Raw genomic sequence first — 50,202 nt, forward strand, 5'->3', positions numbered from 1 at the left:
CGTTAAAGCCTGTGCGCCGATGCTCACGTACAGTCGTACGTTCCGCTTCGGTGCTGGGCTTTGCCTAGGGGCTAAGCACTTCTCACTCCGCCGAGGTTTCGCGGGGATTCTGATGAGTAGGTGGTTCTGGGTGACTAGAAATGGGATAGAGACGGGCATTTTTTTGCTCGTTTTTCTGTTTTATTAGGGGGGGATTTTTTGAAAAGGTATATGGTTATTTTGCTTACGGTTGTGACTTTGGCGCTTTTTGTTGTTGGGGTGCAGTTGATTGTGGATACGCATGCGAAAAATTTGGCGGATACGAAGGCGGAGGCGAATGAGCAGCCGATGCGCAATATTACGAATAGCCAGATGAAGGGGATTTTGGCGGAGAAGAAGACGGGGTATGTCTATGTTGGTCGGCCGACTTGTCCTGATTGTGAGCCTTTTCGGAAGAGGCTTGTGAGTGCGCTTGAAGCAACTGATAGGCAGGCTTTCTATTATAATACGGATAAGGCGAGGGAGGCTGACAAGAACTATACGGCGATTATTAAGCAAATGGGTGTGAAGGTGGTTCCAACGCTTATTTATTATACACGCGGCCTGGAAACGGATCGTTATCGTGGCGATTTGGATGATGAGACGCAAATCAAAGAATGGCTTGCGAATCAAAAATAGAGTATCAAACTAGAACTGAAAAACTCAGTCATAGTTTGACACTCTATTTTTGTGTTTTATCAGTCGTTCGTACGTGGTGTACGGTGTATTTCTAATTGTTCGCGCAGTTTTAGAATGTCTAAAATAACAGTTGGTTTTGGCTTCAATCGGATAATGCCTTGTTCTCGGAGCTTTTGTAGTTCCACGTTGGCGCGGGTTCTTGGTACTTGCGAAACGAGCGCTAAATGGTTTTGCGTAATGCCGCGTGGGAAACTGATGCCGTCATCGGTCTTAATACCAACTGTGTTTGCGATGTAAAGTAGGGCCGAAATCAGTCTGCGGCGCGGGTCGTGATGGGCGATTTCGATTAAAGCATTGCGTTCATGCACTTGATTATAACCATCAAAATACAGGAACCAGAAGCCATCTGAATCTGTTTGGAACAGGCGAAGAATATCATTGCGGTTATAAATCCGGATTTTGGTGTCACGTAAGGCAGTTACATTAAATTGAAAAGGCGAGTCCAGCAAGAAGTTTGCGCTTCCGAACCACGTATTACTATTCAGAAAACGAGTGATGACTGGCAACTTGTCTGAATTCGTCATACTAAATGAAATAAGTCCAGAATCTACTATGTAGAAATGGGAATCTATTTTTCCTTCCTCTACAATCAGCTCGTTCTTTTTAAAACTCGCCGTTTTGTGTGGAATGTTCATCTCGGTAATCTTTTCAATTAATTTCTCTCCATTAAAATTCTTTACTAAGTCAGCAACATACATAATTTAAATTCCCCTTCTCTTTAACGATTGGTCTTACTTCCTATTATAAAGATTTTTCAAAATAAAAAAAGTCATAAATTATACTTTCAAGCATAAAACTTAGTATAATATGTTACAGTTTTATGAATTTGTTAAAAAAATTCGCGTAAACTAGGGAATATAAGGAAAAATCAATTTTCATTTATAAGAAATTTTAGCACAATTTGGTCTTGTGCAAGAATACCGTTTTCAAAAATAGGTTCTGAATAATGTTGTGTAAAATAATTTGGAATAATCTCAACCATCCGAAAACCAGCTTTTTGATAGAATGCTAGTGCTTGAATACTTGAATTGGCCGTTTTGACAAGGAGAGTGGATTGATTCAGTTCACTAGCGTATGTAATAGCATACTGTAAAAGCTTTTTACCATAATTTTTGTTTTGATAGGCGGGCAACACAGCAATATTGATAATTTCTGAGCAATCTTCCTTGTTTTGTATACAAACAACGCCGCATATGCACTCGCTCTCTATAAGTAGAAACACGTCAGATTGAAAAAAATAGCGGTTGACTTCCTCTTGATCTGGATCAGCCAAAAGTAAGACTTCATAAGGTATTATATCACACTCTGTCCATTTTTTAATTTTCATCAGAGCACCTCCAATATTATAGTAGCAAGGAATGTAAGAAAAGACAATAGAAATGGGAATTGTATAGTATAAAAGTTTCGGGTTAATACTATCTTAATCTGGTTGATATTGTTTTGGTGCTTATAGGGTTATTTGCTCTGAAAATGGATATATAGCTTTTTATACATAAAATAATTTTGAAAATACCTGAAACAAGTCTATATTAACCTTTTGTAGGGAAATAAAAGAAAATGTTCACAAAAAGTTCACAGATAGAATCGACAAACATTGGTTCTTTTTTGCTATAATGGCAATATAGCCCATACGGCTATGCTATACCACAAGACCTAAAAAATAAAAAGGAGTTGAATGACATGTCAGGACAAATTAGAATGAGCCCTGCTGAACTTCGTGACCGTTCAAAAACATACGGTCGCAAAGGACAAGACATCGAACAAATTTTAAGAGAATTAGAGCAATTGCAAGAACAATTGCGTAGTGAATGGGAAGGGGAAGCGTTCCGTAAATTTGATGATCAATTCTCGCAATTGAAACCAAAAGTAACGGATTTCTCTAACTTAATGCACCAAATCGAGCAACAACTAGCGAAAACAGCAAACGCAGTCGAAGAAAACGATGCCAACCTATCACGCAATTTCGGCTTGAATTAAAGCTTTACCATTTGGGAATTGCATGAAGCATACATATTACATCTTTGTGCAGTTGCTATTTTAGGCCGTACAGCGTGATGTACGGCCTTTTTAATTTTTAGATTGAAAAGGAGATGGAAGAACCATGTCAGGACAAATTAGAATGAGCCCAGCAGAATTACGTGATCGTTCGAAAACATACGGTCGCAAAGGGCAAGACATCGAACAAATCTTAAGAGAATTAGAGCAGTTGCAAGAGCAATTGCGCAGTGAATGGGAAGGGGAAGCATTCCGTAAATTTGATGATCAATTCTCACAATTGAAACCAAAAGTAACGGATTTCTCTAACTTGATGCACCAAATCGAGCAACAATTGGCGAAAACAGCCAACGCAGTGGAAGAAAACGATGCGAACCTATCGCGTAATTTTGGCTTGAACTAAGGAAAACAAGATGCTGGGGCTTTTTTCGGGCCTCAGTGTTTATTAATTTGGAAATTCGAAGTTGGGAGACTTCTTACATATAAAAAACAACGGGAGTGGATACAAGTGAAAAAAATAAAGTGGAGCGTGTTGGCTTTTTTAGTGCTGGCTTTGCTTCTTTCGGCTGGGACGTCGTATTTGGCGTTGGAACAAAATGCAGCGAAAAAAGAAGATAGCGCCGAAACAAAGAAAATGTCTATTGCTCTTGTCAATGACGATATTGGATACAGAACTACTGATGGGGAACGAATTGATTTTGGTGATAAATTTACGGCTAAGGTTTTGAAGCAAACGGATCATAAATGGGCGACAACTTCTAGTGGATTTGCAGAGAATGGCTTGAAAAATCGGGTATACGATATGATTATCTTTATTCCAACCAATTTTTCGGAAGCGGCGATGTCTATGACGTCAGCAAACCCAGAAAAAGTGAAGATTACGTATCGTATTAGTGAGACGGGAAATAAAGATGTAACGGCTGAGGCTGAACGCGCGGCTGCGAAAGTTTTAGAAGATTTTAATAAAGAAATTATCGATGTTTATTTTGCGAGCATTCTTACAAATCTTCATGGTGCGCAAGATAGTATTAAGAAACTGGTGGACAAAGAGGAGACGTATGGTTCGGTGTATAATACGAACGTGAATTCACCGTTGTCTAACTATACGCAACAGTTTAAAACGGTGCAGGATTATACAGGCATGTCTAAAGATAGTTTTAAAGGTTTGCAGGATATTTTAAAAGGGTTTGGAACGAACTTGATGGAAGGCACGAAGGTGAACGAGACTTATTTTCAGTCTTTAGAAAAGCTTGCGAAGAATCAGGAAGCGAATGCACTTGTTTCGAAATCGTTTGCTGAACAAATGTCGAATAATGATACGGCGATGTCAACGGCGGATGTATCGGAACAACTCTCTAATCTGAAAAGTTCTAATGATGCGATTTTTAAGCAGTTTCAGAAGATGGAAGAGGAGCGGACATTATCGGTGCAGGTGGATAGTGTGCAGCGGTATTTGGATGCGGTGAACGAGCAGGTTGCCATGATAAACACGGAAGTTACCACAAAAATGGGTGAGAGCTTGCGTGGCAGTGTGGAAGGGGATTTGCAGCAATATATCTCGAACGAGGGGAACCGGACGATCACGCTGGATGAATTGACGGACAAGACGCTGAATGATCGATTTAACAAAGAGATGCAGAACCTCATGCAAGAGATTCCGAATTATGATGCCTATTTGTTAAAAGATGATGCGAGTGCCGAAGAAAGAGCGGTTTACAAGGAATTGCGCAATGTCATTGAGATAGCGAGAAGGTACATTAGCTCTAATTCAGGCGATTGGTCTGAAGGGTTGCTAAACAAGTCGAAGGAATTTCCAAAATATGAGACTATTGAAAATGCGCTTGATAAATTAAAACAGAAGAAGATTGATGAACTTAATAAAAAGAATGTCGATGGCGAAGAATACTATACTTATGAATTAAAACAAGATTTCCAAATTAAAAAATCAGAAGCGGTAGGGAATACACAGACTTTGGTTTTCGCACAGCCGGAGGGTTTTGCAGTACCTGCTAGTGAGGCGAATTATTCGGTTAGACTCACTGCGGCGGACGGGAGTTATGTTCCTAACACCGTTACCTATGATGAAGAAAAGCACGAATGGACGATTGAAATAAACACGAGTGAAACAGATCCGGATGTATTGAACCCGGATGAAGCACTGCTAGATTTGAACCTGTCTGTGAATCTTTTTATTAAAGCAGATGCGCTTACAAACCCGGAAGGTGCAACGTTTGATTTGTTTGCTCCGATTGGTCTGGAAATGACTAATATTGAGATGGGAGAAGAAATGACAGATCCAGGAAGCGAAGGCGATCCAAATGATCCGTCTAACCCACCTATCCCGCCTACTTTTGAACCGAAAGTTGTTAAAGAGAGTAAAATCGAGCTGGGACCGGAGTATATTATTACAGCTACAGAACGTGATGAGGCAATTAAGTCTGTACAAGAAACGATCGGCGCCATCGAGAAAGATACGACGATTCTTGCGGATAATGTGGCTGCCTATGTCAAACCTTACTATAAATTATCGGAGCTTTTCAAGACGTATTATGGTATTGATGCTCGGGTAACGCCTTTAGATTTGGAAGGGAAATCGTTGACGGAATATGCGGCTGGGAAGAAGAATTCGTATTACTATCAGTTTAATATAGAAGACCGGATTGCGATGATGGTAGCTTTGATTACGGATAATGTGACGAGTTTTATTCATCGGGATTTGGAGACTTTCCAACAACAAGTTGCGGAGTCGCAAACGCGTACAGCGATTACGAAAGAAAATGCGAATGTACTGACGGAGCGCTTGAATGAAACGACGACGCAAGCAGCGACAATGAATGCAAGCGTTGCGGAAACGCTCAAAAACGTGGAGGCATGGCGCAAAGCGAGCTTGGAGTTGCTTGATAAAGGCGGTATTGTGATCACAAATAGTGGCGATGAGAAGTCCGCGACAATGTCTTTAGGAAGTGAATTTAGTGGATTGCTTTCGCAGAGTAAGTCGCTAGTTGATTCTTCTAAAATAAATCTGAACTCGGCTGATAATGTCTACAAAACGTTTGATGCGATCGATAAGCAAGCGAAAAATATTCAAAATAGCGGGCTAGGAATTGTGACGCAAGCTCAAAAACTGTCAGCAAACATGGCCAATAAATTAGTAACGGATCAGGATTTTGCTTCTAATTTTGCGACGATGATGGAGAATAGTCGTGTTGGTGGCAACCGCACAAATGAGAAGTTGCTCAATTTCTTGAGTAGTCCAGTGGAGAAGGAAAAAGGCTTAACGATTGCGGCTGGGGATACTTTTACACCGTATTTGATTGTGTTGGTCTGCTTTATCGTGGCTTTATTTACGGGTTATGTGATTGCGGCGCAGGAGCGAAAACGCAAACAAGAGGATGATTTTGCGGAAGAGATGGCGCTGGCGTATCAGAATACACCGATCACGTTAATGACGGTTGGCATTGGGTTGATTGAGGGCGCGATTATTGGTGCGATTTCAGCTTACTTCTTGGAGATGAAGGGCGTTATTTTCGTATCTTGGATGGGGATTATTATTCTGATTGTGTTGGTTTTCGTGTTGATCGCAACGTACTTGTTACGCCAATTACGCATGATGGGGATGTTTTTACTGCTCATTATTTTAGCGATGTACTTGTTCTTGACGGAAGCAGTCGGACTTAAAATCGACCAAGATTCCATGTTAGCGACGATTCGTTCGTTCTCACCATTGCAATACATCGAAAATTTATTAAACGGATTTGTCAGTCGGACGGATGACTGGCTTGTGATTATGTATAGTTTGATTGGTGTTGCGGTTCTTGGCATCGTTGTGAACTTGTTCGTTTGGCACCGTAGTAAACAAGATGGGGGAAATGATGATGAAGCGTAAAAAAAGCGTTATTTCCGTGCTTTTGATGGGGACGTTATTATGGATTCCAGTTGGTGTTTTGGCAGCGGAAAATGACGATTCGTACCTAGGTAATGATGGGAAAATGGAAATGCAACTGGACCGGGCGACAAAAACGGCGGATGAGAAAAACGCGGAAATGGACACGGAGCAAACCGAACTTGAAAAATTGGGAATCACGTTGTTCACGCCTGATGCGGAGAGAAATGCTGCGGCGATAAAGGCGCAAGAAAAGAAAGAAATGGACGATGTGAAGAATTCGCTTTTTACTGGTGAGTCAACAAAGGATAACTCTGTGCAAGTGATGAAAGCGTCTTTGTTTACGGAGAAAGAGGACGCGGCGGCATCGAGTGAAACCGCGGCGCTAGGCCAGAATGAACCTGAAAAAGAGAGCAAGACGATTTGGTGGGTTTTATCGGGGGTTGTTTTGGCGGTTGCTGCGCTGCTTTATACGGTTGTTCGAAAAGTATGGGAATAAAGAGAGGAAGATAGGAATGGCGCAAGATACGCATATTAATGTCACGATAAATTTTACGAAGTGGGGCGGACGGATTCATGATTTGCGAATCCCGAAGCACCAACCGGTTAAGGCGTTGTTGCTGAATTTGGTGGAGACGCTGAAATTGGCGCAGCCGAACATGTCGCATTGTGCGATTAAGGTGGCGAATAAGGAATTGTTGTTGACGGATGATGATAAGTTGACGGATTTTCAGATTACAGACGGGGACATCATTGAAATTTTATAAAAGGGAGAATGGGTAGACATGATAACGAGAAAGATAATGGTAGATGCGATGGAATATAATTTTCAGATAGATGGGACGGCGTGGCAGGTTGATTTTTCGAAGTCGCAAACGAGGGTGAAGGATGTTCGCCAATTGGCTTTGTTGAAGGAGAATTCGACGTTTTTTGTGGCGGCTGATTTCGAGGATAAGGGCGATGCGTTGTCGTTTACATTCGATACGGCTGGCAAAACGACATGGGATGATTTGCGCGGATTGGAACGGAATGATAAATTGCGGGCAATTGGTAATGTGGCGCGGTTTTCAGAGTTATTGAAGATGCGATTCACGTTTTTCTTACATCCGGAGAATATGGTTTTTGATGTGAATCAGATGCCGTTTTTGGTGTACCGCGGGATTCGTGATGTGTTGCCGCCGTATACGATGACGGAAGAGAAGTTTTTGAAGCAGTATAAATGTTTGATCGTGGCGCTATTTTCGAAAAAGTATTCGTTTGATGAGCTGATTTCGGGGTCTCTGGATAATGCGAAGGGGACGAGTTTTGAGCGGAGTATTATTGAGGCCAAGGATTTAGCGACGATCGAGGAGATTTTGGCGGAGAGTTATACGAAGGAAACGGCGGCTGTGAATCGGAAAATGACGCTGGTGCAACGGAAGAATTATCGTTTGTTTAAAGGGCTGACGATTGGATTTATTATCGCGACGCTTGTTTTGGCGGTTCCGGTTGCTTATTTTGCTTTTGTAAAAGTGCCGTTCCAAGAGACGTTGCTGAGCGCGAATGAGGCGTTTATTGCGGATGATTATGGAAAAGTGACGGAAACGTTGCGCGATGTGGACCCGACGAAATTACCGCAAGCGAGCAAGTTTGAATTGGCGAAATCGTACGTGGAAAGCGCGAAATTGAGCGATGTTCAGAAGAAGACGGTCTTGCAAAAAACGACGCTGAAATCGCCGGAAGAGTATTTGTTGTACTGGATTTATGATGGTCAAGGGGAACTGACGAAGGCGAACGATATTGCGCTAACGAGGAAAGAGAATGATTTGCAAATATACAATTTAGCGAGACAGATTGAGCAATTGGACGCGGATACGGACATGAAGGCTTCTACTCGAAACGAGAAGCAAGAGGCGCTCAACGACAAAATTAAGAAGATAAAAGAGAATGAAGCGAAGACAAAAGAGGATATCGCGAAAGAGGAAGCGAATCAAAAAGAACAAGACAAAGCGCAAGCAACATCGGAGGTAGAGTAGGATGGAGAAGCAGCTACTGACGATTAGTTATGGCAATCAGTTACATAAATGCCAGCTAGATTCGAAAAAAGAGGTAACGATTGGCGGGGATCTGAATCATACGGTGACTTATGAAAATTTGGCGGATTCGTTGCAAGTGCTGTGGAATGAGGACGCTGGGCAATGGTTCTTGGGTGACTTGCCGCTTGCTTTGAATGAGCGTCTGAATTTGGAGACGTCTGATGGGGAGAAAATCCAGTTTTATTTGACGGAGGATGTGGCGTCGCAGGTTTTTGATACGACGACGAAATATTCGATTACGTTTGGTGAGCGGGATTTTAATGATGTTGTGATTGCGGGCACGACGGCGGATTTGTTGTTTATTCGTGAGGAGCTTGGCGCGACGTTTAAATTGAATGTGTATGGTGGAATTGTTTACCACAACTATTATCGTGTGGAGTCGGAATGCTTGTTAGCGGCTGGGGATCAGCTGTATTTTGATGGCGTGACGATTCGGGTCGGTAAGGAGGACATTGAGGTTATCGCGGGAGATGGTCGGGTTCATTCGACGCTTGCGCAGTTGGTGGCGCCGGACAACGCTTTTAGTGCGGATTATCCGGATTATCACCGGTCGCCGCGGATTATTTATCGTGCGCCGGAGACGAATTTGACGATTGCGAAACCGCCGGGTAAGCCTTCGAAACCGAGCGAGGAATTGATGAAAATTCTGATTCCGCCGCTGATTATGATTGTGATGTCGATTGTGATGATGTTTTTACGTCCAAATCCGATTTTTGTGTTGATGACGCTTGGGATGACGGGCGCGACGGTGATTTTCTCGGTGATTACGTACGTGAAAAATCGCAAAAAATATAAAGTGGATATGAAGGAACGTGACGCGAGCTATCGGCGTTATTTGAAGGACAAGACGTCGGAACTTCACGCAGCAGCGGAGGAACAGGCGCATGCGCTACATTATCATTTTCCAACGGTGACGGAAATTCGCGATATGGCGCTTTCTGTTGATTCGCGGATTTATGAGAAGACGATGTTTCACCATGACTTTTTGCAGTATCGGGTTGGTACTGGGGAGGAGAATACGTCGTTTAATGTGGAATTCCAAGAGGAGGAGTTCACGCAGGACAAGGATGAATTGATCGAGAGCGCGAAGGATTTGAAGTCGCAGTATTATTCTGTGAAGGATGTGCCGATGGGGACGGATTTGATGAACGGGCCGGTTGGTTATATTGGGCACCGCGCGCTTGTGATTGAGCAGTTGCAGTTGATGGTGATGCAGACGTCGCTTTTCCATAGTTATTATGATTTGCAGTTTATTACGATTTTCCCAGAAGAGGAAAAGGAACAGTGGGACTGGATGCGTTGGTTGCCACACGCGAGTTTGCGCGATATTAACGTGCGTGGCTTCGTGTATCATGAGCGTTCGCGGGACCAGGTTTTGAACTCGTTGTACCAGATTTTGAAGGAGCGCAAGATGGCTTTGGAGGAAAAGGGCAACAAGTCGGAACAGATGTACTTTTCGCCGCATTATGTGGTGCTTGTGACGGACGAAAAACTGATGATGGATCACACGGTCATGGAGTTTTTCAATGAGGATCCGAGTGAGTACGGGGTTTCGCTTGTGTTCGTGCAGGACGTGATGCAGAGTTTGCCGGAGCATGTGAAAACGGTGATCGATATTCGGGATGCGAAGAACGGGAATGTGATTTTGGAGCAAGGCGAGCTTGTGAATCGTGGCTTTACGCTGGATCATTTCCCAGCTGATTTTGATAAAGAGAGTGTGAGTCGTGCTTTGGCACCACTTAATCACTTGCAGAATCTGAAAAATTCGATTCCGGAATCGGTGACATTTTTGGAGATGTATGGTGTGGATCGCGTGGAAGAGCTTGGAATTAGCGCGCGTTGGGAGAAAAATGAGACGTATAAGAGCTTGGCAGTTCCGCTTGGCTTGCGTGGGAAAGACGATATTGTCAACCTGAACTTGCATGAAAAAGCGCATGGTCCGCATGGTTTGGTCGCGGGTACGACGGGCTCTGGTAAGTCCGAGATTATTCAATCGTACATTATCTCGCTTGCCGTGAATTTCCATCCGTATGAAGTCGCGTTCCTCTTGATTGATTACAAGGGTGGCGGAATGGCGAATCTGTTTAAAAACTTGCCACATTTGCTCGGTACAATCACGAACTTGGACGGCGCGCAAAGTATGCGTGCGCTAGCTTCAATCAAAGCCGAATTGCAAAAGCGTCAACGTCTGTTTGGCGAACACGATGTCAACCATATTAACCAATATCAAAAATTATACAAATTAGGCGAAGCATCAGAAGCGATGCCGCATCTATTCCTGATTTCCGATGAGTTCGCCGAGCTAAAAAGTGAGCAGCCGGAATTCATGAAAGAGTTAGTTTCAACGGCGCGTATCGGGCGTTCGCTCGGTATCCATTTGATTCTGGCAACACAAAAACCGAGTGGTGTCGTGGATGACCAAATCTGGTCCAACTCGAAATTCAAACTGGCGCTGAAAGTACAAAACGCGTCGGATTCCAATGAAATTTTGAAAACACCAGATGCAGCGGAAATCACGCTACCCGGCCGTTCGTATTTGCAAGTCGGGAATAACGAGATTTACGAATTGTTCCAAAGTGCTTGGAGTGGTGCGGATTACGTGCCGGATAAAGACGATCAGGAGCAAGTGGACACGACGATTTACGCGATTAACGATCTAGGTCAGTATGAAATTTTGACGGAAGATTTGAGCGGTTTGGGCGATAAAGAGGATATTTCAAAAGTACCGTCCGAGCTCGATGCGGTGATTGATTATATTCACGAGTACACCGAGGAAGCGAACATTGCGATGTTACCGCGTCCATGGTTGCCGCCTCTGGAAGACATGATTTTCTTGCCAGAGCTACATCCAATTGATTACAAAGAAGCATGGCAAAAAGAGAAATCCGAACTCGCGCCGATTATCGGTTTCATGGATATTCCAGAAATGCAAGATCAGCGTGCTGTTGAGGTAAACCTTTCAAAAGACGGTCACATCGCGGTTTATTCGAGCCCTGGTTACGGGAAATCAACCTTCCTGCAAACCGTCGTGATGGACTTGGCACGCGCGCATAATCCCGAACACCTGCACATTTACCTGCTCGATTTCGGAACCAATGGTCTTTTGCCGTTGCGCGAATTGCCACACGTTGCTGACACGATTATGCTGGATGAGGAAGAAAAAGTCAGAAAATTCGTCCGTCGTTTTGACCGTGAGTTGAAACTACGCAAACGTAAACTAAGCCAGTTCGGCGTCGCGAATCTCGACATGTACGAAAAAGCGAGCGGAGAAATTTTGCCAAATGTCGTGATTATTATTGATAATTTCGATCCAGTCAAAGAATCGCCGTTCCAAGAAGGATTTGAGAAGATTATGACGCAAATTGCGCGTGAAGGTGCCGGCGTTGGGATCAATCTCGTCATCAGTGCTGGACAGCAAAATGCGATGCGTACGCCGTTACTTTCCAATATTAAAACGCAAATCCCGCTTTACTTAATCGAGGCATCCGACGCGAGAAGCATCATCGGGCGCACCGACTTAACGAGCGAGGAATTACCAGGTCGCGGCTTGGTGAAACATGACGATATCGCCGTGTTCCAAACAGCGCTTCCAAATAAAGGTGAAGATACGCTACAAATTATTAGCGCGATCCAGCAAGAAGCGAAAGAAATGTCTGACGCATGGACAGGCGAGCGCCCACTTCCGATTCCAATGGTTCCAGAAGTGCTCCCATTCCAAGATTTCGTATCATGGAAGTCGACGCAAAACATGCTCGCAGCAGGCCAATTACCGTTTGCCGTTGATTTTGAAAATGTCGAACCAATCCCGTTACACTACAAAGAAAATCAAAATACACTTGTGATGAGCGATCGCGTCGAATTGATTGAATCCACGATGGTGACACTGCTTGACGTCATGGTCGTGAACCCACAAATAGACATTATTCTAACCGACAACCCGATGCTTCGTTTTGCGGCATACAAACCAAACGTCAACGCGTACGGCAATGACACCGAAAGCATCACGATGATTTTCAAAGAACTTCACGGTTTGCTAGAAAGTCGTCAAGACGGTTTTGCAGCGGCCCAAAAAGAAAGCGGTGGGCTAACGACGACAGCAGATTTCCTAAAAGACGCTCGTCCAGTTCTTGTCGCGATTGCCGACCTCGATTCGATCGTAAGTGGCATCAGCAGCGACCTCGAAACCGATTTTACGAATCTGCTTGAAAATGGCGCACGGTTCGGCATCTACTTCATCATTGCGGGCAATACAAGCACGATGGGACGAGGCTACGACAAAGTTAGTGGCGCGATTAAGAAACAGAAAAACGGCATTGCCCTTTGCAAAATCGGCGACCAAAACGTTATCGACGTCAGCAACAAAAACTACAAAGAACCGAACTTACTACCATTTGAAGCATATTACATCCAAAACGGCATAGCAGAGAAAATCAAGGTTGTGAAACCAGCGAAATAAGGAGGGATTTGATTGGCTAGATTTGGATTTGGAGATTTAACAATAGACATTGGCTCATCAGAATTGGAGAAGAAACGCGATGATTATGACCGGCTCCACGATCGGCTAAAAGATGCGATTAGCGAACACGACAAATTAATAGGGGAAGCGAGAAGTTCGCTTTCCTCCTACAAAAGCGCGCATCCAGGTTTTGATGGTACCACCATTCCATCTAAGCATTTTGACACCAAGCGAGGGGAACTGACAACAATGCTAGAAGGCTATATTAATGACGCGAGCGACGAGCGTTCTAGTTTAACAGCAGCGCGCGATAAGGCGTACGAACGATACGTGCATTACCGAGATGCAGCAGCAAAGGAGGTATGACCAATGGCCGATAAAGTCACGATACACGGCGATAATGTTGGAGAAGCTAAGAAGATAGCAAATGATATCGACAAAGCCTTAAAAACTAGTTATGATGATGCCACGAAATTAAAGGATTACGTCAATAGCGTCACGTGGAAAGGCAAGTCCAAGAAAGCATTCGTCGCCTACTTGGATATCATCGTTCAATACCATAAAGATGTGAAATCCGCCATGAAAGAACAGACAAAGGCGCTGGAAAACCTGGAAAACTACATCGAAGCCTACGACAGCGAATCCAAAGTGCGGGAGGTCAAGAATTTATGATAAATCCCAATGACTATTTTAGCCTCGAAGAAATGTATCTCCTTCTTGCCGCAACGGATGGCAAAGTTTTATTCGGCTTTCCCGGCAAAGAAGTATTCCTTTTGCGCGACGACGACCCAATGGCATACGCCCAGCAACAACTCATCGCAAAAGAAATCCTAACCCCAGAAGGCGCTGTCACAAAAAGTGGCGCCTTCGTTATCAACAAACTATCCGCGTACCACCGAAGCAAGAAATACGTACGCTGCAACAACATTATGTTCTCGTTCCAAGAAGACAACACCGAAGAAGTCGTCCTCATCATCGAAGCCGAGAAAAACAAATACTACCGCTTACTCGTTCTATCTAAAGCACACGCATTAAAAGTACTATACGACGGTTTCCCGCTAATCGCACGCGAACCAGGCGCCGACGAGAAAACCTTTCTTACTACCGAACTCACCAACCAAGAAAAAAACGAGATCAAGGCGATGGAACTAAGCGAACCCGTTTTCAATTTCGAAGTTTTTTATTTAGACAAATATCCAGCCGAAATGACCGAACCAAGCTTCTATCAAAACTGGCTATTTTTCTTATACGGCGACAAACTGATTTCACTAGATGTCGCACGCCAGCAATACCAGCAAGCGAGCCAATACTGGTTGATGAAACTCGTATTTGACGAAATGGAATTCCCTTACAAGGAGGTGGCGCAACATGGCTAATGTAGCAACGGATGGGGCAGGTGCTGGTGGCGGTGCCGCGGATATATCGATTAGTGTGGATGAGATTTCAGCGATTCATAACAAGATTCAAAAAATTAGTGTTGAGCTTGAGAAACTGGAAGAATCAACAAAGTCCATTGCTTCCATCAAGTTTTATGAAGAGGGCAAGGCTAAGAAAGCGCTGGAAGTTTACGATAAAGCGAACAAAAAAGCGATGGATTTGTATGATAATTATGCGCAAATTGCGGGTTTGGTCGCGTATACCATCAATGCGATGGTGGAGCAAGACGAGTCGCTGGGCCAAGAATTCTATACGAAACTAGACTTGCCAGAGTAGGGAGGAGGCGCGGAAGATGGATGTGAAATATAAAGAAAGTGAATGGGATAAATCCAAAAATGCCTTGGGAACACTTGTCGGTCTGGGTGTTTGGGGAAAAGGTGTCATCGATCAATTGAAGAAAATCAATACTAATTTCGAAGATGCGCAAAATGATATTCGAAAAGACGATCGCGACGGCGTGATTTCGTTTTCTTTCACGGATATGGAGAGTAAATATCAAACCTTATTCGAGAAAATAGAAGTACTCCATGATTATGCAGGCGATGCCGGAAATATGGTGGAACGCGTGATTGACGAGCCATTTTATAAGGACATTGATAAGTTCGTCGAAAAGATGGAAAATTTGTCGATTGACGATTACGAGACGAAGAATACGATTGGCGCGACGACGATTATAACAACAGGCGGATACGATTATGGCAGTTACGGTGCGACGACAACTACTGTGCCAAAAGATAAGATTAAGCTAAGCGACATCATGGCAGGCGACAACTTTTTTGCAGACAATTTAAAAGCCCAATTTGCGGAGTATAGTAAACAGAATCCGGATCAGGAGTTTACATACGAGCAATATCAGTCGGCGGTATCGAGTTCGCACGCGTTTGAGTATGATTCGATTCGGGACGGCCAACAGAATCTTGAATTATGGCGCGATATTGGAGCAGCGATTGTGATTATCGGCGTGAGCATTGTGTGTCCACCCGCAGGTTTGGCACTCGGCATAGCATATGGTACACTAGAATTGAGCAGCGCCGCGACCGGGAAAGACTGGATGACTGGACGCGAAATGGACGGGACCGAGCGCGCGACACGTGGGGCGTTTGCGTTGTTGGACATTATTCCAGGCGTGAAAGGAATCCGCGCGTTTAGCACGGCGACAAAAGCTGGAGGTCTGGCGTTGGACGCTGCACAGGCTGGCAGTAAGTTGACGTTGAAACAGACCGCACAGCAAGGATTGTCACATTTGGATGCGATGGGGAAACAAGCATTGCGTGAGAGCGCAGAGCGGATTCGGAATGTGCCAAGAGTTATAAGTGATGTGGCGAGTACAGTGAAGAATACGGCGCAGGAAGGCTTGACCACCGTTAAAAATGCTGGGAATACAATTAAAAATTTCTGGCAACCACGGGTGGTAGCAGAAGGATTTGTATTCACAGATGATGTAATTGAAGCAGTGCAACCTATTGTTTCTAAAATTGGTAAAGAGACAGAAGACACCGTTTCTTACTACAGAGTGCAGGGCGGAGGAGAAGGAACAAAAACAAGTCAGTACAGAATACAATTGAATGATGATGGAACAATTCGGATACCAAATCATGATGCGGACCTTAATCTTAGCGCATACGATAAAGAACATGCTATCTATTTTAGAGATACTAAACGCCCAGGGGGAGAAATAATAGAGTTCAAGGTTCCAAAGGAATTAGATGATTTAGCTCAAGAAACTAAAATTGATCAATTTAAGTATTCTGAAAACCCTAGAAATCAAGGTGGTATGGCACCAAAACTTGTTGACCCAACAACCCCAGGGGTAAGTTATGAGTTTCCAGCACCTTGGGTTGAATGGATTGAAGAAAATGCTCACTCTGCAAGAATAATAGAATAGGAAGGGAGAGATGACATGTTGAATCCTAAATACGCTGAGAACATCATTGTAGGTGTTATGCATAAAAATGTGTTCAAATGGTATATAACAGACAGAGATACATGGATACTAGATATCGATAAGTATAGTGACGCATATTTAAAAAATGGGCATGATTTTGATATGAACTTTGCCTTAGGTTTTAGAAATAATATACATGTGGTTGATGAGACAACTATTGAAGAGTATGCGTTTACTTATGAAAAAAATCAAGTAGATTCTGATGAACTACAAAATCTTTTAGTGAATAAGAAGTATGAAGACACAGTTTTAGCGCTACAGGCATCGCTATATATAGATTTTGATAAAAAGGTATTTATATCTTCTTATCCTGAGTCATTACCATTCGAGAATTATGCACCTAATGATTGGAAGAGTACCTATGGAGATTTTACTGAATATATTCCCGATCGAGAAAGATATTGGATTTTAAATGGTAAAAATTTAATTTCAGAACAGTACAAATTAGAAGTCGATAAATTCAAGGAGGGCAAATAAATTGAGTAATGATATGCTTACCATTTTAAATGAGAATTACAAAAAGCAAGGAACAGAGGAAGAAATTGAAGGATTAACCGTATTACTTGATGGAACAATAAAACAAGTTTTTGATAAGATTCGGGTTGAAAAAAATTATAAAGATAATAATGAAGTGTTGCGAGATATTATCTTTGCAGGTGTGAATTCCATAATTGAGACTAAGAAATAGTGGCTGACTTTTTATTAATATAGTGATTGAGAAGAGCTTGGGATTGTTTTTTGTGAGCTCTTCTCCTGTTGTAAATATTAATGAGAACGAGTCGAGATTCTTTATTATAGGCTCAAATATTTTGCGAAATTAGTATAGAAAGGGAGATGATTTTATGTCAAATGCTACACATATAACCCATCCAATTATATTATCTTATTTAGAGGGATTTTCTCATAAATATGAAATTAGCGCTACAGAATCTAGAGATCAACATTCTTTATTTGAAAAATATATTAATGATTTAGTTTTAAATATTTACGGAAATGATCCAAATGCATTATACGAAGATATGGATACTGGAAGTTCATTTGGAATTGATGGAGTAGCCATTTTCGTTGCTGATAAACTTGTAACAAGTATTGAAGATGTGGATGAGATAATTGAAGATCTTAAAAAATTTGAAGTTAGTTTCTTTTTTACACAGTCAAAAACTACTCAAAAATTTAATCGGCAAGAAGTTAATGATTTTTTCTCAGGAGTTCGTAGATTTTTTAATTTTGAAAAATGTGAAATTAATGAATTAGAAGGGTTTTGGGAAGTTGCAAAATATATATATACAAAAGTTTCTAAATTTAAAAAATCACCAGAACTGAATCTTGTTTTTGCAAGTCTGGCTCCAAAAGATATTGATCTAAATGATATACATATGGAAGCTACCGTGGAGCAAAATCTTCTTGATTTAAATGATTTGAATTTATTTAGCAAAATATCTAGTCCTCAATTTTGGGGTGTAAAACAAATAATGGATTTGCAAAATAAGGCTAATTCCGATTTAGAAATTTCAATTAATATGACAAAATCTCCTGTGGCTTATCCAAAAGATCCAACTAAAAAGATTAAGAATGGTTATTTTGGTCTAATAAAATTAGCTGATTTTGTTAATATTTTGACAGATGAAGTTTCTGGGAAACGTATTTTACGAAAAGGTATTTTTGATGATAATATTAGGTATTATTTAGGGGCGAAAGAGAAGGTTGAAGTAAATCATACGATGAAAGAACAATTAATGGGAGATTCAAAGCATTTATTTGGAGTTTTGAATAATGGAATTACAATAATTAGCGATGAAGTTAACTTGAATTCGGAAGAACTGACTTTAGTAAATTATCAAATTGTAAATGGGTGTCAAACCAGCAACGTTATTTTTGAGGTTCTCGATAAAATTAATATTGATGAAGATATCTATATTCCTGCTAGGTTTATTGCCACTAATGATGAAGAAACTAAAAACGCCATAATAAGAGCAACAAATAGTCAGACTGCTTTAAAGCCAGAGCAGCTAGCTGCTTTATCGCCTATTCAAAAAGCATTGGAAGAATATTATACTATAAAAAGAAAGGCAAAAGAATTTGATTTATATTATGAACGTAGAACAGAGCAATATAGAGATGAGAGCATACAAAAAACTAAGATTATTACAATTCCTTCTCAAATTAAGGCAACATCAGCTCTATTTTTAGATTTGCCACATGAGGTATCCGGACAATATGGGAAAGTGGAGAAAAAGACAAGAGGTATGCTTTTTGATGAAGAAAGTGATCTTTCATTCTTAAATGTATATTATGTTAGTGGTTTAGCTTGGTATAAAGTAGAGCGATTTGTTCAAAATAATAAGAAAAAATATATCAGGGCAAGATGGCATATTATCATGGTACTAAAATATATTTTATGCAAAGATAATCAAATTGACTTAAGGATAAATAAAAATGCGAATACTAATAGTCAAGTTATTGAAAAAGCACTTTTGGATGAGGAAGAATCTAGTAAATATATAATGGATGCAATCTCATTAATTAACGATGCTCTAACCCAAAATGGGGAAAAAATTGAAGAAGTATTGCAAGACAGAAAGCTTTTTGAAAGGAAGGATACAACTTCAATCTTAGTAAACTATTTAAACAAAAATCTAAATGAGCCAAAGAAGATGCCTGAGAATGTGTAGTGAGATCATTTATTAAAATGTTAGAGTACTAAAGCCGAGTTCCCGGACCCTAAATCCGCGAACTCGGCTTTTTCCCATTTCTCCAAAACCTCTGCTATAATCACAATACCCCACTAAAAACCCAATCCATTCACCAATCCCAACACACACTTTGTACTCAATTCACCTAGCTATCTTTATGTAACCGCTTTAAAATGAAAAGTAAGGAGGAGGCAATCATGTTTGATCAACGTGCATTTCGGCTTTTTGAGCAGATTATTCGGTATGAGAAAATGACGAGCGGGGCGCTTGTTCGGAAAATGGGGCTGTCGGAGCGGCAGTTTCAATATGATTTTGAAAAGATGAATCAGGCTTTGCGGCATGTTGGAAAATCGGAAATTGAGGTGCGAAATCAAGTTTTTATTATTGATCCTAAGCTGAAAAAGGCTTATTTGCAAGGATCGGAGTTATTTATACGCCAGGAGGAGCTTTTTCTCGGGGAGCAGGATCGGGTGTATTTGCTTTATTTGTATACGTTTATTCGGCAGGAGGAAATCTCGAATTTTCATTATCAGCGGGTGTTGCATGTGAGTCGGAATACGGCGCTGAGTGATGTGAAGAAGGTGCGGGGATTTTGTGCGGAGGCGGATGTGCGACTGGTTTATTCGCGGCTCTCTGGATACCATCTGGTGGGTTCGGAGCGGGATAAGCGGGTGCTGGCGGGGCGGTGTGTGAATGCGTTGTTGGTGTTGCCGCTCGGTGAGGTCGCGTTGAAATTCGTGCTGGAAAGCTGGGGACTGCGCGCGCGGTTAGACGAGACGGAGCGGATTCTGCTTGACTGGCAAAAGGTGAACCGGGTGGAGTTCGTGCAGGATCGGCAGCGGGAATGGCTTTACTTGGCGGCGTTTCTGCGGTGTCGCGGGAAGCATGCGGGGCTTGTGTTTTCGGGTGTGGAACGGGAGTTGATCGGGCAGCAGGCGGTGTTTCGGGTGACGGAATCGCTTGTGGCGGCGTTGTTCGGGATGCAGGACGAGATGGAGCAGCTTTATGTGACGGTGCAGGTGATTGGGGCGCAGCGGACGGCGGAGATTGGGGAGCATGTGGTGTTGCTAGATTTGGCGGACCGGATTATTGCGGCTTTTGAGAAGTTGACATTGCTGACGCTGGATAATAAGCGCGAGTTGCGGCGGAGTCTTTACGATCATCTGGTGCCGGCGTATTTCCGAATCGTGTTTTCGTTGCCATTGGTCGCGCCGATGACGGAGCAAATTCAGACGGCGCACCCAGAATTGTTCGCGTTTGTGAGACAGGCTTTGTTGCCGCTTGCAAAACTGACCGGGAAAACCGTAAGCGCGGCGGAAATTGGTTATTTTACGATTCATTTTGGTGGGTATTTTGAGCAGAAGCGTGAGGTGCGACGGGATTTCGAGGCGTTGTTGGTTTGCCCGAATGGGATTAGTACGTCGCTGATGCTGAAATCGCAGTTGCGGCAGTTGTTTCCGGAGTTGCGGTTCCGGATGGCAGATGGGGCGAATATTCCGGAGTCGGGATACGATATGATTTTTTCGACGGTGTATGTGCCGACGCGAAAACCGGTGTACTTAGTTCAGCCGCTGCTCACGTCGCTTGAAAAGAACTACTTGATTCAGGCGGTCGCGGCGGATTTTCCAACGATTGACCACCGCCATATTTCTGTGGATGCGTTACTGGAAATCATCGAACGGCACGCGGTGATTGAGGATGAGCAGAAATTATATGATGCAATTTTTAATAAAATTTATGGGAAAGTGTCGATAGAGAGGGGATACGCGCCAATGCTATCTGAATTATTAACGAAGGATATGATTCAGTTTACGGATGAGGAACTGGATTGGAAAGAGGCGATTCGACTTGCTGCAGCACCGCTTGTGACGGCGAATCGTGTAAAAACGGATTATGTGGATGCGATGATTGAAACGGTCGAGGAAATGGGGACGTACATCCATATTGGAAAAGGGATTGCGATTCCGCATGCGCGTCCGGAAAAGGGTGTGAATCAGATTGGGATGTCGTTTTTACGGACGCGGACGCCGGTGCATTTAGTGGATGCGTCGGGACCTGCGATTGATATTTTTATTTGTTTGGCGGCTGTGGATAATGAGGCGCATTTGAAGGCTTTGTCGCAATTGACGAAGTTTTTGACGAATGATGTGGCTTTGGAAAAGTTGAAGCAGGCGGAAACGGTGGATGAGATTACGAATTTATTAGTAGAAGGAGAGGAACAGGAATGAGAATTTTAGCGGTTTGTGGATCTGGTCTTGGTACGAGTTTTATGGTGGAGATGAATATTAATCAGGTGTTGAAGGAGCTGGGCGTGACGGACGTGGAGGTGTCGCATTCGGATTTGAGTTCGGCGACTCCGGATAGTGCGGACGTATTTTTCCTAGCGAAGGACATTGCGGAGGGCGGTGAATCACTCGGTGAGGTGATCGTGCTGGACAGTATTATCGACATGAATGAGCTGCGCGAGAAGGTAACGGCGGTCGTGAGGGAAAAAGGCTTGATTTAAAAAACGGGGAGGGGTAAGAGATATGAATGACTTTCTAAAAGTGTTAGTGGATATTTTGAGTCAACCGGCGATTCTGGTTGCGCTGATCGCGTTAATTGGCTTGATTGCGCAACGGAAAAAATTATCGGATACGCTAAAAGGGACGACGAAAACGTTTGTTGGTTTCCTCGTGATTTCGGCGGGGGCTGGGATTTTATCGGCATCACTCGCGCCATTTGGGGAGATGTTTAAGGCGGCTTTTCATGTGACGGGAGTCGTGCCGAACAATGAGGCGATTGTTGCGATTGCTTTGACGGAATACGGGACGAATACGGCGTTAATCATGTTTTTCGGAATGATGGTCAATATTTTGATTGCGCGGTTCACGAAGTTTAAATATATCTTTTTGACGGGGCATCATACGCTTTACATGGCGTGTATGTTGGCGGTAATCATGACGGTGGCTGGCTTCACGTCGGTTCCGCTGATCATGGCGGGGGCTGTGGCGCTCGGGATTATCATGTCGCTATCTCCAGCGATTGTGCAACCGTTTATGCGCATTTTGACGGGGAACGATAATGTGGCGCTGGGCCATTTTAGCGCGGTTGGTTACGCGGTGAGTGGACTGGTCGGCAAAGCGGTCGCTGGGAAAAATCCGAAATCGACGGAGAAAATTAATTTTCCGAAGGGGTTAGGTTTTTTGCGGGACAGTACGGTGAGTATTGCGCTGACGATGATGGTGATTTATGTGGTTGTGGCGCTGTTTGCTGGGCCTAGTTATGTGGAGGCGAACTTGAGCGATGGCACGAATTATCTCGTTTTTGCGATGATTCAAGCGGGGACTTTTGCGGCGGGTGTGTTTATTATTTTATCTGGCGTGCGCTTGGTGCTAGCGGAGATTGTGCCGGCGTTTAAAGGGATTTCGGAGCGTTTGGTGCCGAATGCAAAACCTGCACTGGATGTGCCGATTATTTATCCATATGCGCCGAATGCTGTGTTGATTGGGTTCTTCTCGAGTTTTATCGGCGGGATTGTGAGTATGGTGATCATGACGTTTACGGGTGGCGTGATTATTCTGCCTGGCGTTGTGCCGCATTTCTTCACGGGGGCTGCGGCTGGTGTGTTTGGGAATGCGACGGGCGGTGTGCGTGGCGCGGTTCTCGGGGCGTTTGTGAACGGAATTTTGATCAGTTTCTTGCCTGTTTTCTTGATGCCGGTGCTTGGAAATCTTGGTTTTGCGAATTCGACGTTCTCGGATACTGATTTTGGCGTGAGTGGGATTTTCTTCGGTGTGCTCGCGAATCATGGCGGGACGATTGCGATTGTGGTGAGCTTGATTGTGATTCTGGCCGTGATGTTCGGGCTTAGCGTGAAGCGGAAGAAAAATAAGGCGATAGAGGAGGAAGCTTGATGTTGGCTGAAAATTTGGATGTGGCTGCGAAGCAAATACGGCTGCATACGTTGAAGGAGTTGCGGGCGCTTGGATTCGGACACTTTGGCGGGAGTTTATCGATTGTGGAGGCGCTGGCGGTGATTTACGGGAAGCATTTGGCGGTGGATCCGCAGAAACCGGAGGACGCGAATCGTGATTATTTCGTTTTGTCGAAGGGACACGGTGGACCGGCGCTTTACGCGACGCTATTTTTGAAGGGATTTTTCGCAGAGGATGAGCTGTATACGTTGAATCAGAATGGCACGCGTTTGCCGTCGCATCCGGATCGGAATTTGACGCCGGGCGTGGAGATGACCACGGGATCGCTTGGACAGGGGATTTCGGTGGCTGGCGGGATTGCGTTCGGGAATATGTTGGCTGGGCGCGAGAATTATACGTACGCGATTGTCGGGGACGGCGAGCTGAATGAGGGCCAGTGCTGGGAGGCGTTTCAGTTTATCGGGCATCACCGGCTTGACCGCATGATCGTGTTGATTGACGATAATAAGAAGCAGCTGGATGGCTTGACGGCGGACATTATTGATCCGCTTGATTTGGAGGCGAAGATGGCGGCGTTTGGATTCCGGACGGTGACGGTGGATGGTGCTTCGACACAGGCCATTGATGAGGCGATTCAGACGGCAAAAAGGAGTTCTGGAAAGCCGTACGCGATTGTGCTGGATACGGTGAAGGGGCAGGGCGTGACGCATATCGAGGAGAAGGCGGACAACCATCATTTGCGTCCTGATGACGGGGATAAGCAGGCGATTGACGACGCAATTTTGGCATTAGAAAATGATTTGGAAGGGGTGGCACAATGACGCTTACACTTGAAAAAGACCAACTGGAGATGCGCCAAGTTTACGCGGATACGGTTCGAAAATTGGCGGCGGCGGATCCGGATGTGATTGCGCTGGAGGCTGATTTGAGTAGCGCGATGTCGACGGGGAAACTCAAGGCGGAGCTGCCAGGTCAGTATGTGAATGTGGGCATTATGGAGGCGAACATGATGGGCGTCGCGGCGGGACTTAGTGTGCTCGGACGCAAGCCGTTCATCCATTCTTTCGGCCAATTCGTGACGCGCCGTGCTTTTGACCAAGTTTTCGTATCGCTTGGCTACGCGCAACTTTCAGCGGTTATCGTTGGCTCTGATGCAGGCGTTTCCGCAGAACATAACGGCGGCACGCACATGACTTTTGAAGATATTGGTTTGATGCGCGAAGTCCCGAATGCCAACGTTTACGAAGCAAGTGACGCCGTTCAATTCAGCTGGCTCCTCGAGAATGCCTACAAAAAAGGCGGCCTGCACTACATTCGAACGATTCGTAAAAATGCGACGCAGCTCTACGATGAAAACACCACGTTTGAAAAAGCTCAAATTTTGCGAGAAGGTTCGGACATCACGATTTGTGCCACCGGAATCATGGTCGCAGAGAGCTTGAAAGCCGCGGAAATTCTAAGAGCATCCGGCTTCTCGGCAGAAGTCATCGATATGTTTTCCATCAAACCACTAGACGGCGAGACGCTCCGCCAATCCGTACAAAAAACCGGTCGCGTCATCACCGCAGAAAACCATAATGTCAATGGCGGACTCGGAAGCGCCGTCGCAGAATTCCTTGGAGAAAACTGCCCCGTGCCACTGTACCGCGTCGGCGTGCGCGAACAATTCGGACAAGTCGGCTTGATGCCATATCTCCAAGAATTTTACGGACTCACCGCAGAAAATATCGCTACACAAGCAGAAAAAATGATATAACGTCGAAGCTGGGCAAATTTACCGCGCCCAGCTTTTTAAATGTGTGGTAAAATAAATGGGAGGTGAATCACACATGGCAATGAAAGATCAAATCGAAACAGAAGTAGATCAATACTTAGCGGACAACGGCATGTCGACGAACTATCACAGACTTATGTACGCCGGCCCATCGATGCGCACCAGGCACAGTCTCGTACTCGTGTTCACGGAAGTAGGATTAATCACATTCTCCTTCTCCATCGTCAGCAAATCCGAAACACAAATGTTCTTCCTACCAAAAGACAAAATCCGAGCCATCCGTCTCGATAAAAAACGTTTTGTACATAAATTATCGATGGAAGCTGAAAACGAAGAAGGGCAAATCGAACGCGCCCAGTATTTCGTCAGCAAGCGCGTCTTCGGAAGACCATGGCACAGCGAAACACTACAATACCTCTTCGACAAAAAGATATTCAGCGAGGCGACAAACACTCATTGTTGAGATTGTTCGAAGTGAAGCGAGTTACAAGTTCAATATGCAGGGGAACAAAGTGAACCTGTAATCCTTTACGTTAAAAGCTCCGTTCCAGTGCTCTTCTACACTGCGTTTCGCATAACTTCTCACATGGTCGGGGATAAGACTCCCTTCCTGTTTTCAGTCAACGTACCCCAGTACGCTCCGCGCTGGTACTCGCTTTTGCCTAGAAACTAAGTATTTGTCACCACGCTGAATACTTTTTAGTAAAAAGATATTTTCAACACTTTCCTAAGGTTTTAATCGTTCAAAATCGTTTTTTCTGGTACACTAGTAGAAAGGGTATTTTTTATGGAGGGAATTACTATGGAACTAAATTGGTCACTTTATGATTTGCAGAAAAGAGAAATGGTAAGCACTTTTCCGTCGGTAGAGGATATTTCGATGAGCGAACAAATCGTCAAACAGCTAAGCGAAAACAGAGATACACGCTGGGAAATGGAACTATTCCCATTCGGTCTAGAAATCACTGAGGATTACATTCATTTCAACATTGTCCTCGCTAATTTCCTAGATGTACAGGTGCAAAAAGTCGTGTTCTCCTTCAACATCACAGTAGGTGGCAGAACCATTGGCACGCCTTATTTCGACGCTGGAAAAGACGACATTGGCATGATTGAACCAGAAATTGGGATAATCCAACGCTTTACCTTCGAAAATCCAGGCTTCCGAATCGGAACGACAGACGACTACGTATTTAATGCAACCTACCGCTACGTGTACAAAGAAGAAGAATTCTGGCGTCTATCCGAGCTCGAATACATCGTGGACGGCAAAAAAATGAACCTGCTTTGAGGAGTTGAAGAATGAAAAAACAAGTAAGTGGATTTATCATGTTATTTTTAGGAGCAACATTACTTCCAAATTTCAGTAGTTTTTTATACAGTTGGGCATTAAACGGCTCCGACTTCGAACCGAATTGGATACTGTGGGCAACGCTTAGCCTGACCATCCTATTATTCCTTTTTGGCATACTAACACTACTCGAAAAAACAATATTACTCGCCAATTTGCTAGTTTTGCTAGGTTACAGCGTTTTTCAAAGCTGGATGTTGTGGCAAAATCAACTCGAACCATGGATCAAAAATGGAGAATTAGGCTTGATAGATTACTCCCGCCTCATCACGCTTCTAGTCGCGCTTATTGGGATTGCCTATCTCTTCATCAAGACACCAGAAAAACCGGCAATCCCACCTACCGATTGGCAGAAAAAGTGGCGCTGGGCAGGCGTGTTTTTCGCCATACTTGGCTTAGGCGTCTCTATCACATTAGCCGTCATCGTCCTATCCGGCGAAGAATTTTTCTTCACAACACCATTCGACGCTTATTTAGGAATCGGCATTGCGTTTTTCTTCCTACTCGCCATCGTATTCGGATTTAGGAAACCAAATGCCTTCATCACGGCGCCACTACTCGGACTCTCGTTTAACTTTTTCACAGAATATCTCTGGCTAGAACAGTTACTCCGCAAAATCGGGTCTCAAATTGGCTCACAAATCGGCCAAGACGAAAATACGGTTGTCGCGCTGAAACTAATCATCGGCACACTCGGCATCTTCGCCAGCCTATTTCTAATTATCGCAACACAAAAAAAGAAATTCGAAGCCTAAACCAGGTTCCGAATTTCTTTTTTCTTACCATTTTTTCCGTAAAAGCAACGCAATCGCAGCGATAATCAAGATACCGCCAATCACAATCGTCCAAACCGAAAAGCTATCACCAGTGCTTGGCAGCTCGTTCATATTGACCGCATTCACCGTCTGAATCGGGCCAAACTTCCAAAAAACCGCCCATGCGACGAAAAGTATTGTAAACCCCGCAAGTATTTTCTGAAAAAATTTCATGTAGTTAACCTCCCATTTTCTTGGTCAAAATTTCTATATGGAGTCATTGCTAAAGCCTGACCGTTCCTAGCAAATGACGCTTCCTATCCATTATCAAATAAAAGCTTGTTTTTGTCAATGACTATACCAATTTCATAATTGGTACATTATATAAGGCTTGACGAACTATACAACTATGAGGTATGATAATTTTGTTTCCTAGAAAAAATGAAAAGGAGGATCGCTCACAACTGAATAGAAGCGCCAGAACTAGAGGTTACGTCTCTAGTTGACGAGGAAGGGATTAATCGAAAATTCGGCGGGAGTCCCTCGGTTGTACATGCAATCGTGATGCCTTTGCTACAAACCATCAAGGCGACTTGGTGAACAGAGTGGAAAGGAACATGTTTTATCCCCATGGAAACGCGAAAGGAATACAGACAGCGGAATAGTCTGCCCTTTTTCAAATTAATAGAGGGCTTGCATACAGGATAAGTCTGCCCTCAAATGGAGGATTTTATTATGTGCGGAATTGTAGGATTTATTGGAAAGAAGAATGCGAAAGAAGTTTTATTAGAAGGACTAGAGAAATTAGAATATCGTGGCTATGACTCAGCAGGGATTGCACTCCAATCACCGACTGGCGTACTAGTAGCGAAAGAAAAAGGGCGCATTGCGGATTTACGTTCAGAAGTACCAGCCGACGCTTTTGGTGAAATGGGAATTGGGCATACACGTTGGGCGACACACGGGAAGCCAAGTCATGCCAATGCACATCCACATCAAAGCAAGTCAGGGCGTTACACGATCGTTCATAACGGCGTCATCGAAAACTATTCCTTATTAACAGATCAATATCTAGCCGATGCTAGTTTTGCAAGTGATACCGATACAGAAGTCATCGTTTTGCTCATCGAAATGTTTGCAAACCAAGGCATGACAACAAAAGAAGCATTCACGAAGACGCTTAGCTTGCTTCACGGATCATACGCTATTTGTTTGATCGATAATCAAGACAACGAAACGCTCTACGCAGCGAAAAATAAAAGCCCACTCCTAATCGGAAAAGGCAAAGATTTCAACGTTATTGCAAGTGACGCGATGGCAGTAATCCGCGAAACCGACCAATTCGTCGAAATCATGGATGAAGAAATCGTCCTTGTAAAACGGGATGGCGTGACAATCGAAACATTGGCTGGCGAAGAAATCGAGCGCGAAGCTTACACAGCCGAACTCGACGCATCCGATATCGAAAAAGGAACCTATCCACATTACATGCTAAAAGAAACAGACGAGCAACCAGCCGTTATTCGTAAAATTATCCAAGCTTACCAAAACGAAGCAGGCGATGTAACCGTAGATCCGAAAATTGTCAAAGAACTACTAGACACCGATCGCATCCACATCGTTGCATGCGGAACAAGCTATCACGCAGGACTTGTCGGCAAAAATCTCATCGAAAAATTAGCAGAAGTACCAGTCGAAGTTCACGTTTCTAGCGAATTCGGTTACAACATGCCACTTCTAACGGAAAAGCCATTGTTCATTTTTATTACGCAAAGTGGTGAAACAGCAGACAGCCGCCAAGTATTGGTGAAAGTCAAAGAACTAGGCTACCGCTCGCTCACAATCACGAATGTGCCAGGCTCAACATTGGATCGCGAAGCAGACAACACCATGTACCTGCACGCAGGCCCAGAAATCGCCGTAGCATCCACAAAAGCCTACACAGCACAAATTGCAGCTTTATCTATTTTAGCGACTGTTGTAGGCCGTGAGAAGGGTCTAAGCAAGGCTAAAGATTTCGATCTAATCGTAGAACTAGGCATTGTTGCAAACGCGATGGAAACCCTAGTCGACAGCAAGGAAACCATCGAGCATATCGCTGGAGAATATTTAGCAACAACACGCAATGCCTTTTTCCTTGGTCGCCATATCGATTATTTTGTAGCTATGGAAGCCGCGCTTAAGCTAAAAGAAATCTCGTATATCCAAGCAGAAGGTTTTGCAAGCGGTGAGCTGAAGCACGGAACCATTGCTTTGATTGAAGACGGCACACCAGTGCTTGCTCTAATCACCCAAGAAAACATCAACTGGAATATCCGCGGTAATGTAAAAGAAGTACTAGCACGTGGCGCCAACGCTTGTATCTTGTCGATGGAAGGCGCGAACCAACCAGGCGATCAATTCGTCATTCCAAAAGTTCACGAACTCCTAACACCACTAGCAAGCGTCGTACCGTGTCAACTACTGGCCTACTACGCAGCGCTTCACCGTGGTTGCGATGTAGACAAACCACGTAACCTAGCAAAAAGCGTTACAGTAGAATAAATAAGAAGGATGTAGACTGCGTATCCGATACGTTATCTACATCCTTCTTTTATTGCTTACTATCTTCCTTTTTGGGAGGGAGAACCTGTTTAAAATAAAACTGTTTTGGCGTTTTCTCATACGTAGGTTTCGTCTTATCTTTCATAAACTGATCCATCTTTTTATCAATCGCTACCCAACCCCGCCAAGATAAATGAATCGTATCTTCCAAGAAATAAGGCGTATCACTGTAACTCGACATATCGTAATAGTGGAAACCTTGTTCTGTTATCTGTTTCCCAGATTTATCATAGTACTTCTGCAACTTCTCACGAGAAGCGCCAATATAATCATACCAAGGCCCGTTCACAGGAGGATTGATGAAAAGCACATCCGCACCGACCTCTTTAAAAGCATCCATAACAAGCTGTAAATCACTATATTCAGGTGACTCATCGTAACTTAAATTCGTCCGACTATCCTTCAACTGATTAATTGTTGGCTCTAATTTCTTCTTATAATAAGAGTCCTTAATAAAAAATGGATTCGTGCCAACTTTGGATTCACCAGTCTTTGTTGCTAATTCATCTAATGTCGTATAATCCAACGCATCAGGAAGGAGTTTCAAGTTTTTCTGAACTTTCTCCTCACGCGAACCTTGAATGAATTTCGAATCTAAATCATCTTTTCGTTGCAAAATCTTCACCTGAGCCACCGCTGCTGTTTTTGTAAACATATCGACCTCGGTTTTAGGACCAGGGGATGCGATACTCTCAAGCAATGCCGCCAAAGTGGTATCATTTTTCACCACTTTGTAGCTTAACAATCTACGTGCTGCATATCTTCTTTCAGCAGTAGGAGGCTCATCTGCCATCGCAAATTTATAAGCTTGAAGTGGCGAGAAATTCCCACCGAAGTGCCCATCGTCAACACCAGCTGGTTGGAACCATTGTGGCGATAAAACAAATACAACTTTCTTACCTTTTAACTCATTGCCCATCGCTTTAATATCTAAGTAATGCGAAAGGGATTGCGTGCCGGGACGACCAATAAGAAACGGCGTATAGCCACGATTGTATTTCTCTGCAAAGACGTTGGGATGGAATTGATCCACACGTGATAACTCCGAAGAACCAAAGATAGGGACATAGTTTTTATCTGTCGCAAGCATTTTTTGTTGAATGGCAACACCTTGCACGACAGTTGGATTCATAGAAGTAGCGCTTTTTTTGACAGTGCTAGTAGAAACACCGCCAAAGATGGAGCTTGGGCCGAACAGGATGAATAAGAACACAGCCCCTGCAATAAGCAAAGGCCCAAATGTCATCCAAAGTTTCTTTTTCATTTTAATTCCTCAAGTTTAGCGATGATTTGATCCGGAGTCGACCACTCATCACGATCGAATTCTGAAACCGGAACTGTAATTCCTAAGCGCGATTCTACTTCTATTAATAACTGAACGGTTGCCATTGAATCGAGAAGTCCTTCGTCAAACAAATGCACTGATGTGTTTTCCACAACTTCCTCTGATTCAGTAATCTCTTCTAAAATTTCTAATACGTCTTCACGAAATGCCATAATATTTTACCACCTTATCATTTTATTTAAAAACTAATTTTGTCAAAAATACCTGAGAAAATCAGGAAGCCAAAGCAGACGAATTGGAATGTAATAACAATACCAATCACGTTGGTGACTTTATTTTTTGGGTAGAATTTCTTTTTCTTATTCCAGCGTTCAAAGAGGTCAAATCCGACGATCAACGCCGCCTGATAAAGCCCGTAAACGATGTAATACCAATGGAGTCCGTGCCACATACCCATGATTAAAAAATTCACGAAATAGGCGATGTAAGCCACGGTAAACTTACTCTTGAAAAACTTCTTCTTTGTCATCCAGAAAACGAGACGCATAAAGACGAAATCTCGGAACCAGAATGATAGCGTCATGTGCCAGCGATTCCAGAATTCTTTAATATTGCGACTTGCGAACGGTTTGTTAAAGTTCATCGGCGTCTGCACACCCATCAAGTAACTAACTCCAACCGCAAAAGCACTATAGCCTGCAAAATCAAAGAACAAATACATACTGTAAGCATACATGTAGCCGACCAAACTCCATCCAAATTGAACGTGATGGTGGAGGTTATACTCAAGACCAGTTATCGCATTCGTTTGAATCACATAAGCGATAATAAATTTATATAGAAAACCTAAGAAAATAAGGAAAATACCACGATTAAGTAAATTTGCATATTTGTCAGGATCTATAGGTGAATCAGCTTCTTTTTTAAAGCGACGGAAGCGGTCAATTGGGCCAGATGATAGCGTTGGGAAGAACAGTAGGAAATTAATGAAATCCCACGAGTTCAGCTCCTTAATTAGACCATCACGTGTCTCCATAATCATTTGCGCGGCTTTAAAAGTTAAGTACGATATCCCAAGAAAACCAATCATCGTTGTGTTCGCTGCGAGTAACGGCTGAAGTTTTACAATGAAGAGCGGCAAGATAGAGAGAATGAGCGCGAGTACGAAAATGCCGCCATGGTTGTTTTTCTGCCGATAATTAAAGTAAAGTCTTACGAGTGCTAATTGCCAAAATACGAATATAATCAAGGCAATCGCTTGAATCGTGTTGCTAGCAAACATCATGTAAATGAAGACCAGTGTCACAAAAGCATTGTAAACAGGCATTCTTTTACCGAGTAAGCCAGCAATCACAATCGGTGCTAAAAAGGCGAACAATACTGCAAAATAGAGTATTGATCCGTATGGCGTTGTCATGTGTTCACCTCACTGGAAAGCTGCTTGCGGTCAATTTTGCCATTCATCGTTAGTGGGAGTTCCTCTTTGTACACCCATTTGCGTGGAATCATATAACTAGGCATTGATTCTGCGAGTTCTTTTTTGATAGCGGCACTTAGCTTATATTCCTTCTCAAAATCATGAGCAGAAGGAACGACGAAGGCAACTAAACTATCTACTTTACCCTCACGCATTTTTGGAACGACAATACAAGAGCGAATATAGCTTACTTCTTTCAAATTATTCTCAATATCTTCAAGCTCGATACGGTAACCATGAAGCTTAATCTGGAAATCAAGCCGACCTTGGAAAAAGAGCATGCCATCAATAATCGTGCCGCAATCTCCGGTTTTGTAAGCCTGAAACGGTTCATCCGTATAAAAAACAGCATCCGTTTTCTCTGGCTCATTGAGATAACCTTTTGAAACACTAGGACCAATCAAGACGATTTCCCCTTTTTCCCCATTTGGAACAGGTAAACCATCTTCATCTAAAATAGCGAGCCTTGTATCTGGCTTAATTCGTCCAAGTGGCAGGCTAGGATATGTGTTCACATTGTTCGCATCGATGACCACATTAGTTACAGCAACGGTCGCCTCAGTCGGTCCATACGTGTTGTAAACAGTAGCTTTAGGGAATCGATTAATGAGCATTTGAGCTGTTTCTTTGGTCAAAACTTCCCCACAAAACAGGAAGTGCGTAATCGACGGGTTATTTTCTCCGTTAAAATTCGGATCCATCAAGCAAATATCTACAAAAGAAGGCGTAGAAACCCAAACATTTACTTCTAGATTTGGAATTGCCTCGTACAAGCTTTTTAAATTAGCGCTAACGGTCTTATCTAGCGGCACAAGCGTTCCACCGGCAAGTAGGCAAGGATAAAGGTCCATGACAGACAAATCAAACGAGTAGGGCGCTTGATTGAGAAAACGAGCACCTTCTTGAATTTGAAAATCTTGGAGTATCCAGTTTGTAAAACTCACGAGATTATTATGACTGATTTGCACACCTTTTGGAACGCCCGTACTTCCGGATGTGAAAATGATGTAATAATTATCTTCTGCTTTCACAAAATTAGAATCATCAGGTGTTTGTCCGGCATTATGCGCGATGATTTCTTGCAATTGTTCCGAAGTAATGGTGTTCACTCCAGCAGTCGTTGCTTCAACAGGTAATTCATCGGTGCAAAGAATGAAGCTTGGTTGTGCGACTTCCGTTATTTGCTTGATACGGTCAGCAGGCATTGACGCATCGATTGGAACATAGGCGCGTCCAGCTTTAGAGCAAGCAAGGAAAGCCACAATTTGCGTAGCGTCCATATGTCCATAAACCAAGATAGGTGCCAAATCGTCCGCTAGTTCTTGCAATAAAAAGACTGCTAATGCGTCTGATTGTTCCTTCAGTTCACGGTATGTCAGGGAGTTGCCATTGTAATCGTAACAAGATTTGTTCGGTGTCTTCATTGCCCATTCATCAATACGTTCATTAATAGAAGTGGTGAAAAAAGATACACTCATTCGTAATCGCCTCTTTTCTTTTAAAATTCATTATAAATAAATGTGGTGTCGTTCGGGTTTTTGAAGCCATAGAACCAAAGCAAGCCGAGTAAAACAACCAGATAAAATAACGTCTTCCAGATAAAAATAGCTGTTGGATGGAACATCGCTGTTTTCCATTTCTTCATGTCTTATATCACCTCGTACATTTCTTTAATATTACAATTGTTAAAATAGGGTGTCATGTATTTATATAATGTAACGTATTTCCCGCGAAATGTCCAATTACATTTTTGTAAGGTTGTGTAAGGGTTGCTGCAGGAGTGCCTAAATTAGCTTTTTCGGAACAAAAAATAGATGAAAAAACTCTTTTAAAAGTATAGAAAACTACACTGAACTTCTAATTGGATTCAATAATAGCGATTTAAAGCGATTTAGATAGCTTGTGAGGTGGAAATTATGAACTTTTTGTGAATTTTTTCAAGAACTGCTATTTTCCCAAATAAAGGAGGATATCGAGTGAAAATTGGCATTTAATTACTGTATTATGTCGCCTTGTAATATTATTATTTATGAAAATATAGGATACGGCTATGCGAATCATTGGAAATTCTATATAATGAAAGAAGTATGAATTTTTTCGAGGGGGGTTAGTGCTAGTGAATAGCAAGCAAATTGCGGGAGAAAAGGCATGTGAGTACATTCAAGATGGCATGGTTGTAGGATTAGGAACGGGATCAACTGCGTACTATATGATTCAAAAATTAGGTGACCGAGTAGCAGAAGGTTTAAATGTGACAGGTGTTGTCACTTCCAAAGCAACTGAAAAGCTAGCCTTGGAGCGAAATATTCCGTTAATGGACTTGAATGATGTGACGGAAATCGATTTGACCATCGATGGAGCCGATGAAGTGGATGCAGCATTTCGAGGCGTAAAAGGCGGCGGTGGGGCTCTTTTATTTGAAAAACTAGTAGCTCATGCATCGAAAAAAAGTATCTGGGTTGTTGGCGAAGATAAAGTCGTTGAGACACTAGGCGCTTTTCCGTTACCTGTTGAAGTAGTTCCGTTTGGATACAAGCAAGTGGAGCGGCAACTGGAGGAGAAAGGTTATAATCCGATATTGCGTCATCACGAAGATGGCAGTATTTATTTGACGGATAGCCAAAACTATATTTTAGACTTACAAATGAAAGCAATAACGAATCCAGAAGCGCTGAATGACTGGTTAAATAATCTGCCAGGTGTTGTAGAAAACGGCCTGTTTCTGAACTATGCGTCATCTATTGTGATAGGTTTTTCCGATGGCAGCGTAGAAGTTCGCGATAAATAAAATAAAGTCGCCACGTCCGAATCAGACATGGCGACTTTATTATTCTAATTAATAGATAGGTAAAACTAGTAGTAACAATAAATTAAAAGTCCAATGCGAAACAATTAAAAGCGATAAACTTGGGCGTTTGATGTAAATAAATCCCCAGTATACTGATGCTAAAGCTGCTGCTAGGGCGATAATGAAATTACCACTGAACAACATTAAAGCACCGTTCAAAGTAGACATTATAAAAACGGCAACCCACGGGATCAAGTCGTGCTCTAGTCGTTTTAATACAAAGCCACGCCAGAAAATTTCTTCCCCAGGAACGATTGCGACAACGAGTAGTATCCAAATGAGCAATGACTCCGGTTCATATTTTCCATATCCTTTTGCGACAAGTGTATCGAAATTACCTGGAATAAATTTCAGTAGGAGTGCCCCGATATAAAATAAAATATAAAGGATAATACCGCTAAAAATGCCTGGAATTATATTTTTTAGGATTGAAAACTGTTTTTTTAATTCATCATTTAATACGACCCAACTAATAAGAAAAAGCATGGATGCTCCATATAAGTACCAGAATACAGAAGCGTATTCGAACGTGACATACATTAATCCAGCTGCTAATAAGATGCCTAAATAAAGGCGATAATCAATCTTGCTGCTTTTCAATTTTTTACACCTCTTTACTCCATTACCATCTATGAATACTTTAATAGAAAAGAAGATATTTAGCAACAAGTAACTCTTTTAAATGGATGTTTTTTTGTAATTGATTGTAGTTTTGCTGAAATCATTTATAATTGAGGAATAGGAGTTGATTGCTTTCATGATAGAAAAAAGATTTCGATTTTTCGTTTGGCTCTATATGGCTCTCTTTTTCGTTGCGGTAATACTAATCGTTTTGAATGTATTGCCACTTCGATTAACGGAGATTCATGCCTTATTTTTTATTGTATCTGGTGTTTTTGCAGTTATATTTTTAATTTTACAGTATGGTAAGGGGCTTGGTTCAGCGATTACGATATTAATTTTCGCGGTTAGTACGAGCATTGAATGGATGCAAACGAGTCTCACAAATGCAGGGCAGGCGAGTGATGTTACAACGGATTTCGGGCTTGTTATCAACGGCATACCTGTTGCGTTTGGATTTATTTGGCTGGTTCTGATTGTTGGGACGCACGTTATTTCCCGGGAAATAACACTGAAAATTAGAATAGACTGGATTCGTGGAGGCATATACGCGGTCATTGCAGCAACGATGGTAATGGTTTTTGAGATGCTAATAGAACCTGTAGCCATGCAAGTGAAGCAATCTGCGCTAGATAGTCCAACATTAACAATTATTCAAATGACAGATGCCGCGAACTGGTGGATGCTGGGACTTATCCTACACTTGATGATTTATTTCATGCTTAGCTTAACGGACCAGTGGGGGAAACTGCATTTTCCAACGCTAAAATCAGAACTTGTCCTCGTGTATTGGATTGTTCTTTCGTTCTTCCTCGTATTAGGCTATTTTATGGATTTGAAGAGTATCTTACTAGTGACGTTAATCGGAAATATTATTTTTACGGTTTGTTATTATCTCAGCCTAGAAAGCGATACGAAGAAAAAAACTGTTGCATGAGTTGATTGCAGCAGTTTTTTGATTACGTAATTTCTTTATTGAATTGGCGAACAACAATATTGGCACTCTCTAGGATGAATGGAAGGCTGTTTGCAGGATGTGACGCACCGCCTACGATTTTCATGTTTTTGATGGCTGGTATTTTATTTGGCCGAAATGGACCTAGCTGTGATAATTGGTGTGTCAGGTTGAAAATGGCACCCTTAAAAATATGATAATCCTTCTCCCAATCATGTGGCGTGATAATTTTCTCTGTGAGGATATGGGACTCTAAATCAACGAAATCCAGTTTTTTCTCAATGGTTTTTAAAATAAGTTGGCGCAGTGCGGAACGTTCTTGCTCCCAGTTAATCTTGCTGTCATTGTTGGGCACCGGAACGAGAATGCGCAGTGTAGACATGTTTCTAGGTGCAACGGTTTTATCGACCGCGGCAGGATAAGTGAGGTGGATAGACAAGTCTTCTGGAATGATTTGTTGACGCATGATTTCGTCCATATGAATCCGGAAATCGCTTGGGAATAGAACGGTGTGCACATTCAATGGGAGTGTTGTGTCTAAACCTAGATACATAGCAAAACCAGAACAAGAGTATTTCTTTTTGTCCAATTTTTTTAAACTAACAGGTGCTTTTGTTTGGGAGAAAAGATGACTCATTGTGTAGGCGTAGTCTGCATTTAGAAAGAAGTAGTCGCCTTCAACCGTTTCCCCATTCTCGAGTGTGATAGAGGTGATCTTTTTTGCTGCTGTATTTATTTGTTGGACGCGTTGATTGAGATGAATGGTACCGCCGTTCTCCTGCACGATTTCACTCATCGCGTGAGTCAGACGATTGATACCACCGACAATATGAAAAATGCCAAAATAATGTTCGGCAAATGGGATGACAGAAAAAGCACCAGGCGTTTCCCAGGGCGACATACCTAAAAATTTTGTTTCAAATGAAAAGGCTAGGCGTAGTCGCTTATCTTCAAAATATTTAGCAAGTTCATCAATTAAATGATTACCGAGTGTGAGGCTTGGTAGCGCACGCAATGTTCGTAATCGAAAGACGGACCACAGAGATGAGAACGGTTCTTGCCACAATGGGAGCAAATAAATCATTTTTTTTGCATTGTCGTGCATAAACCGGTCATAATGCTCCTCCTCACCTGGGAAGAGACTTGCAATCTCGCGTTTCGTTCTATCTTGATCCGCAGAAGGGCTGAAAATAATGTCTTCTATATAGAGGCTATAAAGTGGATCTAGGGAAACGAGTTTGATGTAGTCTTGGATATTTCGGTTGCAGTCCGCGAATAAAGCGGTTAACACGTTGGGCATATTTAAAGCAGTAGGCCCTAAATCAAAGGAGAAGCCATCTTGCTTTAAAAGTGCTGTTCGCCCACCAATTTCGGCAGCTTTTTCATAGATATGTACGTCGTGGCCTTGTTCTGTTAGTAGCATGGCGGAGGCTAATCCACCTGGACCTGCGCCGATGATAATAATTTTTTTTGACATCGTTGTTCACTCCAATTAGCAGTTTTGGCACAAAAAAACACGAAGGTATACAATGAACCATCTCAAAAATGGACTTATAGACCTTTGTGCAAAGGATTGTGGAAATACGTAAGCCAGTTTTATCTGAGCATAGTACGCCTTATTATTTTTATAGTCAGTATTTTATTTTTCTTCGCCTATTGAGTGGATAATCTTGTACTTTTTGTGATTCACCACTGTTTTTTCTTCAATAGCTAGATTTTTGAAATTTTCCATTAGTGTTAAGTCTACAATGACAGAGTTTTCATTTATTTTCTCAACGACACCTGTCAGGCCATCTTTGAACTCGATAATGTCTCCTACTTGTGCTTTTGCCATGTTTATCACTCCCGATTCATAGAAACGTTAATAAAAGCAATTCACTAAATATAAAACTTTGTCTCCATTTTGCCTGAAAGATGGTGGGAATGCAAATGAAAGACCTTGTAAGCGTTGTGAAAATGTCTGAAATTGGTCACGTTTACCACTAAATGATAACGTTTTTAAAGAAAATACGGAATTTCATCATAAATTTGCACCAAATAGTTGTGTCGGGTGCGAAAACATGGTAATCTTTTTAATTGAGGGATAGTCTTTTTTTGCTGAATTTTTTTTTAGTGAGAAGAGTCACAATAAAATTTCTTATATGAAGGAGAATGTAAATTATGGAACAAGCAAGCTTTGTAGTAATCGATGAAACAGGAATCCACGCACGCCCAGCAACTCTTTTAGTTCAAGCGGCAAGCAAATACAGCTCGGATGTACAAATTGAGTACACTGGCAAAAAAGTTAACCTGAAATCAATCATGGGCGTTATGTCTTTAGGTATTGGTAAAGGCGCTGACATCACAATTTACGCTGAAGGTAGCGATGAGAAAGACGCAATCGTTGGCTTAACGGAAGTTCTTAAAAAAGAAGGCTTGGCTGAGTAATGGTTAAGGAATTAAAAGGTATCGCAGCATCCGATGGTATCGCTATCGCGAAAGCTTATTTATTAGTAGAACCAGACTTGTCTTTTGACAAAACGGAAGTTGCTGATACAGAAGCCGAAGTTAAACGTTTTCAGGATGCAGTTGCAGTTTCTGGATCGGAGCTTGGCAAAATTCGTGATATCGCGAAGGAAAGCTTAGGCGAAGATAAAGCTCAAATTTTTGATGCGCATCTTTTGGTTTTAAATGATCCAGAACTCATTACACCAATTTCTGAAAATATTACAAACAATAAAGTAAATGCAGAGTCTGCTTTACAAGAAACGACGGACATGTTTATCGGCATGTTTGAATCGATGGATAACGAGTACATGCGTGAGCGTGCGGCGGATATTCGTGATGTTCGTAAACGTGTATTATCGCACCTTTTGAACGTAACAATTCCGAATCCAGCATTAATCGATGAAGAAGTTGTTGTTGTTGCGAAAGATTTGACACCTTCTGATACGGCGCAATTGAACCGTAATTTCGTTAAAGGTTTTGTAACAGATATCGGCGGACGTACTTCTCACTCGGCGATCATGGCGCGTTCACTAGAAATTCCTGCTGTTGTAGGTACTGGTGAAATCACGCATGATACGAAAGAAGGACAAATGATTATCGTGGACGGCTTGGAAGGCAATGTGATCATTGACCCAACTGCTGACCAAATCGCTCATTATGAAAAAGTGAAAACCGATTTTGCGGCGCAACAAGCAGAATGGAATAAGCTTAAAAACGAAGCAACCGTTTCTAAAGATGGTCATCATGTGGAACTTGGCGCCAACATTGGTACGCCAGAAGATTTGACAGGTGTTATCGCGAATGGTGGGGAAGCAGTCGGACTTTACCGTACAGAATTCTTGTACATGGGTCGCGAAAACTTCCCAACCGAAGAAGAGCAATATGAAGCTTACAAAGCCGTACTTTCTGGTATGGACGGAAAAGCGGTTGTTGTTCGTACACTCGATATTGGTGGCGATAAAACGTTACCGTACCTTGATTTGCCGCATGAAATGAATCCATTCCTTGGTTTCCGTGCGATTCGTTTATGTTTTGCGAACAAAGATTTATTCCGTACGCAATTACGTGCTTTACTGCGCGCAAGTGTTCACGGCAATCTAAAAATCATGTTCCCGATGATTGCTACAGTTAATGAATTCCGCCAAGCCAAAGCACTTTTGGAAGACGCGAAGAAAGAACTTTTAGCAGAAGGTGTGGCAGTTTCTGACACAATCGAACTTGGTATTATGATTGAAATTCCAGCAGCGGCGATTCTTGCGGATCAGTTTGCGAAGGAAGTTGATTTCTTTAGTATCGGAACAAACGATTTAATCCAATATACAATGGCAGCAGACCGCATGAACGAACAGGTTTCCTACTTGTATCAACCGTACAACCCTTCTATTTTACGCCTTGTGAAGATGGTTATCGACGCAGCGCATAAAGAAGGCAAATGGGCTGGTATGTGTGGCGAAATGGCTGGCGATCAAACGGCTGTACCATTACTACTTGGTATGGGCTTAGATGAGTTCTCTATGAGCGCGTCAAGCATCCTTAAATCACGTTCTCTTATCAAACGCTTAGATCGTACAGAAATGGCGAAATTAGCGGACGAAGCGTTACAACAAGCGACAGAAGAAGATGTTGTGGCGTTAGTTAATAAATATACAGCCGAATAAGTCAGTCAGCGGACCGACAAACGATTGTTGGTGTTGTTCGAAATGAAATGAGTTACAACACCAATATGCAGGCGAACAGAGTGAGGCTGCCATCCTTAAGTGGCTCTGTTCCGGTGCTCATGTACAAATCGTACATTCCGCTCCGGTACTCGCCTTTGCCTAGCAGCTAATCATTTGTCGGCCCGCTGACAGTTTGGCGAAGCAGAGATGTTTTGCGTATAGACACGAATGCCCGGGGATGATTCCTCGGGTTTTTCTGTGTATGTGGATGTATGTGAAATGGTGAAATCTGTCGACCGTTAGTAGTGCAAAAACTACGGGGCGTCGACAGTTTTGGTGTAGAGACTGGTAGCAGAGGGTTTAACGAGGTTTTGAGGTGGGGAGATGTAAGGTTAGATTGGTGGAAAACGCAGATTTGTTTTTATTTAAGTGATGTGAAATATAAATAGGTGTTCCCATATTTCCTTGGATGCCACAGCTTTGTTTTTATCTAGGTATTGTAAACTGCCCTTTGCATTTACTTCCGCATATACATCAACGCTTTTTAACCCCGTCACCTAAACACAACCGCTCCCATTTGCAATTTCTTCAAACCAGATGTAAACTTTGTCTATATGAAAAGTGAACGACTAAAGGAGGAATTTCAGATGAAGAAAATTGGGTTTGTTGGTGTTGGGGTCATGGGCGCGAGCATGATTCGGAATTTGATGAAGGCGGGTTTTGAGGTACATATTTATACGAGGACGAAATCGAAGGCGGAGGACGTTATTCAAGCGGGGGCGACTTGGTATGATACACCGCAAGCGTTGGCACCGAACGTGGATGTGCTGATTACGATGGTCGGTTACCCTACAGATGTCGAGCAGCTTTATTTGGCAGAGGACGGCTTTTTGACGACGCTTCGTTCGGGTGCTTTTGCGATTGATATGACGACTTCTTCGCCGAATCTTGCTAAGCAAATGGCGGATGAGGGCAAGGCGGCTGGGATTGCGGTGCTTGATGCGCCTGTTTCTGGTGGTGATATTGGTGCAAAAAATGGAACGCTTACTATCATGGTTGGTGGGGACGAACAGGATTTTGCGGCAGTTGAGCCGGTTTTGAAAGCGATGGGGCAGAGTGTTATTTTACAAGGGGGGGCAGGGGCTGGTCAGCACACAAAAATGGTGAATCAAATCGCGATTGCGTCGAATATGATTGGGGTCACCGAGGCGATTGTTTACGCGAAAAAAGCGGGGCTGGATCCTGAAAAAGTTTTGGCGTCGATATCGGGTGGTGCGGCTGGAAGTTGGTCGTTGTCGAACTTGATTCCGCGCGTGTTAAAAGACGATTATTCGCCGGGATTCTTCATCAAACATTTCATCAAAGATATGCGGATCGCGCTAGATGAGGCGAAACAAATGGGGCTGGAGCTACCGGGACTTGCGATGGCGGAACAGATGTATCAGCAGTTAGCGGAGTCTGGATTGGCTGATAATGGGACACAAACCTTGATTAAATACTACGAAAAGTAAAGCAAAAAGCTCTGTGCGTAACGCGAAATCTGGCGTCATGTACAGAGCTTTTATTATGCGTATTTTTCCATGAAGGAATGCATCCGGTCCATCGCTTCGGCTAACTGGCTGAACGATGCGGCAAAGGAAAGTCGGAAATAGCGGTCGCCTTTTTCTGAGAAAGCAGAGCCAGGAACGACTGCAACTTTGGCAACTTCGGCAAGTTCGATGGCCCAGTCAAATGAATTTTGTGGAACCGAATCGGGTAGTTTTGCAAAGAAGTAGAAAGCGCCATCGGGTTCGACTATGGAAAAGCCCATTTTTGCCAGGCGGTCTTGGACGAAACCGGCGCGCGTGTTGTATTCTGTACGCATTTGCACGGCATCATCTTTGCCATGAAGCAGCGCCTCTTCTGCAGCCTTCTGAGAGATCGAGGACGCGCAGGTGACAGAATATTGATGCACCTTAATCATTTGGCTTGTAATCGCTTCAGGAGCCATTAAAAAGCCTATACGCCAGCCAATCATCGCGTGGGATTTGGAAAGCCCGTTAATGACAATCGTCTGGTCGCGAATCATCGTTGCAATCGAGGTATGCGTTCCAAAGAAAGTTAGCTCGCTATAAATCTCATCTGCAATGACAAAAACACCAGTTTCGCGAACAACCGCTGCAATTTGCTCCAATTCCTCAAGCGTCAATGTCACGCCAGTAGGGTTCGACGGATATGGCAAAATGAGCGCCTTCGTTTTTGGCGTAATCGATGCGCGTAGTTGCTCCGCAGTCAGTTTGAAAGCCGTCTCGGTCGTATCGATTTTGATAGCTTTAGCCTCCATCAAATGAATCAGCGGCTCATATCCTGGATAAATCGGGTCGGGCAACAAGACCTCGTCACCAGCCTCCAAAATCGTTTGCAGCGCCACATTAATCGCTTCCGTCGCGCCCACCGTCACAATAATCTCGTTCGTACTATAGGACAAATCATATTTATCGTGGAAATAAGCAGAAGCCGCTTGCAAAAGTTCCGGAGTACCAGCGTTTGGCGTATAGTTCGTGAAATCATTGTTAATCGCTTCAATAGCCGCCTGTTTCACGTGCTCAGGCGTTGGAAAATCAGGCTCGCCAAGCGTCAACTTAATCATATCGGGAATCCCGGCAACGCGGGTATTAAACTTCCGAATTCCGCTAATTTCAATTTCTTGCACAGACTGTCTTAACTGTTTTGACATGACCAGACTCCCTTTCTAAAAACATCAAAATTATTTGTTTGGGTATAGCGTAACCCTGGCTTCACGCAAATGGAGCACAAGCGTTTGTCGCCAATTTATCACGAATAGGATCAAGTCCCAAGTTAGCGGAAATAAGGGGAGGCATTCTCATAAAACGCGGATTTCTTGAGAGGATCAGGCTTTACGCCAGTATAGTTCTCGAGCGTTGTTTTCGCATGTGATAGCGACATTCTGACTTGATTCGTTGTTTTAATTGGTTGCATAGTCCCAAGGTGTGGCAGGTCTTTCATATCTTGTTTTTGCGGTGGAAGATGAAACAGAAAACCGTGGCAATCAATAAGAAGATTAGAGTGTTGGTAGGACTTTTTCGGGTTGTTTGAAAATTGTAGACCTAGCTTTTTGGCGTGGCCTTCTTGTATTAGTTTCTCAATCGCGGCTTTCTTCAGTTGATAAAGATAGCGTGGATCGATTGCGGCCTTGCTGTGGCGATTCACAATAAAGATCGCTTCGGCAATTTTTTTGCTCGCATAATTCATTGTATCCCTCCTTTCCAGTTATAACTAATTATAACGGAAAACGCGTGGAGAAAAAAGGGAAACTAGAGAAAAAAATCAAAAAAATCGTAAATGTGTCGGCAATTTCGCTCATTTCGTTAAATAATGCAACATTTCTTGAATTATCGGATAATTTTTTTTCAAGAATGCTTGTGTTCTATGAAAAATTCGAGTATACTATCAATAATGATAATCATTTTCAATTAGAAAATGTTAACGTTTTGGAAGGGGCTTGATGGAAATTGAATAAAACAGGCAAAGTAGAATCCTTTTATTTCCCGACAAAAGACGGGATGTTGAAATTGCATGTATATGGTTTTAATCCAGTTGGTTCCTGGGGTGAAGTGTACACGACCCTGAATGAGCAAACGGTATGCGTGAAAGGTTTTCACCGGCAAAAGACAATTATGCGTTCAGTGAAAATGATGCTGGATACAAATATAAATAAGAAACAAGGTTGATTCAGCGTGGCGGTAAACGCTGAGGTTTTTAAGTATATAATTTTGAGTGAAGACGTGAAACGAGGTTTGTGACCTTGATTTTTGCGTTTTTTTTGTTGTTTGGAGAAAAAATAGGTTTCAAGGAATCGGATTGGAGGAAAGCAGTAATAAAGAGTCGAGAATTATTTGTTTATTATAAATTTTACAGAACGCTTGCTAAATAGGTGTAAGGTGCGATAAAATCTGTTAGTACGGTTTTAAACAAATGATAATCGAGTGGTTGAATAGAGAGGAGAATGTACAATGTCTCAGTTATTGGGAATTATTCAACGTTTACAAGCAATGCAAGAGGATGACACGGCGGATACACAATCGCGTAGATTCGAAAAAGACGGAGAGCCGTTGTGTGAAGTACGCTATTTCCACGCTTCAAATTCCTATGAAATTGAAATTTACGGAGATAAAAACAAGTATCAATTCGATGATATTGATATGACGACGCTAGAAATCTTCGAAATCCTGCAGTAAGCGACTAATACGAAACAAGACTAGTCTCCAGTGAAAAAGAATAGTAACGGAAAGATTACCAAAGACGACAAACTCTGTTGCTTTTGGTAATCTTTTTGTTGACGAAAAGCTGAAACAGCCCGTTAAATCCGAAAAAAACTGGAAGGGCCGCAGTAAAAATCCTCTTTTGATTTTTATGGAGGGCATGAAGTTTTCGAGGATTTGGCTGTTGAAGCTAGCCCACGAAACAAGAATAAGTAACAAAAACGGAGCGTTCCCACATACGAGATGGGCCAAACATGAAAAACTCAAAATAAAAAACTAGGAAACCAAACCCTCCACGTATGACTTCACACTATTAACATGAATAAGAACCCCTCTCTCAATCCCTACACAAGCCAAGAAAATCCCAAGAGCCCAACCACGATAACAAATCCTCAAAACAATGACAAATCAAAGAACAGAATCCCCCAACGTAACACAAGCACCTCCCACCCAAAATCGCCCATTCTCAACCCCTTCCCTTTTGAAACAGCTTTCTTTATGGTAAAATAGACGTGAGCAGGTTTGAACCATTCTATTTTGGGATAAATACACAAGGGATTTAGAATAGCCAGGGTTATAACTAAATTTTGGAAGTTAACTTTCAAACACGCCAATAAAGAACAGAGATGAGGGAGATTTTGATGATCTCTAGTAGACTAGGAAATTTTTTGAATGACAAATTAGAAAATTATATTATATCCGCCGAAAAAGTAGCGCACGTCCAAATGGGAAATAATTTAGAGCATGCCTTACTCGTTTTGACGAAATGTGGGTATTCTGTTATTCCCGTTCTAGATTTTGAATTTAAGTTACACGGGTTGATTAGTTCCGCTATGATAACCGATTCGATTCTTGGCTTGGAACGCATTGAATATGAGCGCTTAGAGGAGCTAAAAGTAGAAGATGTGATGCAGACGAAGATTCCAGTTTTGACGAATTCGCATGATATCGAAAAAATCGTGAAGTTACTCGTCGACAATCCGTTTATTTGTGTGGTTGATGAAGCGGGCATTTTTGAAGGAATTATTACGAGGCATGTCATTCTAAAGCAAGTGCAGCGCTATATCCATGAGTAGATAGGAGAGAGTCGATTGATTGTCACAGAGTATGAATTATTGGTTTGCTTAGCGGCAGAACTTAATATGCGAAAAAGTGCCGAGAAGCTATTTCTGTCGCAACCAGCGCTCTCCCAACGACTTCAAACGATTGAAAGCAGATGGGATACGAAGATTTTCCTGCGCACGCAAAAAGGCTTACTGCTGACCCCAGAAGGTGAGGCAATAGTCCAGCATGCAGAGCGTGTTATCGAGCGGGAACGGCAGATTCAGGAACGTTTAGAGGCGCAAGACGGAATTGTTCGCGGGACGCTAAAAATCGCCTGTGCTAGCATTGTGGCGCAAATGTGGCTACCTCGTGTTTTGAAGCAATTTATCAAAGCGTACCCGGATGTGCATATCTCGGTCGTCACCGGCTGGAGTAGTGAGATTCATCAGGCGCTCGTCGACGGATCGGCGCATGTCGGAATCGTTCGCGGAAACGTAGCTTGGAAAAGTATCCAAAAACCACTTTTTCAAGATAAGCTTTTTCTGGTGGATAAAGAAATTATGCGGCTAGATGATGTGTTGGATTCTGAGCGGCCGTTTGTCCAGTTCCAAAGCGACTCGAATTATTATCAGGTCATCCAAGACTATTGGCAGCGCAATTTTGGCAAGATGCCGCGTCAAGCCATGGTGATGGATCAAATCGAGACGTGTCGCCAAATGGCTTTTAACGGTATCGGTTTTGCGATTTTGCCAGAGGTGACATTGATCGGCGCAAGCGAGGACATTAACAAAATTCCTCTCATCGATAAGTCAGGTGAAATTTTAAGTCGAGATACGTCGCTGATTGGCTATGAACAGTCACTCGCGCTGCCACAAGTGAAGGCGTTTCTTGAAATTGTAGATAAATATCTTGAAACTCACTACTAGCTGTGGCACTATTAGATGGAGGCACATATTTGAAAGGGGTTTTTCATTCATGAAACAAATGGACGCGCATCAGATTATTTCATTCATTCAAAATAGCAAGAAGGCAACACCGGTCAAGGTTTATGTCAAAGGCGACCTTGCGAATATCGCATTCCCAGAAGACGTGAAGACGTTTATCACGGGAGAAGCAGGAACGATTTTCGGCGAATGGGCGGTTATCAGTGAACTTCTTGAAGCTAATAAAGATAAATTAGTAGACTATGTCGTGGAAAACGATCGTCGTAATTCGGCTATTCCATTGCTCGATATGAAAAATATTAACGCGCGTATTGAGCCTGGAGCTGTGATTCGTGACCAAGTGGAAATCGGTGATAATGCGGTTATCATGATGGGTGCGAGCATCAATATTGGCGCTGTTATCGGCGACGGTACGATGATCGATATGAACGTGGTACTCGGCGGTCGTGCAACGGTTGGTAAGAACTGTCACGTTGGCGCTGGGTCTGTCCTAGCAGGCGTTGTAGAGCCACCATCCGCGCAACCAGTCATTATAGAAGACGATGTCGTTATCGGCGCAAATGTCGTTGTACTAGAAGGTGTACGCGTTGGAAAAGGCGCTGTTGTAGCAGCAGGCGCGATTGTAACGAAAGATGTGGCACCGTACACAGTTGTCGCGGGCATCCCTGCAAAAGAAATCAAAAAAATCGATGCGAAAACACAATCAAAAACAGAAATTATGCAAGAACTTCGCGAACTATAAGAAATGATTCGGCGTTTATTCTTGGCGAAAGTGCGAACTTTTGTTAGGAGTAGGCGCTTTTTTAGGAGGAGAAGAAGGATGACCGAATTAAATCCATTCGTAAAATTGCGCCGAGAACTGCATACCATTCCAGAAGTCGGCTATGAGGAGTTCAAAACGCAGCAATTTCTACTAGATTACATAGCAACGTTGCCACAAGAAAACCTAGCAATCAAAACGTGGCGTACAGGGATTTTAGTCCGCGTCGCAGGGACAGCCCCAACAAAAACAATCGGTTACCGGACGGACATTGATGCACTTCCAATCACTGAAGAAACTGGACTGCCGTTCACGAGCCTTCACGAAGGAAAAATGCACGCATGTGGTCATGATTGCCATATGAGCATTGCGCTCGGTTTGTTAACTCATTTTGCGAGTAAACCATTACGCGACAATCTTCTTTTCGTATTTCAGCCAGCTGAAGAAGGACCAGGTGGCGCCAAACCAATCATGGAGAGCGCAGAATTCAAGGCTTGGTGGCCGGACACGATGTTTGGCCTTCATATCGCACCAGAATACAAAGCAGGACAAATCGCGGTGAAACCAGGTTTACTTTTTGCGAATACGTCGGAGTTGTTTATTTCATTCAAAGGAAAAGGTGGGCACGCGGCGTATCCTCATTTAGCGAACGATATGGTCGTGGTGGCAAGTGCTTTTGTAGGTCAGATGCAAACGATTATTAGCCGTAACATCGATCCTTTAGATGCCGCAGTTATCACGATTGGCCAAATCCGTGGTGGCGAGGTGCAGAATGTTATCGCGGAAGAAGCCTATTTGGATGGCACGATTCGTACGCTCTCCAAAGAAACGATGGACATTGTGTGGACGCGCCTCAAGCAACTCGCAAAAGGCTGGGAAGAGGCCTACCAATGCGAGGTCAACTTTATTCCAGGTTCCGATTATGTAGAAGTAGACAACGACGAGATCGAAACTAATAAATTCATTGACTACTTGCAAAAAGCACATCCAGAAAGCTATATCGCGTGTAAAGAAGCAATGACAGGCGAGGATTTCGGCTATTTCCTAGAAGAAATTCCAGGCTTCATGTTCTGGCTCGGTGTGGACTCTGAATACAGCCTCCATCACTCCAAATTAAATCCAGACGAGGCCGCGATTCCGTTTGCTATCGAAGTTTTGACTGGGTATTTAGAGAGTATGTGAACCAAAAAGAAACCCCGAGCCTAAAAACTCGAGGTTTCTTCTTTATTTTCCAGGTTCCAAAGGCGCAAGATAAGAAAGTGGTAATTCAATCTGATTGCGAACTAATTCCTCTCGAATATCCTTCAGTAAGTTACGCTGCACTTCAAATTGCTCGCCGTTCACCGCTTTTCCCATGACACGGATGACAGTACTTGTCGCGCTCACTTCCTGAACGCCAAGAACAGTTGGACCGTCGACAATGTTCTTATTCATCGCTTTTTCCTGCTCACAGACCCGTTTAATGATATTCATTGCCAGTTCTGCATTGGCTGTCGGCGCGATTCGAATATCCACTAAGATACGCATATTTCCACGAGAATGGTTACTCACAATCATAATTTGCCGATTCGGGATAAAATGAAGTGTTCCATCAAAATCACGAACCTGCGTCGTCCGCAGACCCAACGTCTCCACATTTCCATTCACTTGTTCCAGTGTAATACTATCACCAACATCCAGTTGACGCTCCAATAGGATGAAGAAACCAGTAACAACATCACTCACAAGCCCTTGTGCGCCGAATGCAATCGCCAAACTAGCGACACCAGCGCCGGCCACAATCGCAGTTACATTGATGAAATTCTGTAAGATTAATATCGCAAAAGTGAAAAACATAATATACCCAAAAACGTTCATAATTAAGCCTTCTAACGTCTTGGCACGGCTCTCTGAAACCATTTGTTGTGAACGATATTTCCGAAAGAAGCTCCGAATTAATTTACGCCCAATCCAGCCAACAATGAAATACAATAGGAGTAATACAATGACGCTAATTATTTTAGAAACGGAATCGAGCCAAACTTTATCCCAATCAATACTCTCAAACCACCGAGTTATAAATCCCAACCATGTCACTTCCTTCGTTAAATAAAGACCTGATACCATTCTAACAAATGAATGAGAGATGTGTCTAGGCAAAAAAATTGCGTAGATGGAATCTCTACGCAATCTTTTGTCTTTATTATTTAACAGTTACTGCTACACGTTGAATTACTTTATATTGCGCATCGACATAGACAATTTCTGCTACGTCCGTTT

General features: G+C 42.9%; 50 protein-coding genes. 36 read left to right on the forward strand and 14 right to left on the reverse strand.

All coding sequences use genetic code 11. The features are described from left to right. The first annotated feature begins 198 nt into the window (after nucleotides 1-198). Entirely contained in the window at nucleotides 199-657 is a 459-nt protein-coding gene (locus EP58_RS16845) for a thioredoxin family protein (protein ID WP_052171319.1), read from the forward strand. 59 nt (nucleotides 658-716) lie between these two features. On the opposite strand, the gene EP58_RS00295 is transcribed toward EP58_RS16845, so the two are convergent. Then, nucleotides 717-1,415, reverse strand: a complete 699-nt coding sequence (locus EP58_RS00295; protein WP_036088837.1) for a Crp/Fnr family transcriptional regulator — start codon at nucleotides 1,413-1,415, stop codon at nucleotides 717-719. A gap of 170 nt (nucleotides 1,416-1,585) precedes the next feature. Then, nucleotides 1,586-2,044: a GNAT family N-acetyltransferase gene (locus tag EP58_RS00300; protein ID WP_036088839.1), complete on the reverse strand. Its 459-nt coding sequence runs from the start codon at nucleotides 2,042-2,044 to the stop codon at nucleotides 1,586-1,588. 353 nt (nucleotides 2,045-2,397) lie between these two features. Here EP58_RS00300 and EP58_RS00305 point away from each other — a divergent pair, with 353 nt between their 5' ends. The 23 genes from EP58_RS00305 (at nucleotide 2,398) to EP58_RS00415 (ending at nucleotide 26,998) form a co-directional block, all read left to right on the forward strand. Continuing rightward, nucleotides 2,398-2,694: a WXG100 family type VII secretion target gene (locus EP58_RS00305; RefSeq protein ID WP_036073328.1), complete on the forward strand. Its 297-nt coding sequence runs from the start codon at nucleotides 2,398-2,400 to the stop codon at nucleotides 2,692-2,694. 124 nt (nucleotides 2,695-2,818) lie between these two features. Continuing rightward, a complete protein-coding gene (locus tag EP58_RS00310; protein WP_036073328.1) occupies nucleotides 2,819-3,115 on the forward strand; it encodes a WXG100 family type VII secretion target in 297 nt (98 codons plus the stop codon). A gap of 105 nt (nucleotides 3,116-3,220) precedes the next feature. Next, nucleotides 3,221-6,598 (forward strand): type VII secretion protein EsaA, encoded by a 3,378-nt coding sequence (gene esaA / locus EP58_RS00315; RefSeq protein ID WP_036088841.1) that lies wholly within the window; start codon nucleotides 3,221-3,223, stop codon nucleotides 6,596-6,598. After that, nucleotides 6,588-7,094, forward strand: coding sequence for a type VII secretion protein EssA (essA, locus tag EP58_RS00320; RefSeq protein ID WP_052164784.1), 507 nt, complete (start codon nucleotides 6,588-6,590; stop codon nucleotides 7,092-7,094). The genes esaA and essA overlap by 11 nt, the downstream gene beginning before the upstream one ends. Before the next feature lie 16 nt (nucleotides 7,095-7,110). Next, nucleotides 7,111-7,362 carry an EsaB/YukD family protein gene (locus EP58_RS00325; protein ID WP_036058791.1) on the forward strand — a complete coding sequence of 84 codons (252 nt, stop codon included), beginning with the start codon at nucleotides 7,111-7,113 and terminating at the stop codon, nucleotides 7,360-7,362. Nucleotides 7,363-7,380: 18 nt separating this feature from the next. Beyond that, the gene (essB, locus tag EP58_RS00330; protein WP_036088844.1) at nucleotides 7,381-8,610 is read left to right on the forward strand and encodes a type VII secretion protein EssB; all 1,230 of its coding nucleotides are present in this window, start codon (nucleotides 7,381-7,383) and stop codon (nucleotides 8,608-8,610) included. A gap of 1 nt (nucleotide 8,611) precedes the next feature. Continuing rightward, a complete protein-coding gene (gene essC / locus EP58_RS00335; protein WP_036088846.1) occupies nucleotides 8,612-13,126 on the forward strand; it encodes a type VII secretion protein EssC in 4,515 nt (1,504 codons plus the stop codon). 12 nt (nucleotides 13,127-13,138) lie between these two features. Next, entirely contained in the window at nucleotides 13,139-13,492 is a 354-nt protein-coding gene (locus tag EP58_RS16850; protein WP_077917779.1) for a hypothetical protein, read from the forward strand. A gap of 3 nt (nucleotides 13,493-13,495) precedes the next feature. After that, a complete protein-coding gene (locus tag EP58_RS00345; protein WP_036088849.1) occupies nucleotides 13,496-13,798 on the forward strand; it encodes a WXG100 family type VII secretion target in 303 nt (100 codons plus the stop codon). Next, nucleotides 13,795-14,502: a DUF5081 family protein gene (locus EP58_RS00350; protein ID WP_036088852.1), complete on the forward strand. Its 708-nt coding sequence runs from the start codon at nucleotides 13,795-13,797 to the stop codon at nucleotides 14,500-14,502. The genes EP58_RS00345 and EP58_RS00350 overlap by 4 nt, the downstream gene beginning before the upstream one ends. Further along, on the forward strand, nucleotides 14,495-14,839 hold the full coding sequence (locus tag EP58_RS00355) for a hypothetical protein (protein ID WP_036088855.1): 345 nt from the start codon (nucleotides 14,495-14,497) through the stop codon (nucleotides 14,837-14,839). The genes EP58_RS00350 and EP58_RS00355 overlap by 8 nt, the downstream gene beginning before the upstream one ends. Nucleotides 14,840-14,855: 16 nt before the next feature. After that, a complete protein-coding gene (locus EP58_RS16855) occupies nucleotides 14,856-16,448 on the forward strand; it encodes a hypothetical protein (protein WP_052164785.1) in 1,593 nt (530 codons plus the stop codon). A gap of 15 nt (nucleotides 16,449-16,463) precedes the next feature. After that, entirely contained in the window at nucleotides 16,464-16,985 is a 522-nt protein-coding gene (locus EP58_RS00365; RefSeq protein ID WP_036088859.1) for a hypothetical protein, read from the forward strand. Between the two features lies 1 nt (nucleotide 16,986). Next, the gene (locus EP58_RS00370) at nucleotides 16,987-17,196 is read left to right on the forward strand and encodes a hypothetical protein (RefSeq protein WP_308738477.1); all 210 of its coding nucleotides are present in this window, start codon (nucleotides 16,987-16,989) and stop codon (nucleotides 17,194-17,196) included. Nucleotides 17,197-17,350: 154 nt separating this feature from the next. Then, nucleotides 17,351-19,180, forward strand: coding sequence for an AIPR family protein (locus tag EP58_RS00375; protein WP_036088860.1), 1,830 nt, complete (start codon nucleotides 17,351-17,353; stop codon nucleotides 19,178-19,180). Nucleotides 19,181-19,398: 218 nt separating this feature from the next. After that, nucleotides 19,399-21,429, forward strand: a complete 2,031-nt coding sequence (locus EP58_RS00380; protein WP_036088861.1) for a BglG family transcription antiterminator — start codon at nucleotides 19,399-19,401, stop codon at nucleotides 21,427-21,429. Beyond that, entirely contained in the window at nucleotides 21,426-21,707 is a 282-nt protein-coding gene (locus tag EP58_RS00385; RefSeq protein WP_036088862.1) for a PTS sugar transporter subunit IIB, read from the forward strand. Before EP58_RS00380 ends, EP58_RS00385 begins: the two co-directional genes overlap by 4 nt. Nucleotides 21,708-21,729: 22 nt before the next feature. Then, a complete protein-coding gene (locus tag EP58_RS00390) occupies nucleotides 21,730-23,097 on the forward strand; it encodes a PTS ascorbate transporter subunit IIC (RefSeq protein ID WP_036088863.1) in 1,368 nt (455 codons plus the stop codon). After that, complete coding sequence (locus tag EP58_RS00395; protein ID WP_036088864.1) at nucleotides 23,097-23,939, forward strand: transketolase; 843 nt, start codon at nucleotides 23,097-23,099, stop codon at nucleotides 23,937-23,939. Before EP58_RS00390 ends, EP58_RS00395 begins: the two co-directional genes overlap by 1 nt. Continuing rightward, the gene (locus EP58_RS00400; RefSeq protein WP_036088865.1) at nucleotides 23,936-24,874 is read left to right on the forward strand and encodes a transketolase family protein; all 939 of its coding nucleotides are present in this window, start codon (nucleotides 23,936-23,938) and stop codon (nucleotides 24,872-24,874) included. The genes EP58_RS00395 and EP58_RS00400 overlap by 4 nt, the downstream gene beginning before the upstream one ends. A 73-nt stretch (nucleotides 24,875-24,947) precedes the next feature. Further along, nucleotides 24,948-25,355, forward strand: a complete 408-nt coding sequence (locus EP58_RS00405; RefSeq protein WP_036088866.1) for a hypothetical protein — start codon at nucleotides 24,948-24,950, stop codon at nucleotides 25,353-25,355. Between the two features lie 339 nt (nucleotides 25,356-25,694). Further along, a complete protein-coding gene (locus EP58_RS00410) occupies nucleotides 25,695-26,183 on the forward strand; it encodes a hypothetical protein (RefSeq protein ID WP_036088867.1) in 489 nt (162 codons plus the stop codon). Nucleotides 26,184-26,194: 11 nt separating this feature from the next. Next, nucleotides 26,195-26,998, forward strand: coding sequence for a hypothetical protein (locus EP58_RS00415; RefSeq protein ID WP_036088868.1), 804 nt, complete (start codon nucleotides 26,195-26,197; stop codon nucleotides 26,996-26,998). Nucleotides 26,999-27,022: 24 nt separating this feature from the next. Here the strand turns inward: EP58_RS00415 and EP58_RS00420 are convergent, their stop codons facing one another. After that, nucleotides 27,023-27,232 (reverse strand): LPXTG cell wall anchor domain-containing protein, encoded by a 210-nt coding sequence (locus EP58_RS00420; protein WP_036088869.1) that lies wholly within the window; start codon nucleotides 27,230-27,232, stop codon nucleotides 27,023-27,025. A gap of 501 nt (nucleotides 27,233-27,733) precedes the next feature. On the opposite strand from EP58_RS00420, the gene glmS reads away from it, so the two are divergent. Next, a complete protein-coding gene (gene glmS / locus EP58_RS00425; protein WP_036088870.1) occupies nucleotides 27,734-29,542 on the forward strand; it encodes a glutamine--fructose-6-phosphate transaminase (isomerizing) in 1,809 nt (602 codons plus the stop codon). A gap of 49 nt (nucleotides 29,543-29,591) precedes the next feature. On the opposite strand, the gene dltD is transcribed toward glmS, so the two are convergent. The 5 genes from dltD to EP58_RS00450 are packed head-to-tail and all read right to left on the reverse strand — an operon-like array spanning nucleotide 29,592 to nucleotide 34,009. Next, complete coding sequence (gene dltD, locus EP58_RS00430) at nucleotides 29,592-30,866, reverse strand: D-alanyl-lipoteichoic acid biosynthesis protein DltD (protein ID WP_036088872.1); 1,275 nt, start codon at nucleotides 30,864-30,866, stop codon at nucleotides 29,592-29,594. Further along, nucleotides 30,863-31,099, reverse strand: coding sequence for a D-alanine--poly(phosphoribitol) ligase subunit DltC (dltC, locus tag EP58_RS00435; protein ID WP_036088874.1), 237 nt, complete (start codon nucleotides 31,097-31,099; stop codon nucleotides 30,863-30,865). Before dltC ends, dltD begins: the two co-directional genes overlap by 4 nt. 26 nt (nucleotides 31,100-31,125) lie before the next feature. Beyond that, nucleotides 31,126-32,304, reverse strand: coding sequence for a D-alanyl-lipoteichoic acid biosynthesis protein DltB (gene dltB / locus EP58_RS00440; protein ID WP_036088877.1), 1,179 nt, complete (start codon nucleotides 32,302-32,304; stop codon nucleotides 31,126-31,128). Then, nucleotides 32,301-33,842 carry a D-alanine--poly(phosphoribitol) ligase subunit DltA gene (gene dltA, locus EP58_RS00445; protein ID WP_036088879.1) on the reverse strand — a complete coding sequence of 514 codons (1,542 nt, stop codon included), beginning with the start codon at nucleotides 33,840-33,842 and terminating at the stop codon, nucleotides 32,301-32,303. The genes dltB and dltA overlap by 4 nt, the downstream gene beginning before the upstream one ends. Nucleotides 33,843-33,862: 20 nt before the next feature. Continuing rightward, nucleotides 33,863-34,009: a teichoic acid D-Ala incorporation-associated protein DltX gene (locus tag EP58_RS00450; RefSeq protein WP_036077528.1), complete on the reverse strand. Its 147-nt coding sequence runs from the start codon at nucleotides 34,007-34,009 to the stop codon at nucleotides 33,863-33,865. Nucleotides 34,010-34,480: 471 nt separating this feature from the next. Here EP58_RS00450 and rpiA point away from each other — a divergent pair, with 471 nt between their 5' ends. Then, nucleotides 34,481-35,152 carry a ribose-5-phosphate isomerase RpiA gene (gene rpiA / locus EP58_RS00455; protein WP_036088881.1) on the forward strand — a complete coding sequence of 224 codons (672 nt, stop codon included), beginning with the start codon at nucleotides 34,481-34,483 and terminating at the stop codon, nucleotides 35,150-35,152. Between the two features lie 48 nt (nucleotides 35,153-35,200). Here the strand turns inward: rpiA and EP58_RS00460 are convergent, their stop codons facing one another. Beyond that, complete coding sequence (locus tag EP58_RS00460; RefSeq protein WP_036088883.1) at nucleotides 35,201-35,812, reverse strand: CPBP family intramembrane glutamic endopeptidase; 612 nt, start codon at nucleotides 35,810-35,812, stop codon at nucleotides 35,201-35,203. 157 nt (nucleotides 35,813-35,969) lie between these two features. On the opposite strand from EP58_RS00460, the gene EP58_RS00465 reads away from it, so the two are divergent. Then, nucleotides 35,970-36,770, forward strand: coding sequence for a hypothetical protein (locus EP58_RS00465; RefSeq protein ID WP_036088885.1), 801 nt, complete (start codon nucleotides 35,970-35,972; stop codon nucleotides 36,768-36,770). 22 nt (nucleotides 36,771-36,792) lie between these two features. On the opposite strand, the gene EP58_RS00470 is transcribed toward EP58_RS00465, so the two are convergent. Beyond that, nucleotides 36,793-38,265 carry a phytoene desaturase family protein gene (locus tag EP58_RS00470; RefSeq protein ID WP_036088887.1) on the reverse strand — a complete coding sequence of 491 codons (1,473 nt, stop codon included), beginning with the start codon at nucleotides 38,263-38,265 and terminating at the stop codon, nucleotides 36,793-36,795. A gap of 162 nt (nucleotides 38,266-38,427) precedes the next feature. After that, a complete protein-coding gene (locus tag EP58_RS00475) occupies nucleotides 38,428-38,622 on the reverse strand; it encodes a YkvS family protein (protein ID WP_036088888.1) in 195 nt (64 codons plus the stop codon). Between the two features lie 326 nt (nucleotides 38,623-38,948). On the opposite strand from EP58_RS00475, the gene EP58_RS00480 reads away from it, so the two are divergent. The 3 genes from EP58_RS00480 to EP58_RS00490 all read left to right on the forward strand — a co-directional run bounded on the left by EP58_RS00480 (nucleotide 38,949) and on the right by EP58_RS00490 (nucleotide 42,444). Beyond that, nucleotides 38,949-39,215, forward strand: a complete 267-nt coding sequence (locus tag EP58_RS00480) for a phosphocarrier protein HPr (protein WP_036058844.1) — start codon at nucleotides 38,949-38,951, stop codon at nucleotides 39,213-39,215. After that, entirely contained in the window at nucleotides 39,215-40,933 is a 1,719-nt protein-coding gene (gene ptsP, locus EP58_RS00485; RefSeq protein ID WP_036088890.1) for a phosphoenolpyruvate--protein phosphotransferase, read from the forward strand. Before EP58_RS00480 ends, ptsP begins: the two co-directional genes overlap by 1 nt. Before the next feature lie 614 nt (nucleotides 40,934-41,547). Beyond that, nucleotides 41,548-42,444, forward strand: a complete 897-nt coding sequence (locus EP58_RS00490; protein ID WP_077917781.1) for an NAD(P)-dependent oxidoreductase — start codon at nucleotides 41,548-41,550, stop codon at nucleotides 42,442-42,444. Nucleotides 42,445-42,497: 53 nt separating this feature from the next. Here the strand turns inward: EP58_RS00490 and EP58_RS00495 are convergent, their stop codons facing one another. Further along, nucleotides 42,498-43,649: an aminotransferase class I/II-fold pyridoxal phosphate-dependent enzyme gene (locus tag EP58_RS00495; RefSeq protein WP_036088894.1), complete on the reverse strand. Its 1,152-nt coding sequence runs from the start codon at nucleotides 43,647-43,649 to the stop codon at nucleotides 42,498-42,500. A gap of 122 nt (nucleotides 43,650-43,771) precedes the next feature. Then, nucleotides 43,772-44,185 carry a YkyB family protein gene (locus EP58_RS00500; protein WP_036088895.1) on the reverse strand — a complete coding sequence of 138 codons (414 nt, stop codon included), beginning with the start codon at nucleotides 44,183-44,185 and terminating at the stop codon, nucleotides 43,772-43,774. A gap of 260 nt (nucleotides 44,186-44,445) precedes the next feature. On the opposite strand from EP58_RS00500, the gene EP58_RS00510 reads away from it, so the two are divergent. From EP58_RS00510 to EP58_RS00535, 6 genes are all read left to right on the forward strand, one after another. Next, entirely contained in the window at nucleotides 44,446-44,664 is a 219-nt protein-coding gene (locus EP58_RS00510; protein WP_036077515.1) for a hypothetical protein, read from the forward strand. A 282-nt stretch (nucleotides 44,665-44,946) separates the two neighbouring features. Then, nucleotides 44,947-45,171, forward strand: coding sequence for a YkuJ family protein (locus tag EP58_RS00515; RefSeq protein ID WP_036077512.1), 225 nt, complete (start codon nucleotides 44,947-44,949; stop codon nucleotides 45,169-45,171). Nucleotides 45,172-45,836: 665 nt separating this feature from the next. Further along, a complete protein-coding gene (gene cbpB / locus EP58_RS00520; protein WP_036088900.1) occupies nucleotides 45,837-46,271 on the forward strand; it encodes a cyclic-di-AMP-binding protein CbpB in 435 nt (144 codons plus the stop codon). Between the two features lie 15 nt (nucleotides 46,272-46,286). After that, entirely contained in the window at nucleotides 46,287-47,165 is an 879-nt protein-coding gene (locus EP58_RS00525) for a LysR family transcriptional regulator (RefSeq protein WP_036088903.1), read from the forward strand. Between the two features lie 49 nt (nucleotides 47,166-47,214). Then, nucleotides 47,215-47,925, forward strand: a complete 711-nt coding sequence (dapD, locus tag EP58_RS00530) for a 2,3,4,5-tetrahydropyridine-2,6-dicarboxylate N-acetyltransferase (protein WP_036088905.1) — start codon at nucleotides 47,215-47,217, stop codon at nucleotides 47,923-47,925. Nucleotides 47,926-48,003: 78 nt separating this feature from the next. Then, on the forward strand, nucleotides 48,004-49,125 hold the full coding sequence (locus EP58_RS00535; RefSeq protein WP_036088907.1) for an N-acetyldiaminopimelate deacetylase: 1,122 nt from the start codon (nucleotides 48,004-48,006) through the stop codon (nucleotides 49,123-49,125). A 42-nt stretch (nucleotides 49,126-49,167) separates the two neighbouring features. Here the strand turns inward: EP58_RS00535 and EP58_RS00540 are convergent, their stop codons facing one another. Next, nucleotides 49,168-50,049, reverse strand: coding sequence for a mechanosensitive ion channel family protein (locus EP58_RS00540; protein WP_052164786.1), 882 nt, complete (start codon nucleotides 50,047-50,049; stop codon nucleotides 49,168-49,170). Nucleotides 50,050-50,202 lie beyond the last annotated feature (153 nt).

The sequence above is a fragment of the Paenilisteria newyorkensis genome, assembly GCF_000766145.1.
Taxonomy (GTDB): Bacteria; Bacillota; Bacilli; order Lactobacillales; family Listeriaceae; genus Listeria_A; species Listeria_A newyorkensis.

Bases quoted from the DNA above. Each gene is read 5' to 3' on its own strand.
- EP58_RS00385 (WP_036088862.1), top strand. From the start codon at position 21,426: ATGAGAATTTTAGCGGTTTGTGGATCTGGTCTTGGTACGAGTTTTATG.
- EP58_RS00350 (WP_036088852.1), top strand. From the start codon at position 13,795: ATGATAAATCCCAATGACTATTTTAGCCTCGAAGAAATGTATCTCCTT.
- dltA (WP_036088879.1), bottom strand. From the start codon at position 33,842: ATGAGTGTATCTTTTTTCACCACTTCTATTAATGAACGTATTGATGAA.
- EP58_RS00515 (WP_036077512.1), top strand. From the start codon at position 44,947: ATGTCTCAGTTATTGGGAATTATTCAACGTTTACAAGCAATGCAAGAG.
- EP58_RS00375 (WP_036088860.1), top strand. From the start codon at position 17,351: ATGTCAAATGCTACACATATAACCCATCCAATTATATTATCTTATTTA.
- EP58_RS00540 (WP_052164786.1), bottom strand. From the start codon at position 50,049: ATGGTATCAGGTCTTTATTTAACGAAGGAAGTGACATGGTTGGGATTT.
- EP58_RS00310 (WP_036073328.1), top strand. From the start codon at position 2,819: ATGTCAGGACAAATTAGAATGAGCCCAGCAGAATTACGTGATCGTTCG.
- EP58_RS00400 (WP_036088865.1), top strand. From the start codon at position 23,936: ATGACGCTTACACTTGAAAAAGACCAACTGGAGATGCGCCAAGTTTAC.
- EP58_RS00420 (WP_036088869.1), bottom strand. From the start codon at position 27,232: ATGAAATTTTTTCAGAAAATACTTGCGGGGTTTACAATACTTTTCGTC.
- dltC (WP_036088874.1), bottom strand. From the start codon at position 31,099: ATGGCATTTCGTGAAGACGTATTAGAAATTTTAGAAGAGATTACTGAA.
- EP58_RS00365 (WP_036088859.1), top strand. From the start codon at position 16,464: ATGTTGAATCCTAAATACGCTGAGAACATCATTGTAGGTGTTATGCAT.
- essB (WP_036088844.1), top strand. From the start codon at position 7,381: ATGATAACGAGAAAGATAATGGTAGATGCGATGGAATATAATTTTCAG.
- EP58_RS00535 (WP_036088907.1), top strand. From the start codon at position 48,004: ATGACCGAATTAAATCCATTCGTAAAATTGCGCCGAGAACTGCATACC.
- EP58_RS00480 (WP_036058844.1), top strand. From the start codon at position 38,949: ATGGAACAAGCAAGCTTTGTAGTAATCGATGAAACAGGAATCCACGCA.
- EP58_RS00490 (WP_077917781.1), top strand. From the start codon at position 41,548: ATGAAAAGTGAACGACTAAAGGAGGAATTTCAGATGAAGAAAATTGGG.
- EP58_RS00500 (WP_036088895.1), bottom strand. From the start codon at position 44,185: ATGAATTATGCGAGCAAAAAAATTGCCGAAGCGATCTTTATTGTGAAT.
- EP58_RS16855 (WP_052164785.1), top strand. From the start codon at position 14,856: ATGGATGTGAAATATAAAGAAAGTGAATGGGATAAATCCAAAAATGCC.
- EP58_RS00410 (WP_036088867.1), top strand. From the start codon at position 25,695: ATGGAACTAAATTGGTCACTTTATGATTTGCAGAAAAGAGAAATGGTA.
- cbpB (WP_036088900.1), top strand. From the start codon at position 45,837: ATGATCTCTAGTAGACTAGGAAATTTTTTGAATGACAAATTAGAAAAT.
- EP58_RS00470 (WP_036088887.1), bottom strand. From the start codon at position 38,265: ATGTCAAAAAAAATTATTATCATCGGCGCAGGTCCAGGTGGATTAGCC.
- EP58_RS00390 (WP_036088863.1), top strand. From the start codon at position 21,730: ATGAATGACTTTCTAAAAGTGTTAGTGGATATTTTGAGTCAACCGGCG.
- EP58_RS00295 (WP_036088837.1), bottom strand. From the start codon at position 1,415: ATGTATGTTGCTGACTTAGTAAAGAATTTTAATGGAGAGAAATTAATT.
- essA (WP_052164784.1), top strand. From the start codon at position 6,588: ATGAAGCGTAAAAAAAGCGTTATTTCCGTGCTTTTGATGGGGACGTTA.
- dapD (WP_036088905.1), top strand. From the start codon at position 47,215: ATGAAACAAATGGACGCGCATCAGATTATTTCATTCATTCAAAATAGC.
- dltD (WP_036088872.1), bottom strand. From the start codon at position 30,866: ATGAAAAAGAAACTTTGGATGACATTTGGGCCTTTGCTTATTGCAGGG.
- EP58_RS00325 (WP_036058791.1), top strand. From the start codon at position 7,111: ATGGCGCAAGATACGCATATTAATGTCACGATAAATTTTACGAAGTGG.
- EP58_RS00305 (WP_036073328.1), top strand. From the start codon at position 2,398: ATGTCAGGACAAATTAGAATGAGCCCTGCTGAACTTCGTGACCGTTCA.
- EP58_RS00300 (WP_036088839.1), bottom strand. From the start codon at position 2,044: ATGAAAATTAAAAAATGGACAGAGTGTGATATAATACCTTATGAAGTC.
- EP58_RS00465 (WP_036088885.1), top strand. From the start codon at position 35,970: ATGATAGAAAAAAGATTTCGATTTTTCGTTTGGCTCTATATGGCTCTC.
- EP58_RS00495 (WP_036088894.1), bottom strand. From the start codon at position 43,649: ATGTCAAAACAGTTAAGACAGTCTGTGCAAGAAATTGAAATTAGCGGA.
- ptsP (WP_036088890.1), top strand. From the start codon at position 39,215: ATGGTTAAGGAATTAAAAGGTATCGCAGCATCCGATGGTATCGCTATC.
- EP58_RS00415 (WP_036088868.1), top strand. From the start codon at position 26,195: ATGAAAAAACAAGTAAGTGGATTTATCATGTTATTTTTAGGAGCAACA.
- dltB (WP_036088877.1), bottom strand. From the start codon at position 32,304: ATGACAACGCCATACGGATCAATACTCTATTTTGCAGTATTGTTCGCC.
- EP58_RS00355 (WP_036088855.1), top strand. From the start codon at position 14,495: ATGGCTAATGTAGCAACGGATGGGGCAGGTGCTGGTGGCGGTGCCGCG.
- EP58_RS00395 (WP_036088864.1), top strand. From the start codon at position 23,097: ATGTTGGCTGAAAATTTGGATGTGGCTGCGAAGCAAATACGGCTGCAT.
- EP58_RS00475 (WP_036088888.1), bottom strand. From the start codon at position 38,622: ATGGCAAAAGCACAAGTAGGAGACATTATCGAGTTCAAAGATGGCCTG.
- EP58_RS00405 (WP_036088866.1), top strand. From the start codon at position 24,948: ATGGCAATGAAAGATCAAATCGAAACAGAAGTAGATCAATACTTAGCG.
- essC (WP_036088846.1), top strand. From the start codon at position 8,612: ATGGAGAAGCAGCTACTGACGATTAGTTATGGCAATCAGTTACATAAA.
- EP58_RS00345 (WP_036088849.1), top strand. From the start codon at position 13,496: ATGGCCGATAAAGTCACGATACACGGCGATAATGTTGGAGAAGCTAAG.
- EP58_RS00450 (WP_036077528.1), bottom strand. From the start codon at position 34,009: ATGAAGAAATGGAAAACAGCGATGTTCCATCCAACAGCTATTTTTATC.
- EP58_RS00380 (WP_036088861.1), top strand. From the start codon at position 19,399: ATGTTTGATCAACGTGCATTTCGGCTTTTTGAGCAGATTATTCGGTAT.
- glmS (WP_036088870.1), top strand. From the start codon at position 27,734: ATGTGCGGAATTGTAGGATTTATTGGAAAGAAGAATGCGAAAGAAGTT.